Source organism: Simiaoa sp., assembly GCF_051972595.1.
Taxonomy (GTDB): Bacteria; Bacillota; Clostridia; order Lachnospirales; family Lachnospiraceae; genus Acetatifactor; species Acetatifactor hominis.
The window spans coordinates 1-57671 of sequence record NZ_JBOKRY010000019.1 but is presented as its reverse complement, the minus strand read 5'-3'; the positions used below and the strand labels follow the sequence as shown (position 1 = coordinate 57671).

Sequence of the window (57671 nt, the reverse complement as noted above, 5' to 3'; positions counted from 1 at the left end):
TTGCGCATAACGGGTCTGTACCACCAGTATCAGATGAGCTATCAGGAAAAATACACTATAAGCGGCAACTCCAACACCAACCGGCATGCTCTGTGTCCACACGATGCAGCCTACAACCATCGGAAACAGCACTGTGGTACTGGCAAACAGGATCAGCTGTGATGCCGTATGGAATCTGTGCACCGGTACGCAGGCACACAACATACTCAGGATCAGGATCAATCCCATTACCATCAGGACCTCCGCCATCGATAACCCGGAGGACATGGATAACGGATAGGCGCAAAGCCAGCAGGAAGCAATCCCCAGCAGTCTGTGGATCAGCGAATCCCGTTTCCGGCTCAGCAATACCGTGCCTACGGTGATCACACCAATGATCAAAGCTGCGGGAAGCATCCCGAAATTATGTAAGGATAGCGTATTGATCATGGTGGACAGGTACAAAGCTGCCATGCCGATCGCCGAAAATATCTGTGCAAGCTTCGGTAATTTTCTCCGGATCAACAGCTCTGCTAACAGCACTACGCCCAGGGATACCACATACAGAGAGATTCCCTTGATCCATCCGTTCATGAAATACATTCCCATCAGCACCAGGGCTGTCAGGATAAATACGCCTCCCATCACAGAAAGAGCAATGGTTCCAATGAAATATTCCGCATTCTGCTTTTTCTTCGTCCCCGGTACTACTGTCTCTGCTGCCGGCTGCACAGTGGACTGTCCTCTCGGTTGCTCAGCGAACTGTCCTGCCGGCTGCCCAGTGAACTGTCCTGCCGGTTGCCCAACAGCCTGCCCTATCAGCTGTTCCTGCATGGGCTCCTGTGTAGAAGGCTGTACGGACTCCTGTATCTGCCCTGCGGCAGCACTTTCTGCTCTTTCCGCATTCAGTTTCTGTCTCTGGTGCCAGTATTCCACGCTTTTATCCAGCTCTGCCTGTAACTGCTCCACATACTGGGGCTGCTTCTGTATTCTGGGAATCAACTGCTGTACATACTGTGTAAAAATCGGATCATTGGAACGCATCAGGTATTCCCTTGCCTGTTGTTCCAAAAGCTTTGCTCTGTCCTGCTGTGTATTCTGTTCCATATAATATCCTCCCTGCATTGCATGATCTATTGCACCACGTAATCTTTGTATCTCTCCATGTCCTGCCTGTGGCAGTCCGCATGAATCAAAATACCGTCTTCCCTATACTCCGTAGAAAAAACCTGCGCCTCTTCCATAAGATAGGAAGCTACATTCCCCGCGCTGTACGGGATCAGGAAAGTACAATCCACATTGTCCATATAGACCTGCTGTTCAATGGCTTCTGCCAGTTCACGGATACCGGTATTCTGCCCTGCGGCGAGATACCAGTGCTCCTGTCTCTTCTGCGGCAGCGGTTCCATGCCGCATTTGTCTGCTTTATTATACACCACAATCTGCGGAATGTCACCTGCTCCCAGTTCCTTCAGAGTATCGGCAGTGACCTGCATCTGCTGTCTGTAATTTTCATCGGAAAAATCCACCACCTGGACCAGCAGATCTGCGTATTTTACCTCTTCCAGGGTCGAGCGGAATGCCTTTACCAGACCGTGGGGCAGCTTATGAATGAATCCAACCGTATCCGTCAGGAAAAACGGCTTATTGTGCCCCGTATCTATACTGCGGACACTGGTCTCCAATGTGGCGAACAGCATATCTTTTTCCATGACCGTCTTCTCCGGGAGCTCTCCGAACTGCTCCACCATGCGGTTCAGGATCGTAGACTTTCCCGCATTGGTATAGCCCACCAGCGCCACCTGCGGAGTCCGGGACTGCTGTCTTTTCCTGCGTTGCACATCCCGGGTCCTGCTGACATCCTCCAGCTCCTTTTTCAGTTCCGTGATCCGGTGTTCGATCTTACGTCTGTCCAGCTCCAGCTTCTTCTCACCGGTACCCTTGTTACTCATACTGCCGCTGGCGCCGCCCTGACGGCTCAGTGCATCGTACATACCTACCAGTCTCGGAAGCATATATTGCAGTTTTGCTGTCTCCACCTGTAGTTTGGCTTCTCTGGTCTGTGCCCGTATGGCAAATATGTCAAGGATCAGGTTCGTACGGTCAATGACGGTAAGCTCCAGCTCCTTGCCCAGATTACGTACCTGTGAAGGCGTCAGGGAATTATCAAATACGACCTCCTGTGCACCTCTCTCCTCCGCCATTCTGCGTACCTCAGCCACCTTGCCCGTTCCGATATACAATGCTTTGTTCACATGATCCAGCCGTTGTACGATCTGGCCCACGACTTCCTTCTCCGCGGCTTCTGCCAGACTTGCCAGTTCTTCCATGGAATGTTCAAAATCCGCTTCTTCCCCGATGTCCACACCGACTAGCAGCACCTTTACCGGTGCCTCCTGCATCTGTTCTTCCCTCATATAAAAATATATCCTTTTAATATCATTATTTTGTCTCTAATTCAAACCAGAATTCCACACCGTTGGTGTAATTGATCGCACCGTAAGGCTGGTTCATGGAATCCATGATTGCCTTCACGATGGACAGTCCCACACCGCTGCCGCCGTATTCTCTGGTTCTGGCTTTATCTACTTTATAGAATTTTTCCCAGATGTGGCCGATGGAATCCTCCGGGATCGGCTTACCGGTATTGAATACCGATACGCGCACCCTGCCATCCTTCTGTTCCATTTTGACATCGATGATCTTCTCACCCTCGCAGTGATTCACCGCGTTGGAGAAAAAGTTCATAAATACTTCTTCTATTTTAAATTCATCCGCCCAGGCATAGATTGGAGGATACTCTTCCATCCGCACCGTGATATCGTTCTGTCTGGTCAGAATTGCCGCCGACTGGATATAATTCTTCACCAGTGCCGTAATGTCGAAACGCTCCATAGTCACCACATCGTTACCGAATTCCAGCTGGTTCAGCGTCAGAAGCTTTTTCACCATGTTGTTCATCTTCGCCGCTTCATCCACGATGACATCACAGTAGAACTGTCTGCTCTCGGGATCGTCATTGACGCCCTCCTGCAGTCCTTCCGCATAGCCCTGGATCAGAGCGATGGGGGTCTTCAGTTCATGGGAGACATTCGCCAGGAACTCCTTACGCATTTCATCGACAGCTTCCTTTTTCTCCACATCCCGCTGCAGCTCATTATTCGCAGTCTTCAGTTCCGAAATCGTCTGTTCCAGGGAATCGGACAGTTTATTAATGTTCTCCCCCAGCAGATCGATCTCATTGTGCGCCCTGCCCTGATATTTTGCTTCAAAATCCAGCTGTACCATCCGCTGTGAGATATCGTTCAGCTCCAGGATCGGCTTCGTCACACGTCTGGAGACAAACCAGATAATGATACCGCCCGCCAGTGCTCCCAGACAGCCGATCATCATATAAAACCGATTGGCGATCCTGGCACTCTCCTGAATACTGGAGAGCGGCGTCTGCATGATAAAAGAGATTCCGGTGTTCAGCCTGCCGTAGATCTCTAAATATTCCTTATTCTCCTGCCCGGTTCTCTGGATCACATAGTCATCACCGTTCTCGATGACCCGCTCATTATCCGGAAGTGTTCCGAAGCCGAACACATAGCCGATCAGACGGTTCTCCAGTCTCTCACCACCGTTGATGGATACATATTTCATGTTGGAATTCACGTCCATGACACATACTGTCATGTTATAGCTTCTGCACACATCATCCAGTTCTCTGGCGAATTCCTCGGAACCATAGCTGTCGCTCTCCGCCGCCTGCTTGATCGTCTCATAAGCATCGTGAATGACATCCAGCTTGCTCTGCATATAGACTCTGCCTAAAAACATGTAATTCAGCAGCAGGCACAAAAGGATCGTCCCGATCATCAGCCCGATAAATATCCAGGCGAACTGTCCCCTGATAGAATGCACTTTTTTCTTCTGCTGTTTATTCCACTGTTTCATCCATTTTGTACCCCATTCCCCATATGGTCTTGATGAGATTACCTTCCTCGCCCAGCTTGCTGCGCAGCTTCTTCACATGGGTATCAATGGTACGGGCATCCCCGAAGTAATCATAGTTCCATACGTTGTTCAGTATCTTCTCTCTGGACAGGGCGATTCCCTTATTTTCCATAAAATAGGTCAGAAGCTCGAATTCTTTATAGCTTAAGTCCACATCTTTGCCGTCTATGATCACACGGTGCGCTGTCTTATCCACAGTGATCCCACCGCAGGTCAGTGCTTCGTCATGCCCTAACTGGTTCGTCCGGCGCAGGATTGCTTCCACCCGCGCCACCAGGATCTTGGGGCTGAAGGGCTTGGAAATATACTCGTCCACTCCCAACTGGAAGCCCTGCAGCTCGTCTCTCTCATCTCCGCGGGCTGTCAGCATAATAATAGGAACTTTGGAATTCACACGGATCTCCCGACATACCTGCCAGCCGTCCATTTTCGGCATCATCACATCCAGAATGATCAGTGCAATATCCTTATCCTTATAAAAAATATCCAGTGCCTCCTCGCCATCCCCAGCCTCCAGCACCTCAAAATTACTCTTCACCAGGAAATCCCGGACCAGCTTACGCATTCTGCTCTCATCATCTACTACCAGTATTTTCAGTCTGTCCATACACACCCTCACCTTTCTGTTGTAGACATAGTATAGCGCGAAAATATGTCAATTCTGTGAAACCTCGGTCTCCGTATTCCCTGTATTTTCAGTATTTTCTATATGTAATTCTCTCTCTTTTTCCCGCACTGTCTGCTCTCTCTGGGTCAGTTCCTGTTCCCAGGAAGCGTATTTATTCTGAAGATTCCGCTCGTAATTCAGGATATTGGGCTGGTCGGAATTCAATGTGATCACAAACATGGCAATGATCGCCACAATCATCACGATGTTCATGATCACTGACAGGTGGAGACCCGCCTTTTTGCCCCCATCTTCCGGCATCGGCTGAATCCGTCTTCTGGCAGGGGACGTCTTCGTTCTGACATCGGCAAAACTCGTCCACAGAGGGATCGGAGGTACTTCCTCCCCCAATTCTTCTTCCCGGGCGCACAGCTCTCCCTGCAGCTCCCTGAGATACTCCAGTCCCACCGGAGTACGGAACACCCGGTCTTCCAGCGCTTTTTTATAAATGGCAAGAACCGATTGAATATCCGCATGGTCAATGTGCTTATCCAGATAGGCGATCTTCTGCCGTTCCTGCTCCGCAAGTCCGGCATCCCTCTCGGAATAGAAGGCGAAGCCGGACACTACATATTCTCTCTGTTCTACATCCATTTACAAATTTTCCTCCATTGTATCTGCCGCATTCTGCACTAAGATATGCTCTCCCTGCACCAGGGGATAATGCACGGGGATCTCCCCATCCAGGTTCTCCCGGTACATATCCACGGCTGTGATCTGGTGGTTCTCATAGGTAGTGTAATAATAAATCCCCCTGTCCGCATTGCAGCAGGAAGTATAAATGGTGATCTCATACTTACCGTTTTCCAGACGACAGCACCCTCTCGTCTGAGCCACGCTTCCTAAGATATGGAAAAACTGACTGACGCTTTCAGACTCCGAGGTCCCCGATACAGAATTCATTTTCGTAAAAGCCACCCGGACAAAACGGGAGGCAGAGGACAGATCACCGGGCAGCCCCATAGCTCCCATACCGCGGCTGTACGGCTGCAGCTGAAGCTGCTCTGAGAAACGGTTCACCGGCTGGTCCGGAGACAGATAGCTGTAATCATTCAACCGGAACAGCTGCTTGTCAAAGGAAGGATTGTTCGTCAATACTCCTACGGGATTATCATAGATGTTCAGTCCTTCCTCGACTGCCTCTATCGTAATTGCCTCGTCCCTGTCCGCCAGGATCCAATGCAGCTGTGATGTCGGAAACTGCTCGCTGAACCGCGTGTCCACCAGATTGATGTGGGCTAACAGCGTCCGGGCTTCCTGCACCGTAGCACACTGTCCCAGGATCCAGGGAATGAACTCGAACTGTGCGATATTGTCTCTGCCCTCCTTGGGCTTACGATATACGGCGTTACCCGCGAAATTAAGACCTGCCATACCCAGACCCTTCTCATTGACCGCATCATAATACAGCGGATAATCCCCTACCATATGAGCGATACCGATCATGGCATAATGCTCAGTCAGTGCATTCTGATGCCGTAACTGAAAAGAGTAATTACGCGGTGTTACCACCACTTCTTCTCCGTAATTAAATTCATAATCAAAAGTTCTGCCAAAATAAAAATCCTGCGATCTATAAGTTGCTGCTGTGCACATAGTGATCTCCTTTACTGTTTTCAGATCAATGTAGATTACTCTTAGTCTATAGCATTTGCAGAATGATTGCAAGTATGCGAAAAATGTTGACGCATCGTAAAAAAAGTGTTAGTATTAAAAGGCAAAAAGAGTGCTACCGTACAGCAACGGTTCACCTTAGTTTATAGTTCTAAAAAAGCAACTTGTACCTTTGGTGGAGGCGGTTGCTTTTTTAATGCTTTCGTTTCTGACTGGTCTGCACGATACTGATCACGGTCACGATGATGCTGATCATCGTAACTACAATACCGACAGCGCCAACCACTGTTTCTATCATTTATGTACCTTTCGTTAAATTTCCCATTCGTATCACCTCCGATAATACTGGAAGTTCTCAAAATGTTCCCACTTTGGCGAAAGGCGAACCGCTTACCGTTTTGGCAGCACCCACGTTTATTATAAGGTATAGAGGACTGTTTTCCTATGAATTTCTGCGAAATAAGTATACAAAATTCAGTATGTTGAAATTGGCTATTTTCACGGATTTGGATTTTGTGCATTTTTACCAAGTGCCGTATTACTGCTATTTTCAGGCTGTTCACAGCAAAAAGGTTCCACCGGAATTGCTGAATTTGAAGTGCAACTTATGAAAAATGACATCATGAAAACTGTTGACGAAAATACACCCTTGTGATAACATTTACTTACAAAAAGAGTGCTACCGTACAGCAACGGTTCGTCTCAGTTTATGGTTCTAAAAAAGCAACCGATACCTTGGGCAATGGGCGGTTGCTTTTTTAATGCTTTCGTTTCTGACTGGTCTGCAGCAAAAAGGTTCCACCGGAATCCTCCGGCGGAACCTTTTTATGTTAGTTTTTACACAACTAATTCTAATAATGTTTTGGATCAAACTGTGGTTAAGATTACTGTAACAGAGACAGTACGCCCTGATTGGACTGGTTAGACTGAGCCAACATAGCCTGACCTGCCTGAGCCAGGATGTTGTTGTTGGAGTACTTAACCATCTCAGTAGCCATATCGGTATCACGGATCTGGCTCTCTGCGCTAGTGGTATTCTCTACAACGTTGTCCAGGTTGTTGATGGTGTGCTCCAGACGGTTCTGTGCAGCACCAAGTGCGGAACGCTGGGTGGATACTTTCTGGATTGCTTCCTTGATAGTATCAACGGCATTCAGCGCATTGGTATCATCTGCACCGTCAACCTTAATGCCATCTACGCCAAGGCTTGCTGCGCTCATGGAATCAATCTTTACGCTAATCTGATTATTGTCAGTAGCATCGGCACCAACATGAAGAGTCAGAGACAATACTCCCTTTAAGGTCTTGTCAACTTTAACATCAGCTGCTGCAGGAGTAACAGCATTGCCGTCCTTATCATATGCCTTTTTGGTAGAATCAGCATCTACATCTACTGTTGCGCCATCACTTGTTTTGAAATAACCATTCAACGCATTAGCAGGAATCTTGTTGCCGTCTGCATCATAATACTGCTTTGAATTATATGTGTAGTCAGTATCCTTTACAGCTTCTGTAGGTGCAGTATAAGTCGTGGTCACATCTGCTGCAGCTATGGGATTTCCTGCAGCAGCTGCATCATGAAAAGTAACTCCAGCTTTAGCTGTCTTATCCGGATTCAAATAAGTGCTGATATTATCAGCCGTTAATTTAGTACGAGTTCCTCCTACCTCTGCCCATGTATCGGCAGTAGGTGCACTCCAACTTCCCTTTGTCTTATAAACCTTCGCATTAGGGTTTGCATCCAAATAAGCCTTTAACGCATCAGCATCTGCAATAGTAGTAGTTCCATCTTCCTGATACAGATTTGTTGCTGTTTTCGTAGCCTGAGAATCATACTTAAAAGTATAAGCGCTGGAGCTTCTGTCACCCTTTAACAGATAGGTCTCATTGAACTTCGTTGTCTCAGATACACGGTCGATCTCTGTGGTCAGCTGATCAATCTCGTTCTGAATATAAGTTCTATCTGTTTCGGAATTGGTTCCGTTAGCAGCCTTTACAGCCAGTTCGTTCATTCTCTGCAGCATGTCCTGAACTTCGTTCAGAGCACCTTCAGCGGTCTGTACTGCACTGATACCATCCTGTGCGTTAGAAGAAGCCTGTGTCAGACCTCTGATCTGCTTTCTCATCTTCTCACTGATGGACAGGCCTGCTGCATCATCAGCTGCACGGTTGATCTTGTAACCGGAAGACAGTTTCTCGGTGGACTTTGCCTGGGATGCTGTGGTTAAGCCTAACATTCTGTTAGAGTTCATTGCTGTTAAGTTGTGTTGTACTACCATAATAATTTACCTCCATGTGTAAAAAGTTTTGCAGATACATCCGTTTATCTGCGGTGTGTGGTTAATAGTTACTGCGGCCCTAGGATTCCGCATTGTTAGCAAGCTTTTGTCCCACAATATCTGAAGTTATTTGTTCTGTACGATCACGACGTTGGATTTTTTCTTCTTGGCGGTACCTTCCGGATTCTTGTAATACTTCGGGATCGTCGCCAGAATCTCCGGATCCTGGATCCGTTTTTCAATGGCCTTGCTTCGTACGATGTTCACATCCTTTGGGGCATCGATCATGATACGTGTCTGTCCGCCGCTGCTTCCCAGAAATACAATCTTCACATCGTCTCCGATCATCAGAAACTCTTCATCTCTCACCGATAATCTCAGCATAGCCATTCCTCCTTGAATCGATTATTTCCTTATAATTTGCTGTGTTTTGGAAATACTGATCGTAATGTAACAAACTTGATATTGTGTTACCTTTTTGCTTTCACATAGTATATCGGTACGCTCGCAGAAAACTTAACCCCTTTTTTGGAAAAAATTGAACCCCTCATTTGCCAAAGTAAATGCAGCCCCGGAAAGTATATGTTATAGTTCACAGATATATAAAAAACGCCGGTTTTATGCGGCTTCCACTAATTTCTAGGAGGAATCAGATGAATACAGCACAACCAATTCGTAACCTGGAGGATTTGAAAAATTTTAAAAACTACTATAAGGAAATCCACCCCAATGCCAGAAACCAATTGTTAGTGATCCTGGGATTGAATACTGCACTGAGGATTTCGGATCTGCTTACTCTGCGGTGGGAAGATGTTTATAACTTTTCTCAAAACAGATGGCAGGAGCATATTGAGATCATAGAGCAGAAGACGGGAAAGACCTCCTGCATCTATATCAATCATAATATTCACGCATGTCTTCAAACTTATCGGGCACAGCTTCAAACGGAGCAAAAACCTATTCAGCCAGAAAAGTATCTTTTTCCCCACAGCAATAAAAATGAACCCATCAGCCGGGTGCAGGCTTTTCGCATCATCAAAAAGGCGGCAGCTTATTACAATATTCCCGGCGTGATCTGCTGTCATTCCCTTCGCAAAACCTTCGGATACCATGCCTGGCAGCAGGGCGTACAGCCGGCAATGCTGGTCAGCATCTATAATCATTCGTCTTATGAAGTGACCAAACGATATCTTGGCATTGAGCAGGATGACCGGGATAAAATTTTTCAGGAGATCATACTCTGAACACAAGGGTAACACAATATCAATTGTGTTACCTTTTTCATGTCTGTCGAAAATCAACTTTTGAGGAATTTTTATTTATTTTGTTTTTATTTATTTTTGTACCAGATCTGCACCAAATTTCAGGGATTGCACCGTTTACAGGGGACATATCCCATATTGATGACCTCTTCTCTGCTACCGGTGTAGATCTGTTTATTTTTCTCTTTCATATCGTCCACACTGGAGCATGTGGGATAGTGGAATTTCTTGGTGTTGGTATTCAGCACATAAGTAATTCCCGGGGATTCCTGTGGTGCCGATGATTCCGGTGTGATCTGCACCGCGGTATCGGTCTCAGGCTGTGGCACCGGTGTCTCTACCGCAACAGGCGCTGCTGTGCTTTGGTAGGTTCCGCTGCTCTCCGCCCAGTTATCACCGGTGGCATAGTCAATACCGATCCCCGGCTGCACATTGTAGGCAAATACACAGAATTGAATTCCCTCTCCGGCATCTTCCACGGAATAGGCTTCCATGAGGACTCCGTCTGCCAGCAGGTTATCCCCGTCAAATATGGGAGTGACGCGGTACAGAACATGGTTCCCTGTATTTTTGACATAATCGCAGACTTTCGTCTCAAAAGGGAGCATTCCCTGCACGTTGAGATATCTGGTTCCTGTGATCAGGTTCTGTGGATTGGCGTTTTCCGCCGCCAGCATGTAGGCGATCAGGTGGCAGCGATTGTATAGGTATTTTCCGTCCACGTTATCGTATTTCACCAGATGCCATCCGGTAGGCTTCACGGCTCCGATCTCCCCTCTCGGTTCTGTCGGCATCAGTTCCTGTCCTACGTTGGCATATGCCACGCCACAGCGCCCCAGGCTGTCCAGCTCGCTGTATGTCTCGAAGGACTGTGTGGTCAGATCTGCCTCTGTGAAATAAGGTTTGTTGCCATTGACTTCTGTATAAGGCGTGCCGGAGTATGCCGGAATCTCCCGGAGGGAAAATGCTGATGTGCCCTCTCCTGTCGGAACGTCTGTTGCAGATACGACCTGCTGCGCTTCTCGTGTATCCGAAGAGTATTCCTGTGGCTGTCCGGATTCGGGTTCCGATACTGCGGTCTCCGATGCTTCCAGCAATTCGGAGGGGATCGTCGCCGGCTGCTCAATCGCATAGGTATTGTCCTGCGGCGTGACGGTGCTTTCCGCACAGCCGGTGAATGTCAATAGCAGTGCCAGCCATAATGACAATTGTGTTATCAAACGTTTCTGAAATCTGTTATGTTTCATTTTCATAGCTTGTCAATTACTCCCTTGTAAAACTCTTTGGAAATTATACCACTTATACTGAGTTTGGTTGATGCTACACGAAAAAGAAAAAATGCCGCAAAAACGGCACTTTTCTATGGAGTAGACGGGAGTCGAACCCGTGTCCAAAAGCCTATTCCCTGTCCTTCTACGAGTGTAGTTTATTTTTTGACATTCCCTCCGCGCCCCGGGAATAAACACCCTGAGCATTTCAGTAGCTTCATGTTACGCCCATATGCGCAAAGCTTTGCATATGTCGTTTCTCACATGTTTGAAGCCGGGATCCTAAGGTGTGAGTGCCCTAGGGCCGACTGCTGCCATTAGGCAGCGTATGCTAAATTATCGTTAGCGTTTAATTTTAATTTGGCCATTTAACGCATTACCATGCGACTCGCTTCTCCAGCTGCAAAACCCCTGTCGAAACCTTTACTACCCCTTATTCAATTGTCAGACCAAGTATACTTGATGGCACACACACTGTCAAGCACTTGCGGTAAAGCATTGCAGAATCAGAGCCTGCGGATCACAGATTGCGGACCTTGAATTCCTTCTCTGCCTCTCTGCGCTGATCCTTTTTGGCAATGGCTTCTCGCTTGTCATAGAGCTTTTTACCACGTGCCAGTCCGATCTCTACCTTGACCTTACCGTCTTTAAAGTATACCTGCAAAGGGACTAATGTATACCCTTTTTCCTTAATCTTGCCCAACAGCTTGTTGATCTCGTACTTGTGCAGCAACAGCTTTTTCACACGAAGAGGGTCTTTGTTAAAAATATTTCCCTTCTCATAAGGACTTACATGCATTCCGTAGACGAATACTTCTCCGTCTTCAATGCGGACGAAAGCCTCCTTGATGCTGCATTTTCCCATACGCATGGACTTTACTTCCGTACCGTGCAGGGCAATGCCGCACTCATAGGTCTCATCGATGAAAAAATCATGATATGCTTTTTTATTGTTCGCGATCAGCTTCTGGGACTCTTTTCCTTTTGCCATGGCTACCTCTTAAAACCTTGTAACTATTCAGAAACCCGTTCATAAAACACTCCTGCGGAGCTTTTTTACGACTCTGAATAGTTACAGTTTACTATATTTTTTACATTTGTCAATGAACTGACATTTTCCTTTGCCCCCGGGTTCATATGAAGTATAGCTTCATTGTGACCGCGGATTTATTTATCCATCAGCCGGAAATTGATGGTACGCATAAAACGGTCGCAGTCTTCCACTTCGATCCGCACCGGCATTCCCAGTTTGAAGCAACGTCCGGTAGCCTCTCCCACCATCTCACACGCTGCCTCATTGTAGTGATAATAGTCGCCCGGGATCGTGGAAATATGGATCAGCCCTTCCACGGTATTGGGCAGTTCCACATACAGTCCCCAGCCGGTGACACCGGAGATCACACCCTCGTATTCCTCTCCGATGTGCTGCTCCATATATTCTACCTTCTTCAGCTTATCCGTCTCCCGCTCTGCCTCATCGGCACGGCGCTCCATCTCGGAAGAATGCTTAGCTACCTCCGGCAGAATATCCCGGTAGTGCTCCACTCTCTCTGCCTTCAGGCGTCCCCGAAGCTGCTCCTTGATAATGCGGTGGATCTGCAGATCCGGATAGCGGCGGATCGGCGAAGTAAAATGACAGTAATACTGACATGCCAGTCCAAAATGTCCGGTACATTCCGTGCTGTATTTCGCCTGCTTCATGCTCCGCAGGGTCAGTCTGGCGATCATAGGCTCTTCGGGAGTTCCCTCGATCTTCTGTAACAGCTTCTGGATCTCCTTGGGATGGATCTCCTCCGTGGAGACCTTGCTGTTCCTGCGCCCCAGCGCCTTCATGTAATACCCGTAATTGCTGATGAACGTGGACAGCTTCTGGATCCGCTCCGGATCCGGCACATCATGGACGCGGTAGACGAAGGGCAGCTCCTGCCAGTAAAAATGCTGCGCCACTGTCTCATTTGCTGCAAGCATGAAATCCTCGATCAGCATAGTAGCCACGTTCCGCTCGTAAGGTTTTATATCCAGCGGATGTCCTTCCTTATCCAACAGGATCTTGCACTCTGGGAAATCGAAATCAATGGATCCCCTCTTCTGTCTCTTCTTCCGCAGTTTGTCCGCGAGTTCAGCCATTTGTTGGAACATAGGGAGCAGTTCCCTGTACTGGGAATAGTCTGTTACGGTTCCTGCGCTTTCCCCGGCGGTTCCATCCGTCGCACCGGCATTATTCTCTACACACTCCGGCTCCTCCAACAGCTTTTTCACCACGGTATAAGACATCCGTTTCTTGACCCGGATCACAGATTCGCAGATCTCATAGTCCACGATCTCGCCCTCTTCATCCACCTTCATCAGGCAGCTTAATGCCAGACGGTCCACGCCTTCGTTCAGGGAACAGATACCGTTACTCAGTGCATGGGGCAGCATGGGGATCACACGATCTACCAGATAGACGCTGGTGCCGCGCTTTAATGCTTCTCTGTCCAGAGCGGAATTCTCCTGCACGTAGTTTGTCACGTCTGCAATGTGTACTCCTAAGTGGTAATATGTCCCGTCAAAGGATACACTGACAGCGTCATCCAGATCCTTGGCATCCTCTCCATCGATGGTGACCATGGTCACATCCCGCAGATCCCTGCGGCCGGCACAGTCCGCCTCGGATACCTCCTGGGATACCCTCTCCACCTGGTTCATGATCTTCTCGCCGAATTCCACCGGCAGGTCAAAGCCACGTACGATAGACATGATGTCTACACCGGGATCGTTGATATGTCCCAGGATCTCCACGACTTTACCCTCAGGGCTCTTCGTATTCGTGCCGTATCCGGTGATCTCCACCACGACCTTATGTCCGGTCATGGCCCCCTTCGACCACTCCTTCGGCACGAAAATATCCTGTGCTATCTTCGTGTTATCCGGAATAACAAAGCCGAAATTACTCTTGGACTGCTCATAGGTTCCCACCACCTGGGTCATTCCCCTGGCAATGATACGGATGACCTGCGCTTCCTGGCGTTTGCCGGTCTTCGCAGGCAGAAGTGCCACTTCCACGGTATCCTTATGGAATGCTCCTCCCTGCTTGTCCTCCGGAATGAACAGATCCTCGTCCCTTCCTTCCACTTCCACAAATCCAAAGCCTTTGGCATTGCTGATAAAAGTTCCTGTCAGAACCTTACCGTTGGACTTCATATATTTTCCTTTTACGGTCAGGGTAAGTTTTCCTTCCGCTAAAAGTTCCCGCAAGATCTCACGAAACTCTTCCCGGTCTTCTTTTGCGACCTGAAGAAATATTGCCAGTTCCTTTTCCTTCATCGGAACGTAAAAATCATCCTTCACCAGATCACAGATTACCTTTTTTCTCTTCTCTCTGATTTCGTTATTACTCATGTAACCTCTCTTAATATAAAAAAGAATCTCGCTTGCGAGATTCTCCGCCTGCGGCGGGTCGCTTTTGCGACATATTTCATAACCACCGCAGTGCGATCCCTGCGGAGCGTTTTTTATTCATAGGAAGAAATTTCCTATGAATAAATAAAACACTCTTGTATGCCATGCACACAAGAGTGTCATCCTTCGTAATGATTAAAATACGTTCAGATTCAGTACGACTGCAAGTAACATGAAGAATACTGCAAGGATCTTCGTGATCTTCACCAGCATACCTTCCATGGAACGTCCTTTATTTCTGCCCCAGTAGGTCTCAGCAGCGCCGCTGATGGAACCCAGTCCTGCGGATTTACCTTCCTGCATCAATACTAACACTGTCAGTGCTACACATACCAATATAAAAATTATGTTGATTACTACTCTTAATGCTTCCATTTCACACCTCCTAATGTCAAGCAGATTTTATATTACCATATATTGTACACAATTGCAACAACATTTTACAAGGCAGTATCGAAAAGACGGCACAAAAAAGGACCCCCGGAAATCTTTACGATCTCACGGGGATCCTTTGTTATTATTCTGAATGATCAGATCCGCAGCTTACTCTGCGATGTCACCATACATGAAGTACCAGAAACCATAAGCGGAATGCCAGATACCGGTAATCTTCTCGCTCTGCAGCCAGAAGTCATTGTAGTAAGCAACAGGGATGCATCCTACCTGCTCCATCAGAACATCCTCAGCCTGATGAAGAGCTGCGGAACGCTCAGCGGTATCCATGGTGGAAGCTGCCTTCTCCATAGCTGCATCGAAGTCAGCATTGGAGAACTTACCATCGTTGTTACCGTTGCCGGTGCAGAACAGGTCTAACATATTGGAAGGATCGCTGTAATCTCCTACCCATCCGTTACGTGCTACCATGTACTCACCGTTACGTCTCATCGGAGTGAAGCTGGACCACTCAACGATATTTACTTCTACGTTAATACCAAGCTCGCCCCATGCCTGCTGTAAGTACTCAGCAACAGTCTTGTGGTAACCTGCATCATTGGTAGTATAGGTGATGGTAGGAAGTCCTTCACCGTTAGGGTAGCCGGCATCAGCTAAGAGCTGCTTAGCTTCCTCAAGGTTAGCATCGAAATCATCGGAGATATAGCTCTGACCACCGTTAGCATTTGCATTGAAGGAGCTGCCGTCGGTATCTACCCAGCCCTCACCTACGAGGTTGTATGCGGGAGAGTAGGTTCCCTGCATCAGGGTATTTGCTACATAATCACGATCAATTGCCAGGCTCAGAGCCTTACGAACATTTACATCTGCGAATGTAGGATCTTCCAGGTTCATGGACAAATAGTAAGTTCCCAGGTTAGGCTCTACATGGAACTCGGGGTTACCCTGTAAGCTGGGGATCTCCTGGGTAGGAACATCCTTGATGAACAGTACATCACCGGACTGGTATGCAGTATAAGCTGCGTTGGAATCCTCCATCAGTACGAATTTGATGCTGCCAAGCTTGATCGCATCTGCATTCCAGTAGTTAGGGTTCTTGGACATGGTAATGTGAGAACCGGGTACCCACTCGGTAATGTAGAAAGGTCCGTTGGAAATATAGGTCTCAGCTGCGGTAGCCCATGCATCGCCGTTAGCCTCTACGGTTGCCTGCTGAACAGGGCTCAGGGTAGCGAATGCTGCCAGAGACTCAAAGTAAGGGCAAGGATTGGAAAGTTCTACAACGAGGGTCTTAGCATCGGGAGCGGATACTGCCAGAGCATCCAGATCACCTGCCTGTGCCTCGTCAAAGCCCTTAACCATACCCAGAACAGTCTCAGCATAAGGAGCTGCTACTACGGGATCGCATACACGCTTCCAGCTGTATACGAAATCGTCTGCGGTCAGATCACTGCCGTCAGACCACTTTAATCCATCACGAAGATGGAAGGTCCATGTAAGACCATCTTCAGATACTTCCCAGGTCTCAGCCTGTCCGGGAGCGATCTTACCATCCTGGTCTACGGTCAGAAGACACTCAAAAGAGTGAAGCAGCATATTACCGCCATCTACTGCACTGTTCAGTGCGGGATCGATGGTCTCGGGATCGGGACCGATCTGAACGGTAAGCTGTTTGCCTTCGGTACTAACTTCAGTTGCTGCTGCATCGGTCTTGGTGCTGTCAGTTGCACTGGCACTGCCGGTTGCAGAAGAACCATTGTCGCTGTTGCCGCATGCTGCCAGAGAACCTACCAGCATTGCTGCGGTGAGCAGCATAGCTAACTTCTTTTTCATAAAGTTATCCTCCTCTTTCTTTTCATACAAAAGCACTATGCTTTGTATAGCTTTATATTAAACAGCTAAATTGCTCAGCTGTCAATACCTAATTTCAGGCATTGATCTTTTCCACATGGTGGCAAGCCACGTAGTGGCCCTTTTCCACTTCTCTCCATTCGGGTTCCTTCTGTGCACAGCACTCATCCGCATAAGGACATCTGGTGCGGAAACGACATCCGGTAGGAGGATTTAAGGGGCTGGGTACATCTCCCTGCAGAACAATACGTTTGCTTGCTCTTGCCTTGATGGGATCTGCAATGGGGATTGCAGAGATCAGGCTCTTGGTATAAGGATGCAGGCTTCGTGCTACCAACTCGTAGCTGTCTGCCAGCTCTACCATTTTGCCCAGGTACATAACGCCGATACGGTCGGAGATATGTTTTACGACAGAGAGGTCATGTGCGATGAACAGATAGGTCAGTCCCATCTGCTCCTGCAGCTCCTCGAACATATTCACCACCTGTGCCTGGATCGATACATCCAGTGCGGAGATCGGCTCGTCGCAGACGATGAACTGAGGATTCACTGCCAGTGCTCTCGCAATGCCGACACGCTGACGCTGTCCGCCGGAGAATTCATGAGGATATCTGTTCGCATGCTCAGAGTTCAGTCCAACCTTCTCCAGCATGGAAATGATCATATCATGACGTTCCTTTTTATTGGCAGCCAGCTTATGAATATCGATGGCTTCCCCTACGATATCTCCTACGGTCATTCTGGGATCCAGACTTGCATAAGGATCCTGGAATACCATCTGCATCTTCTGACGATAAGGCAGCATATCCGCCTTTACTTTATTTTCAACATCCAGGATCACATTGCCGTCAAATGTGATCTTGCCGCCGGTGGGCTCGTATAATCGTAAGATAGAACGTCCGGTGGTGGTCTTACCACAGCCGCTCTCTCCTACCAGTCCGAGAGTCTCACCTTTATTTACAAAAAAGCTGACATCATCCACGGCCTTCACGAACTTACGGTTTTTACCCATGCCGCCTGCGGGGAAGTATTGCTTCAAATGTTCAACCTGAAGTAACTTATCACTCATTGGTATTTCCTCCCTCCATCTCAGCTTTCTGGTTCATAAAGCAGTGTGCATAATGCGTCTCGCTAAAATCCGTCTTAGGAGGATTCTCTCTCAGGCAGACCTTCATGCAGTTCTTACAGCGGGGTGCGAATGCACATCCCTCGGGAGGATTCAGAAGATCTACCGGGTTACCCTCAATGGGGATCAGTTTCTCATGCTTCGTGCTGTCCAGACGGGGGATACTCTCCAGAAGGCCCTTGGTATATTCATGCTTCGGATGGTAGAAGATCTCGTCACAGGTACCGGTCTCCACGATACGGCCGGCATACATGACTGCAATACGGTCACACATGCTCGCCACGATACCCAGGTCATGGGTGATCATGATGATCGCCATGCCCAGCTTGTCCTTCAGCTCCATCATCAGCTCCAGGATCTGCGCCTGAATGGTAACGTCCAGTGCGGTAGTAGGCTCATCGGCGATCAGAAGCTTCGGTTCACATGCCAGTGCGATCGCGATCATGACACGCTGTCTCATACCACCGGACAGCTCGTGGGGATACTGCTTCATACGCTTCTCCGGTTCATTGATACCTACCAGAGACAAAAGCTCCACTGCTCTTGCATATGCCTTTTTCTTGTCCGCATCGGTATGCAGACGTATTACTTCCATGATCTGATTACCAATGGTATATACGGGATTTAAACTGGTCAGAGGATCCTGGAAAATAATGGATACCTCTTTACCACGCATTTTAGAAAAATCTTTTTCGGTCATTTTCTCCACTTCGTGTCCATTGAAGTGAAGCTCTCCGCCTATCAGCTTACCGGGATAAGCGGTCAGTCCCATCAGACTGTATGCGGTTACGGATTTACCGGAACCACTCTCTCCTACGATGCCCAGTACTTCCCCTTCCTTCAGGTGAATGGAGACATCGTTCAGTGCCTTTACTTCTCCGGCAGGAGTAAAGAAAGAGAGACGTTCATGCTGTATATCTACCAGATAATTGTTATCCATCTTCACTACTCCTTCCATTAATTCTTAAGCTTCGGGTCAAATGCGTCACGAAGTCCGTCACCAAACAGGTTAAAGCTTAAGATGATCAGACTGATCAGCAGACAAGGTGCAAACAGCAGGTACGGGAATGTGATCATTCCGTTAATGGCATCACTTGCAAGGCTTCCCAGGGAAGGCAGAGGAACTGCCACACCCATACCTAAGAAGCTTAAATAGCTCTCGGTAAAAATAGAGGAAGGGATCTGCAGTGTGGTGGTAACGATCAGCGTACCGATACAGTTGGTCAGCAGATGTTTTTTAATGATACGGCCATCCTTGGCTCCCAGAGCCTTGGCTGCCATGACATAATCATTCTCCTTCAGGGTGAGGATCTGGCTTCGTACCATACGTGCCATTCCTACCCAGTACAGCAATGCGAATACGATGAAGATACTGATCAGGTTAGATCCTACGATCTGCATCCATCCGAATCCGGGAAGCTGTGCCAGCTTTGCCAGCGGATCCTTTAACGCAAAGGACAGCAGTACGATCAGCAGGAAATCCGGTATCGTATAGATAATATCTACAATACGCATGATGATCAGATCCACCCATCCACCGAAGAATGCAGAGATGGAACCGATCAGGGAACCGATCACAAAAATGATGGCAGTAGCGATCAGACCAACCAGCAGGGAGATACGGCTTCCCATCATAACACGGATGGCATAATCACGGCCCATCTTATCGGTACCGAGCACATGGGGGAATACCTTCTCTCCCGCATCCATACGCTCTATCTCTTTCTCGGAATACTGCATGGGGTGCAGATTCTCACTTCCTTTGATCTGTGTCTTGTAATCATAGGGATAAAATGCAGGCACGATAAAGGAAAAGATCATAACTACAATAATAACGAAGAGGCTGACCATGGCAACCTTATTCTTACGAAGTCTGCGGAAGCCATCCTGCCAGAAGCCCACGCTCTCGCGCATGATGACCTGGCTCTGCTTCTCTTCTTCGTTCGCCGGCATAAAATCTTCCGGTTTATATTTTACATGAAAGCTCATAGCATTCGGTTCTTTCATCGGTATCTTCCTTCCTGTTAATCTTACTTCAACTTGATCCTGGGGTCGACGAGCTTATATACGATATCCACCAGCACATTCATGACAACCATCAGTGTTGCGAGGAAAATGGTGGTGCCCATGATCATGGTGTAGTCACGGTTAATGATCGAGCTGACAAATTCATTGCCCAGACCGGGGATCGTGAAAATCTTCTCTACTACGAAGCTTCCTGTCATAGTATAAGCCATCATAGGACCTACATAGGTGATAACGGGGAGCAGTGCATTTCTCAGTGCATGCTTGAACAGACGGAAGAAAGGCTTTACTCCCTTCGCCGTAGCGGTTCTCATATAATCCTGTCCCAGAACATCCAGCATGGAAGAACGCATCAGTCTCATAATATAAGCAGTTGGGTACAATGCCAGTGCGATCACGGGCATCACATAATGCTTCCAGGTGCCGATTCCGTAGGTGGGCAGTATCTTTACCTTACTTCCCAGGAAATACAGAAGCAGAGTACATACAACGAAGCTTGGTACCGCAATACCACAGGTGGAGATCACGGAGATCACACTGTCCAATGCCTTGCCGCGATGGGTGGCTGCCAGACATCCCAAAGGGATACCTACCAACAGCGCTACGATAACGGAAAGTCCACCTACTCTTGCAGATACAGGGAACTTGGATACTATAATAGAAGTAACGGTTCTTCCTCTCTGCTTCAGACTCTCTCCGAAATCACCGTGCAGAGCATCTGTCATATACGTCAGATACTGTTGGGACAAAGGCTTGTCCAATCCATATTTTGCCTCCAGGGCTGCCTGTGCAGCGGGGCTTACTGCCTTCTCCGAGAGGAACGGACCACCGGGGACCATGTTCATCAGGAAAAAGGTGAGTGTTGCTACTGTAAAAATCGTGATCAGCGCCAGACCGATACGTTTTGCAATATATTTAAGCATCTCTTCAACTCCTTGCTTTTCTTTTGCCTACGGACATTAATAAAATGCATTTTTCGCATTTGTATGCAAGTATACACGCACGTAAAATGTACTTTACTTTCCGACAACGACTTTTGTTATATTACAACACTTTTCTAAGGCTGTCAACTGAAATACACATGAAGTATCTGCCACTTCCCGTGTTTTCCCTTCTTCTGCTTCGTCTCTTGGATGTACGTGCATCGCGCACATATGTCTGCATATTTATGAGAATCTTTTTCAATATAAATAGCCTATCATTTTTATCTTCTGCATATAGTGCATATTTTCTATTATTTTATGTATATTTACACATTTATTAATTCTGACTTTTTCTTTCACTCATGTATTTTTCTATCGTTTTACTATAAAAGCAGGAGGATTTCCGGTGATGAAAATCCTCCTGTTTATACATTTTTTATTTTTTGTAGTTTACATTTTGTTGCGCAGCCATTCAGATCTTGCGAAACGGCTCCATATACGCCGCGGCATCCTTTAACTCCTCTTCCATGGCAAGCAACCGGTTGTACTTCGCCACACGATCGCTGCGGCAGGGTGCTCCGGTCTTGATTTGTCCGGCATTCAGTGCCACCGCTATGTCCGCTATGGTGGTATCCTCCGTCTCGCCGGATCTGTGGGAGATCACCGCCTTGTAACCATTCTTGTGTGCCATTTCCACCGCTTCGAAGGCTTCGGACAAGGTTCCGATCTGATTGACTTTTACCAGAATGGCATTAGCACAATGAAGTTTGATCCCGGCATCCAGCCGCTTTGTATTTGTGACAAACAGATCATCTCCCACTAACTGGATCTTCTCCCCCAGCCGTTTTGTAAGCTCCTGCCAACCGTCCCAGTCATTTTCATCCAGTCCGTCCTCAATAGAGATAATGGGATAGTTCTCCACGAGCCGTTCATAATACGAGATCATTTCTCCGGTATCCCGCAGGACTTCCTCTCCCTTCAGCTTACTCTCCCCGGGGAAATGATACATTCCCGTTTTTTCATTATATAGTTCACTGCTGGCGGCATCCATGGCGATCTTGATATCCTGTCCCGGGACATATCCGGAAGCCTCGATCGCCTCCACAAGGAAATCCAGCACGCTCTCCGCATCCGGCAGGTTGGGTGCAAAGCCGCCCTCATCCCCGACTCCGGTGGACAAGCCTTTCTCCTCCAGCAGTTTTTTCAGATTATGATAAATTTCCGCACAGATCCGTAACCCCTCCGCAAAGTTTTCCGCCTGCACGGGCATGATCATGAACTCCTGGAAATCCACGGTGTTCGCCGCATGCTTTCCGCCGTTTAAGATATTCATCATAGGTACCGGCAGAAGTCTCGGAGAGATTCCTCCGAAGTAACGGTACAGGGGAAGGCCCAGTGCCTCCGCAGCTGCTCTTGCCACCGCCATGGACACTGCCAGCATGGCATTGGCACCTAAGCTGCTCTTGTTGTCCGTGCCGTCCGTCTCCCGTAGAATTCTGTCGATACGGATCTGCTCCAGGGCATTTTCTCCCAGTAAAACACTTGCAATTTTCTCGTCTATATTTTTCACGGCATGCTGCACGCCCAGACCGAAATACCTGGTCTCACCGTCCCTGAGTTCCACGGCCTCGAACTGACCGGTGCTGGCTCCGGAAGGCACTGCCGCCATACCTTTTGTGCATCTTCCGGTCTCTTTGTCCTTCACGGTAACGACAGCAGCCACCGTGGGATTCCCTCTCGAATCCAGGATCTCCCTTCCGTGTACTTCGATGATCTCCAGATATTTTTCCATAAAAAACCTCCTTACAGGCATCCTTAACTTACTATTTCTTAGGTAAGTATGTCCCATAAGGAGGTTATTATTCAGATCTGCTATGCGTTAATACGCTTTTCCGGCAAGGATCTCACAGTAATCCTTATAATTTTTCTCAAGCAGTGCCGGAGTATCCAGTCCGTAGGGACACTTGGATTTGCATCTGCCACAATGCAGGCACTCTTCAATCTTACGCATCTTCGCCTGCATCTCGTCTGTCAGCTGTGCGGCGGAAGGTGCTCTGCGGATCATCAGACTCATGCGGGCACAGTTGTTGATCTCGATTCCCGCGGGGCAGGGCATGCAGTAGCCGCAGCCTCTGCAGAATTCTCCCTGCAGTTCTTCTCTGTCATGGTCGATCACCGCCTGCAATTCGGGTGTCAATGCAGGAGGATTATCTATATAGGACAGAAATTCATCCAGCTCGCTCTCCCGCTGCACTCCCCAGATCGGAAGTACATTATCAAACTGTGCCAGATATGCATATGCCGCTGCTGAATTATTGATCAGTCCGCCGGACAGTGCTTTCATGGCGATAAATCCCATGCCTGCTTTTTTACAATCCTGTACCAGCTCCAGATCCTTATCCGTTGCCAGATAGCAGAAGGGAAACTGCAGAGTCTCATACAGTCCGCTTTCGATGGCTTCATGTGCCACATTCAGGCGATGGTTCGTGATGCCGATATGGCGGATCATGCCTTTGTCCTTCGCTTCCAGCATAGCTTCATACAATCCTGTGCCGTCTCCCGGCTTCGGGCAGAATGCCGGGTTATGGAACTGATAAATGTCGATATAGTCTGTTTTTAATTTTTCCAGGGAAGTATGCAGCTCCTTCCAGAAGCCTTCTGCTGTGGTGGCTCCGGTCTTGGTAGCGATATATATTTTATCCCGCATACCCCAAAAAGCAGCGCCCACTTTCTCTTCACTGTCGGTATAGTATCTGGCAGTGTCGTAAAAGGTCACGCCAGCCGCATAGGCTTTGCGAAGCAGTCCGATGGCTGCTTCTTTGGAGATACGCTGGATGGGCAGTGCTCCGAAGGAGTTCTTCTCCACAGTAATTCCCGTACTTCCTAAAGTTACCAGATTTCTCTTCTGTTCCATATAATATAATTCTTCCTCCTGCTGTTAAGAAGATATCATGTAAAAATCAGTTACAAAATCCTCAGGCACCGTGCAAAGTGCCTGAGGAATCATTTCTTGTCATAGGAATATGATACAGTTACTATTTCTTAATTAACAGAGATTTTCCTGTCATTTCTGCGGGTTGCTCCATACCCATCACGTTGATCAGGGTAGGTACGATATCTGCCAGGCATCCGCCCTCTTTCAGAGTATAGGCAGGATCGTAGTTTACCAGGATGAAAGGAACCGGATTGGTGGTATGTGCAGTATGAGGCTGACCGGTGGTGTAATCGATCATCTGCTCTGCGTTACCGTGGTCTGCACAGATGAACAGAACGCCGTCTACATCCTTCACTGCCTGTACTGCCTTGCCTACGCACTCATCTACGGTCTCAATAGCCTTGATGGCTGCGGAGATCACACCGGTATGGCCTACCATATCGGGGTTCGCGAAGTTGATCACGATCACATCGTATTTTTCAGAACGGATCGCGTCAAGCAGCTTCTCACATACTGCGGGAGCACTCATCTCGGGCTTCAGATCGTAGGTAGCTACATCCTTGGGCGAATTTACCAGGATACGATCCTCTCCCTCGTTGGGCTGCTCTACACCGCCGTTGAAGAAGAAGGTTACATGTGCATACTTCTCAGTCTCGGCGATACGTGCCTGCTTCATATCATGTGCTGCCAGCCACTCACCGAAGGTATTGGTAATGGCGATCTTGTGGAATGCCACTTCTTTATTAGGAATGGTAGGATCGTAATCGGAGAAGCATACGAAGGTGATATCCTTTCTCACGCGGTCAAATCCCTTGAAGTCATCATCACAGAAAGCTCTGGTGATCTCTCTTGCACGGTCGGGACGGAAGTTGAAGAAAATTACGGAATCCTTGTCCTGCACCAGTCCGACTGCCTTGCCGTCTTCTACAACAACAGTAGGTTTTACAAACTCATCGGTCTCTTCTCTGTCGTAAGACTCCTGGATACCGCAGATACCGCAGGCAGCGGTCAGACCTTTGCCTTCGGTCATGGCATCGTAAGCCAGCTGTACACGGTCATAGTTGTTATCACGATCCATAGCATAGTAACGTCCCATTACAGAAGCGATCTTACCTACACCGATTTTCTTCATTTCTTCATTTAACTGCTCTGCATAGCTCTTACCGCTGGCGGGAGGAGTATCACGTCCGTCTAAGAAGCAGTGAACATATACTTTTTCCAGTCCCTGCTGCTTAGCCAGCTCCAGCAGACCGTACAGATGGGTGATGTGGCTGTGTACGCCACCATCGGATAACAGACCCATCAGGTGCAGGGCGCTGTTGTTCTTCTTACAGTTATTAATAGCCTTTAACAGAGCTTCATTCTTAAAAAAGTCTCCGTCCTGGATCTCCTTAGTGATACGGGTCAGCTCCTGATATACGATACGGCCGGCACCCATGTTCATATGACCTACTTCAGAGTTACCCATCTGACCCTCGGGAAGTCCTACTGCCAAACCACTGGCGTTACCATGTACATAAGGATACTCCTTCATCAGGGAATCCATGACAGGGGTGTTCGCCATTGCTACGGCATTGCCCTCTGTCTTATCATTTAATCCATAGCCATCCAGGATCATTAATACAACCGGTTTCTTTCTCATCGATCGTTCCTCCATTTTTACTTTATGCTCATTATCATTACCTGTACGTTTCCGGGGGCGATTTCTCTGCCCTCAGGATCCGTTATAAAAGTTTCTATATTACATCCACGGAGATTATACACTGAAAATGCCGGATGCGCAATAGCAACCGCTGATTTCTTGCACTTGTATTTTCCCTTCATATGCGCTACAATATCTCTTAAACTCTCATTTGGGAAAAGGGGTTATCTTATGGTTACATTATTGGCAAAATTATTTATCAGGGATCATGAAAACGTTAGGGATTCCGGCGTTCGTCAGGCATATGGAGTGCTCTGCGGTATCGTTGGGATCTGTTTCAACCTGATCCTGTTCACTACCAAGGCTCTGGCAGGCTTATTCAGTCATTCCATCGCCATCACGGCAGATGCATTCAACAATCTGTCGGATGCGGCATCCTCCATCATTACGCTGGTGGGCTTCAGGATGGCCGGACAGAAGCCGGACTCCGATCATCCCTTTGGGCACGGACGGATCGAATATATCTCCGGACTGTTAGTGTCCATCCTGATCGTGCTCATGGGCTTCGAACTGGTAAAAAGTTCTGTAAGCAAGATCTTCCATCCGGAAGCTCCTGACTACTCCCCTGTCATTATTGGCATCCTGATATTTTCGATCCTGGTAAAATGCTATATGGCACTCTATAACCGCCGCATCGGTACCCGGATCAGCTCCGTAGCCATGAAGGCTACGGCCATTGACAGTTTAAGCGATGTGGTGGCAACCACGGTGGTTCTCATCGGCACCATCGTCTCCGCCACCTCCGGCATCATTATCGATGGCTACTGTGGTGTACTGGTGGGTATGTTCATCCTCTACTCCGGCTTCGTAGCTGCGAAGGATACCATCAGTCCTCTGCTGGGGCAGCCCCCTGAACCAGAGTTTGTGAAGCAGATCAATGATATCGTACTCTCCTATGATGCTGTCACCGGGATCCACGATCTCATCGTACATAACTACGGACCCGGCAGAACACTGATCTCTCTGCATGCAGAGGTTCCCGCCGATGGAAATATTCTGACCCTGCACGATACGATCGATACCATTGAGCATGAACTGCGCAGCAAATTAAACTGTAATGCGGTGATCCACATGGATCCCGTCAGCACCAATGATCCCAAGACACTGTCCCTGAAAGCGGAGGTAAACACTTATCTGGATCAGATCGATCCAAAACTCAGCATGCATGATTTCCGCATTGTCCAGGGACCGACCCACACGAATATCATTTTTGACATCGTAGTTCCCTATGATTATCCCGTCTCCGATCAGGAGGTGGTTGACTCTGTCACGAAACGGATTCAGATGAACCATCCGGACTTCTATACGGTGATAGATGTAGATAAGGCAGTGGTTCGATAACCACAGAAAAGAGCAGCACAGGCTGCTCTTTTTCTTAAACCTTTTTCCTAATCTTCTTTACTATTGATGTAGTTGATCAGTCCCTCTGCAGCAATGATCTTCTGCATGAACTCGGGGAATGCCTGTCCCTGGAAGCTCTCGCCGGTGGTGAGATCTTTGATCACGCCGGTATTGAAGTCGATCTCGACTTCGTCACCGTTTTGAATCTTCCTGGATGCCTCGGGACACTCAATGATGGGCAGCCCGATATTGATGGCATTGCGGTAGAAGATTCGGGCGAAGGTCTCTGCAATGACGCAGCTGACGCCTGCCGCCTTGATGGCGATGGGGGCATGCTCTCTGGAGGATCCGCAGCCGAAGTTCTTCTCCGCTACGATAATGTCACCTTTTTTCACATTTTTGATAAAATCCTTATCAATGTCCTCCATGCAGTGGGTAGCCAGTTCTGCGGGATCGGAGGAATTCAGATATCTTGCGGGAATGATAACGTCGGTATCCACGTTATCTCCGAATTTAAAAACCGTTCCTTTTGCGTTGTTCATTTTCTATTACCTCTTTTATTTTATTTGAGTTCACAGGGGCAGGAAATCTTGCCGGTGATGGCGCTGGCTGCTGCCACTGCGGGACTCGCCAGATAGATCTCACTCTTTACATGTCCCATACGTCCCACGAAATTACGGTTGGTTGTGGAGACACATCTCTCTCCCTCTGCCAGGATACCCATGTATCCGCCGAGGCAGGGTCCGCAGGTAGGTGTACTTACCACTGCTCCCGCCTCGATGAAGGTCTTAAGAAGTCCCTCTTCCATTGCCTGCATGTAGATGGACTGGGTGGCGGGGATCACGATACAGCGCATGCCCTTTGCCACATGTCTGCCTGCAAGTACCTTCGCTGCGGTGCGCAGATCGTCGATACGTCCGTTGGTACAGGATCCGATCACTACCTGATCAATAGCGATGGGCTCCATCTCGTGGATCTCATCAATGGTATGTGTATTCTCCGGCAGATGCGGGAAGGCCACAGTGGGACGTAAGGTGCTCAGATCAATAGTATATTCTGCATCATACTGTGCATCCGGATCTGCTTCAAATACCTTATAGGGGCGTTTTGAATGTTCTTCCATGTAAGCAACAGCCTTCTCGTCCACAGGAAAAATACCGTTCTTACCGCCGGCTTCGATAGCCATGTTGGCAATGGTGAATCGGTCATCCATGGACAGATTGGCGATACCGTCTCCTACAAATTCCATAGACTTGTACAGTGCACCGTCAACACCGATCATGCCGATGATATGTAAGATCACATCCTTACCGCTGACCCATTCTGCGGGTTTGCCGGTCAGATTGAATTTGATCGCCGCAGGAACTTTAAACCATGCCTTGCCGGTAGCCATACCGGCTGCCATATCGGTACTTCCCACACCGGTGGAAAATGCACCCAGAGCGCCGTAAGTACAGGTATGGGAATCCGCTCCGATGATCACATCTCCGGCTACGGTAAGACCTTTCTCCGGAAGCAGGGCATGTTCGATACCCATCTCTCCCACTTCGAAATAATTCGTGATCTCATTGCGTCTTGCAAACTCACGGACACATTTGCAGTGCTCCGCAGATTTAATATCCTTATTGGGAACAAAATGATCCGGTACCAGTGCGATCTTATCCTTATCGAACACTCCCTGTACCTTCATTTTATCCATTTCCTTGATTGCCACCGGACTGGTAATATCGTTACCCAGCACCAGATCCAGCTGTGCCTCGATCAACTGTCCTGCCTGTACCTGCGCAAGGCCCGCTGCCTGTGCAAGTATCTTCTGTGTCATTGTCATTCCCATTGTTTACTGCTCCTTTTTCTCTTCATACAACTTGCGCATTCCGCACAGCTGCTCACTCTTCAGATACGAAATACATCTCCTTGAAGTTTCCATTATTGTAGCACACTCATTTGTAATTGAAAACATCCACATTTAACGTATTTCTACGCAAATGTGGATGTTTTGGCTTCAATTTATTGATTTATTTTAACATTGCAATGTAATGCTTTTTATGATTACAGTGGTTGTTTTTCTTTTTCTCCGGCCGTCACTGTGTCCCCGGAATTGCCGTGGTTCCCACTCTCTGGCTTTACTTTCCAGTTCAGCACCACCTTGAATAAATCTCCGTCCAGTTCGATCCGGAACTTTCCGCCCTGAATTTCTGTAAAGCTTTTTGCAATTGCCAGTCCCAGTCCGCTTCCTTCCGTGTTACGGGAAGCATCCCCTCTGACGAATCGCTCGGTCAGTTCCTCTCCCGATACGGATAATTCCTGCGCTGTGATGTTTTTTAAGATAATGGTCACCTCATCCTTTGCCGTAAAACCGTTGACATAGACTCTGGTTCCCGGCAGAGCATATTTTGCAATATTGCCAAACAGATTTTCAAAAATCCGGAAGGTCTTCTGACTGTCTAACGGCACGATGACCTTCTCCTCCGGCATGCTCATCCGCACATCCAGTCCGGCATCCGCCAGCTTATCTTCCATCTCGAATTCGACCTGTTTCACCATGCTTACGATATCCACATCACGGATGTCGAGCGTGATATTCTGGGAATTTGCCTTGCTGACTTCGAACAGATCCTCGATCAGTGCCTTCAGGCGCAGCGATTTACGATCCAGTGTCTCTAAGTACTCCTTCCGCTGTTCCTCCGTCACTCCCGGCTCCTGAAGTAGTTTCACATAGGTAATGATAGCTGTCAGTGGCGTCTTCAGATCGTGGGATACATTCGTGATCAGTTCCGATTTCATCCGTTGGCTCTTCACTTCCTCCGCCACCGCATTGCGGAAGCCTTCCTCGATCCGGTAGATCTGTGGTTTAAAGGGTTCAAACACGCCCAGATCTTCCTCTATGGTCACATTCAGATTACCCTGAGCTATCTCATTGGTAGCCTTTAACAGCAATCCGTACTTTTTCTGCAATTTGCTGACATAACGCCGCAGTACAAAATACAGTACCACAGAATAAATGACTGCAATCGTCACTCCTCCCAGCGGAAGGCTGCATACGATCACCAGAATCAGGGCATTCCACAATACGATCCGCAGGATCAGCTTCTTGGCATCCTTTGTCACATCAAAATGCTCTGCATCATGATAGACATCCACCACCTTATCACGTCCGACGGTCCACACTTTTTTGATCCCTTGCCATAATTTTTTCCAGGCAGGAACCAGCATATAGCACAGACATCTCTCATGGAAATATCCGCGTATTCCCATGGTGCGCATTGCCCGCAGGGATACACCGCTGCACCAGGCAATGAAAAACAAGGCTGCCACTGCCAGAACGTTTAACGCATAGGTCAGTATTGTGGTCACCATCTGTATCTGCGCACTGTTTCCCCGTAAAACCGTGCTCAGCGCATGACCGCTTCTCACCCAGGATACCAGTCCTACCACCTGTTCACTTCCGACGCCGGCGATCCCCACAAGGATCACAACAATCGCCTCGACAGGCAGCTTCAGCAGCACCACCTTCTCCCAGGCTCTCTCTTCCCCAAGTCCCGGTAACACAAACGCCAGCAGGAAGACCAGCAGTGCCAGGATCAGAAACATCTGCTGACATCCGGACAGATAATAGGATGCATATTGCTCTCCCATGGAAAAGTAAACACTGACATTGTTCATATCCTGATCATAATAAATATATTGACCATTCTGTCCCAGGCTCTGTGCCGCCTGTCTGGAGATGCAGAAGGTGATCTCACAATTTTTCGGCATTTCCAGCCGGAACATGGCATTATGACCGGCAGAGCTTTCGCTGCCCATATTGGCATCCACCATTCGCGTAAGACCACAATTACGGATCACTTCCGCCGCTGTCTTGCGAAGGGTTGTCGTATCCGATCCGATCACCGTATTCCCTAAGGTGGCATCATTTCCATAGTCGTCAAATACAAAAGTCAGATAAAAGCTCTGGTCCTCCGCCACAATATCCGTATCCGCCAGATTACTTAGGATCTCTCCAGTCTTAGTATCCCGGATCCTATAATCATACAAATTATTCAGCTGACCAAAGGAGTTTTCCAGGGTATTAAAATGTTCTTCCAGGTATTCCCCGGTCTGTGCCGCCAAGATTCCCTGAGCCGCATAGTTTTCTGGATCTGCTCCTTCCGGTATCGTGAGCTCCTCCGTATCTCCATATGCCACTTCTGCCCGCTTCCGGTCATCATTGAGCCATTCGTTTCCCTCCGTGGGCTGCATATATAATTCCCCATAACTTAAGGAAGTCTGGTGTTCTTTGTTATACAGATCGCGGTAGAGCAGATAGCAGTTCTGATACAGATAAGTAATCGTATTCGACGTCTCCAACGGATCCGCAATGTATTGTTCGTTCCTCCTGCTCTCCGCTCTACGCTCGAAGATTCCGTAGCAGGCGGTAAAAATGCCGGAAGCTGCCAGACTGACAATCAGTCCGATGATCAGCCATTTGACTGCAGGCTTTCTGTTTCCTCGGTTTTCCCTGTTTTCTGTTGTCTCCACTTTCACAGCCTCTGTTACCTGTTCCATTCTTACACCTCTCCGGTCATTTCCCTCTGTCTGCCGAAACGCTTTGTTTCCCACATCCGCATTTATTGTTTGTCGATCTTATATCCTACACCCCATACCACTTTCAGATACTTGGGATTTCGCGGATCGATCTCGATTTTTTCGCGGATATTCCGCACATGTACCATAATGGTATCGGTGTTGACCGCTTTCTCGTTCCAGATACGCTCGTATATCTCATCCGCGGAAAATACTCTGCCCGGATTCTTGATCAGGAGCTGTACGATCTTGAATTCCATAGGAGTCAGCTTCACTGCTTCTCCGTCCACCGTCACTTCCACGGTTTCTTCGTTAAGTTCCAGTCCACCGATGGTATACACATGGGATTTTTCCTGTTCTTCCCCACTGACCGCCGTCAGATATTTGGAATATCTGCGCAGATGGGAATTCACCCTCGCCAACAGTTCCAACGGTGTAAAGGGTTTGGTCACATAGTCATCCGCTCCCATATTTAATCCCATGATCTTATCCACTTCCTCGGACTTGGCGGACAGCATGATCACTGGGAACTCGTGATTCTGCTCCCGCAGCTTCATTAACATCGTCACACCGTCCATCACCGGCATCATAATATCCAGAATAGCCAGATGGATCTCTTCCTGTGCTACGATCTCCAGTCCTTCCTTACCGTTGGCAGCTTTCCATACCTGATACCCCTGATTTTTCAGGTAAATCTCCACACCATCCCGGATTTCCTTATCATCCTCCACGATGAGAATATGATATTTATTATTCTCCATGACTCCCTCTCATTCTGCCGCATGCGGCAAGGGGATCCTCTCCCCTGTCTGTTTCTGATTCTAAGTTATAATTTCTAATTTCACATACAGAAAAAACAAAAGATTTTCTAAAGATTTTTTTCGTAAAAACACCAAGGAGGTGGACATTCGGTGCCACCTCTCTGATCGTCAGTTTTCCGTTTTTCAACTGTTATTTCTCCACTTTGAAGGAATAGGTATCCCCGGACTTACTGCCGCAGGCGGTCATTCCGGCTTACATGGTTATACTTCATCCTCATAGTACCGGATCATGCATACCAGTTCACCGTCCTCTACGGACACCTCCGCTTCCTCTCCCAGGAATTCATTGCTGATCCCGATGGGGAAATCGTTGGTGATCACGGCATTTTCCAAAGGATATTTCATGCCGCGGATATTCACGCCTTTTGCCTCCTTCGTCAGGGCAAACAGCGACATGGTGCCCTCCAGCTCCTTCCGGAAATGCACGGCTTCGTTCTGCAGTACCAGCACCATTCCCGTACCGTCTACCAGGTACCCCACCGCACCGTGATTTTTGAGATACAGCAGACACTGGATATTCGCCAGGGTATGGTCAAATCTCCCACCGGTGGCCGCATAAATACGGAAATCGGTATATCCCAGTTCCAGACCTTTCTTGATTGCAGCCAGCATATCCGTATCATCCTTGCACTCCGGCAGGCAGCAGATCTTCTCCGGAACAGTCTGTTGTAGCTGTTCCACAGCAAGCTTCTCCTGTTCGGTCATCGAGTCAAAATCTCCGATGATCAGATCCGGCTCCACATTCAGGATCCCGCAGTAGCTTAAGCCGCCGTCCACCGCGATCACATAATCTTCTTCCGTCACAGACAGCTCTCCCATCGTGAGATCTCCTGCGCCGATCAAAATACATTTACCCATAGTATTTACTGTTTTCCTTTCCTGTAACGGTTTTGTCCACGAGACGTCACGCACTATTCTACAATTTCTGCGTTTACTTTTCAAGCCATACGCAGTATATTTAATCTGTTCAAACTTACAAAGATACCCAGAGGATCAACATCCCTGTATGTGAAAGGCACTCTCATGAATCTATATGAAAATCAGCCTCTGACCGTTGCGGAGCTCCGCAGGCTGCAGGCTTTGGAAAACCGATATCGGAATGCTGCCAGAGAAGTGTTTACGAACCGTGTGGCATACTACCACCGCTTCACCGGTGGGCACTATACCTCCATCACCATCCGTGACCAGAAGACCCGCTGGGGAAGCTGTTCCTCGAGAGGAACTTTATCCTTCAATTACCGTCTGATCTACGGTCCTGCCGGTCCTCTGGATTATGTGGTAGTCCACGAGCTCTGCCACCTGACTCATATGAACCATTCGAAGGAGTTCTGGAACATGGTCGAGCGCATCATGCCGGATTACCGGATCTATAAACAGTGGCTAAGGGAGCACGGACAGGAGCTTACTCTGACGACACATCTGAAAAAGCAGGGCATTCCCATCCGCCTTAGCTGAAGCACCTTACTATAAATGGCGGCCTGTTTTTCAACAGACCGCCATCTTTTACTATTCTGCTCTACGCAGTGCTATCTTCCGTTTATCTGTTCTCGTTTACATAGACCTGTACACGGCTCTGAATGACACCTGCCACATCCCTCGCACTCTTCTGTCCTGAGAAGTATGCACCGGCTTCTTCTGAAATGATATTGGAGATTGCCTCATTATAGTATCCCCTCTTATTCACGCTTTCCACAAAGCTTACGATTCTGTCCACCTGCTCCTGTGTCAGCTGCGGCAGCAGTATTTCCTCACCGTTGATGTAATAGGTCTCATCGTATTCCACTTTGTTGCCGTTCTCATCCATATAGTACGGCTTCTTCGTAGCATCCTGCACATTCTTCTCAAAGGTGCTGCGAAGTACCGGAAGATTGTATTCCTGTTCCTGTATCTTATCCTGATATTCCTGTGTCAGATAGTAGCGCAGGAATTCCCATGCACCGTCGAGGTTCTTGGATTTTGCAGACAGGGCATACATCCTGTTACCTGCCCATAATACGGATCCCATGTCGCCATCGGTCGGGAAGCCTACAAAGGAGATATCCTCACCGAAGACACCGTTGATCGTACCGTTCAGGTCACGGATGTTGCTGATGGAAATGGTATCCAGCAGGGTTCTGTCCTCACGGTACTGGGATTCATAATTATTCCAGTAATCCTCTGCCCCGTAATCCTCTCCATATTCTACCGGCAGCTCGCCTGCATAGGCCAGCATTGCCACGAAATTATCCGTATCAAATGCACATTTTCCGGTGGATACATCCACGAAATCACTGCCGCAATAGTTCATCATGGTATACAGGAAGCTGTCTCTGGTGATATCACCGAAGAGTGCGGTTTCTTCCGGCATGGTATCCCGGATCGTCTGCAGTTCTTCCATAGTAATGGAGGTACGGTCACCGAAAATAGATTCTTTTCCTACCATAGTAGAGATATAGAAGGAAGGAATCACATAGTACAGTTTACCGTCCACACGGTACGCATCCCAGACATTCTGCAGATAGTCGTTTTTCGATAATTCCTCATCCCCCGCAATGAGGTCATCCACATTTGCCACCAGTCCCTTGGCAATATAGCTGTCCATTGACATATTGCTGTCCACGACCAGAATATCCGGCATTCCTCCAGAGATGATATCATTATTTAACTGCTTCACACCAAGAGTATAATCCTCTGAAGTGTTGTAGGTACTGTATTCCTTAACTACAATACGATAGGTGTCACCGGACTTATTATATTCTACCACTTTTCTCTTCAGATCATAGTCGATATAGTTACCTGCCAGTGTAAGGACGATCCGGTCCTTGATATCCTCCGGCTTCACGTGAGTGAACAGACCTCCGCATATTTTACCTTCGTTGTTATCATAGTAAAAGCCCAGGAACTGTTCCTCGTCCAGTACCAGGAAATTGTTCAGGCTGCCGGCAGCCAGATCCGAATTGATATAACTCATGATCTGCTTCGACTCCTGTGTCTGCACATTATAACCAAACAGTCCGTTACTATCGGCATAGTACAGGATGTCACCGTCTCCGGGCACCATATTATAATAACCGCCGTTGGTCAGTGTCGAGGAAAGCTTTATTCCTTCTGATACCGCATCTGTTGCAGGATCATAGGTTGCGATATACATATCCGTGTAATTGCTCTCATCATAATAGATGATCTGCAGCTTGCCATCCGGCGTAATGATATTAGAACTAGCATTGTTAATAAGTGTTGCTGCTGCCTCCGGCAGCTCCTTCCTGTCTGTGATACCCTCTTGCGTCACAGTGCATTTCTCTATTTTATCACCGCTTAACAGCAGTGTCAGGGTTCCATCCTCATTGGGGATGATACTATATACCCAGGAATAGCTTTCTTCTGTATTCATATCATTCAGATCAGCTTCCCATTTGATAGTCCCATCCGCACTCCAGCAGATCAATGCATAATCATTCGTACTGCTGTAATCATCGTCGGAATATGTCTCACTATAGTAATTGCGTATTCCGTAGACATTTCCATCCGAACCGACCGTACAATTGTTGAGCGATGTGTAAGTATAACTGCTGTTCCCTGCCGGTGCATCAACCACATCCATATCCGCTGCCGCAATATCCTGTGTGCTGGCCTCCTGCTCTGTTTGAGGCACTGCTTCATTTCCGTCCCCAGAAGCCTCACCGCCCTGTGCAGGTGCCGGAGTCGCCGGAGCCTCTCCTTCCTTCCACATAGGCAGTTCTACAGTGTCGATGACGGTACCGTCCGGCTTCATTGTAGCAAGATGCAGCGTACTCTGGCTGCCGTTATCGGAATAGTCATAGATCTCAAACAGAAGGTAAATCGTATCTCCCTTTCTGGTCAGCAGATCAATATTCATATTGTCTGAATCCATATTAAGATCCAGCGCCTGTTCCTTAAATACATACTGTTTTGCAAGGCTGGCATCGGCCGCACTGCTGCCACCGTTTCCGTTCCCGCCGTTACCCTTTCCACAGGCAGTCAGCCCTGCGATCATTGCCACGGTCAACGCGATACTGATCAGTTTTTTCCCTTTCTTTTTCATTCTCCCTCTCCTTTTCTTGTCTGTGTCTGTTGTTTTACGACTGCTGTTCCTCTTTTGTCTCCTGTGGTGTCTGCGTTTCCTCTGTCTGCATGTTCATTGTCTGCGCTTTCTCCGGCTCTTTGGAAGCTGCATCCGCAGGCTCTGTTCCCTCCACCGGTTCATCCGTCAGCCAGGAGAATTCACTGTCTGCATAAGGGTCTTCCTCCAGTTCCCGCTCCAGTTCCTCCAAAACATCCCTCTCCTTGTGGGGGTGTTTTTTCTCCCTGCGGCGTTCCACAGCCCGCTCTGCCTGATCCTTACCGGTATGCCATACATCCTTCAAAGTCCAGCCCTTATGACGCCACCAGTGTACAAAGCACCAGATAACGGTCAATACCGGATATAATAACAGAAGTAACATAAATACCGTAAGCAATGCAATAATGTCTTCATAGCCTCTCGCCAGATTCTCCCAGTAGGGGTAGATAATGGCTTTGCCGTTCATGGAACGCGTTCCGAAGGAAAGGATTGTTTTGATCCGGTTGGGCAGGGAATACCGTCTGCTGTTTTCCACGATCTCGACGTTTTTCTCGTCTATACCGATCCCTTCTTTTACTTTGCCGTAAGCGAACTCATCCACAGGGTTCGGCATAACAATCTCATAATGATTGATACCGTTGCTGGTCCCGTAGGTCTCCAGTGTCTCATAAGATACATAGACTACCGTGGAAGTTAAGCCTGCTGCCTTTTCCATTCTACCCTGGGGTCTGCGTACCACTCCGGTCACAATGTGCGGGACATTCCCGATATATACGGTCATTCCCACCACATCATTGGAGCCGAACAGCTGCCATGCCGCATCCTGATCGATGATACAATAGTCCTGCATCAGATCGTTACCGGAAAAATAGGAGCCGGTGATCAGCTTTAACGGATGGAACAGGAAAAAATCCCCTCCGATCCCAATCGCATTGGCATCCAGTGTGTTTTTTCCGTTCACCAGGGTGATCTTACCGTCTGCACTATAAGCATCCACCCAGAGTCTGGCACTTGGGTTCTCTGAGGTCTCTGTAATAGAGGCCTCCTGCAGCACATTTTTCAGCGAATACTCAAAGCTTTGAATGGTATCCTCCGTCACTTCCGCTTTGGAAGAGAAAAAGCAGCTGATCTGTGCCACATCCTTTTTTTCACTCCAGCGTCCGGCCATCTGCTGGGCATCCTGCATATTGACCAAATGATCACACCATAGATTCAATAGCAGGAACAGTAGGAAGGATACTGCCGCGCTGCAATACCATATGCACTTTTTTTTACTCTGTATCTGTATCCGAAACATATAGTCTGTTTCTTCCTTCCTGTAAGATTAAACGCTTATGAATTATTTGCCAGTCTGACCAGCTTTCCTGCCTCTACCGGCTGGGTAGATGTCGTAATGACAAATTCATAGCCATATAAAGCTCCGCTCACTGCAGACTGGGTGTCATCACTTGCCAGTACCTCCACATCCACACGGGTTGCCACATAACGGTTACCTAAGGGGCTGCTCTTGGATTCCACGATCAGGATAAACTTGCCGTTACTGTCCTCACGGATAGCACTGTTGGGTACGATCAGATCGTAATTGGCACTCTTCTGTCCTACGGATACATTTAAGGACTGTCCGGGGGTCACTTCATCTCCGGTGATGTCAAAGGTCAACAGCTTCTTCTGTCCGGGATCTGTGGTATCCGGCTTAATGCTGGCCAGGGTAATATCCATATCACTGTATCTCCAGGAGTTCACCAGATCTGCCTTATCTCCCACGGAAAGTCTCTTCGCCTGATCATTGGTCACGGAGAAACTCATGGTAAAGCCCTTACCCTCCGGCTGCATGGTCACCAGTGCAGTATCCGGCTGTGCCTCGTCTCCTGCCTTGACTGTTACGCCGGTAATGGTTCCCGCAATGGGTGCTTCGATGCTGGCGCCTACCGCATTCTCCTGCAATTTTGCAATCTGATCTCTCTGCTTCTTGAGACTGTCTAACTGGTAATCCAGATTCAGCTCTGTGGAGATATCCTTCAATAGCTGTGCCTTAAAGTCCTGTGCTGCCTTCAGCTTTGCATTTCTGCTGTCCAGTTCATTCTGCCAGTTCTGAGTCTGTACCGTCAGGGAACTGGTGGCATTTGTTTTGCTGTTCTGCTTCTCTGTCAGTTTTTTGTTAGCTTCTGCCAGGGCATTCACTTTATTATTATATGCTGTCACAGCTGCAGGATCTGCATTGATCTGTTCCTGTTTTTCGTTGATAAGTGTCTGATAGGTTGCTCTGTTGGTCTTGGCAACATTATATTCATCTTCCGGCACCTGATTTGTATATCCTTCATTACCGGATACTGAGCTCAAGATCCTTTCCTCATACTTTGCGATGGTGGCATCGCAGGCTGCCTTGGCTGCCTGCCACTCACTGATCTTATCCTTTGCGATCTTGACCCAGTCATTATTCAATGTTGCCTGGGCTTCTGCAACTTTTGCCTGTTCCGAACTGGTGTCGGGAGCTCCGCCGGCATCCACATTCACCTGTGCGGTCTTTAACTGATTGATAGCTGTCGTAGCTTCATCCACCTGCTTCTGCCATTTGTCAATCTCCGCCTCTGCCGCAACGATCCGGCTCTGATAGGTACCTACTGATGCTATCTGACCGGTCTGGACATTTGTATAGGCCGTATTGGAAATATCCCCAGACAGAAGTGCCAGTTCGAAATCCAGCATTGCCTTATCCAGTGCTGCCTGGGCATCGGTCAGCTCCTTACTTTCCTTATCCTCCAGTAACAGCAGGGGATCTCCCTTCTCCACCTTATCCCCGGTCTTCACCAGGACGCTGGAGATGGTACGCGTTTCATTTATCTTCACATTATAGGGATCTCCGCTCTCCACCGTGCCGGTTCCGCGGATCTTCGCCGTGATGGTGCCGGACTGTACATATTGTGCCGCCACTTCCGGAAGGGAATAGTTCATAAATGTGTTGGAGAAAAATGTCAGCACCAACATTACCGACAAGAATATAATGGCTGCATTTTTTACCCATTCTCTTCTCTTTTTTCCACCGTTCTCGTTCATCTTGCTTCTCCTCTATACTTCACTTTCTATCTGTACTCCGACAATCGGATCCATGCCGGTATATCATCAAAAATCAATGTTCCTAGCCTTTGACACCGCCCTGGTAGGTAATTCCGTCCACCAGATATTCTTCTCCGTAGAGAAATACCAGAAGACTGGGCACCATGTAGATCGTAGCTACGGCAAATGCCAGTCCGATCTCTCCGGAATTGATCTTACTCAAAAATACGGACAATGGATGCATCTCCGCATCGGATAACAGGATCAACGGCTGTTCCACCATATTCCAGTAATCAATAAATACAAGGATGGCAGCGGAACACAGTGCACCTTTACACAACGGCATACAGATCAGCCGATAGATCTGCCACTCTCCGGCACCGTCGATCTGTGCCGCTTCCATGACTCCCACAGGAATTCTCTTCATGAACTTCGTCAGCAGATAGACTGCAAAAGGTGAAAAGATTCCGGGCAGCCAGATGGCCCAGTACGTATTTAGTATGTTCAGCTTTTCCGCCACCAGATAATTGGGTACCAGCGTTACCTGATACGGCATCAGCATCAATATCACATAGGAGAAAAATACCAATGACCTCAGCTTCCCCGAGTACCTGGCGAATCCATAAGACGCCAGCGATGCCACGATCAGCTGAAACAGTACGATCGGCCCCACCAGGATCACGGAATTCCAGAATTTCAGCAGATATTCCGGGCTTTTCAAAAGTACCGTAGTATACTGGCTGAAGGATACGATATCCGGAATAAATTTCAAATTCACTTTTTCGGAAATATAGACCTTGCCGCCCTTATCATTCGTGGCAAATACCGAACCATAGTTCGCTGATATCTCCGAAGATGACATGAAAGAGTTGGTGATCGTCAGAACGATCGGCATCAGGAACAGTATGGCAAAAAAGGCTGCGATCACTGTTGCTATGCTGATGCGCATATTCTCATATATCTTCTTTCTCTTCTTGAACCGGATCGCCCTTCTAAGCTCCGGTGGAACAGGTTTTTTCATCTTCTGCTCCATCAGCCTTCCACATCCTTTCCGAAATGATTTTCCACTGCGAACAGAAGTCCGATGATCACGACCATGACGAGAGACATCAATATTGCTGCTGCAGACAGCGTCTGATAATCCAGACTCTTGAACTTATTGTTCATGAAGTGCTGCAGCATATAGATGGAATCGTAAGGATAATCCGTTGTCAGCAGATAGATCTCACGGAAGATCTTAAAAGAGCTGATCAGGGACATGATCGTCACAAATAAAAAGGTGGAAGACAAATACCGGATCTTAATGTAGAAAAAGGTCTGTAACGATGTGGCATTCTCCAGTCTCGCCACCTCCAACAGATCCCTGGGTATGCTGGCAAGTGCTGCCATAAACAGGATCATATTATATCCCAGATTCTTCCATAGGAATAAGATCACTATTACAATAATGGAGTAGCCAGACTTCAGCCAGTCGATCTTCTCCACACCGAATACTCCCAACAGATCATTGACCGCACCATTATAATGGAACAATACCTGCCAGATCAGTACAATGGATGCCACCGGCACCATCATGGGACTTAAGAAAAAGGTACGGAACTGACTCCGGAAAGGAAGCTTTGCTTCCAGTACCACTGCCAGAAGCAGGGACAAAACCACGGCTAACGGCACCGCAATTGCAGAAAATACCACCGTATTATGCACTGCCGTACGGAATGCCGCGTTTTTTATTACGCTTACAAAGTTGTCTAAAAATACAAAATTCATGCTGATAGGGTTATCCACCAGCGAATAAAATATCACAACCAGAAAAGGAAGAAAAAAGAAAGCAAGTACTCCAAGAAAGCTTGGGGCTATAAAAAGCCCCGAGCTCCTCTTGAGTTTCCGCATTCTCTTATCCAATTTGTGATGCCGCTTCCGCTTCTGATCCACCTGCTGTCTGCTCACGATATTTTAAGCCTTTCCTTATCTGTTTTCATTTACATAGACCTGCACACGGCTCTGAATGACATTCGCCACATCCGATACAGATTTCTGACCTTTGAAGAATGCTTCTGCTTCCTCGGTGATGATATTGGTGATCTCATCATTACCGGTTGCACTGGAAGGCTCAGCCACATTGATCAGATCCTGCAGGACTGCCACTTCCTCCTGTGTAGGTATATGATAGGAATATTCCCAGTCTCCGTAGCTGATGCTGGAAGTACCACCCTCCGGAATCGGATTCCCATTCTCATCCAGGATCTGCTCACCGTTTTCATCCGTCATATATGTCATATTCATTGCCTTCTCCACCATATCATCCAGCGCAGACTTTCTGGCAGGAAGTCCATAGGAATAAAAATTATCAAACGGCTGATTCAGGTAATTCTCAATAAATGCCCATGCGCCATCCTTATTGGAGGATTTGGCGGTAATCGCATACAGCTCACTGGCCTGCATATAAGTACCGCTGCCACCGCCGGAGGTAGGATATCCGATATAGGTTACCGGCTCGCCGAACATAGCTTCCTCCTCCTGAATACTATTCAGCTGATAGATACCTGTCATATTTAACAGTACTTCACCGGACTGGATCTTCGCCGGTGTAGATCTGTCGTCATTCTGCCAGTCATACTCTTCGGGGAAGGTATTGACAAATTCCAGTACCTTCTGGAAATCTTCCGAATCAAAGCTGCACTTTCCCGTCTCCCAGTCAATATAGCTGTCCAGATCATAGGCTAACAATGTGTACAGCATACCGCTCTTGGTCATGCCTTCAAACAGGGAAGCACCTTCATGCTGGCCTGCATAGGCTATAATATCGTCAATGGTCCAGCCCTTCTTATCACCCACTTCGGAGGTCTTGCCGACGATCGTGCTTAAGGTGAAGCTCTTCGGAATTCCCACCAGTTTTCCGTCATAGGTATAACTGTTTACAATATTTTCAAAGAAATCGTCCTTGCTTAATACACTGCTCTTCTCCAGATAGGGTGTCATATCCTCGAATACACCCTTGGAAGCCAGTTCCTTGACATCCAGGTTGGACAGATCCAGGATATCCGGGCATCCGGCTCCGGAGGTAATATCGTTGTTCATGGCTGTAATGCCATCCGCCCAGGAAGTTTCGGTCCAGTTATTGTCATCAATATATGTTTTAATATTGACATGATATTCATTACTCTGCTTGTTGAAGGCTACGGCTGCTGCCTGAAGGCTCTGGGAGGTATACAGGGTTCCGATCGTGATCTGGGACTTCTGTGCCACCTCACTGGCCTTGGTTTTGGTCAGCTTCACCAGGTCAGTTTCCCCTGTGTTCCAGTCATTGACCACTGCCAGGATCTTACCGTCTGCGGTGGCTGCGGCATAGGTGACATAACTGCCGTTAATATCACTGTCCAGCCAGCTCAGTATTTCAGTAGTCTTCTGGTCTGCGAGACTATAATCATACAGGGCAGTATCCGTATTGACCAGGAGATCATTGTCTATTCCGGCACATAACGCTCCGTTACCGTTCGTGTTCGGGAAGTTATCGTACGTCTGTCCTAATGCTTTGCCGTCAAAGTCGATCTGGGATAGCTTCACATTGCCGGATTGGTCATAATAAGCCAGGTATACCTTGCCGTCTTTTGCCTTTCCCATGCCCTGGATCCACTGGCTGTCCGTCTGCACAGCTCCCTGAAATTGTCCGTCACTGCCAAACAGCCGGATCAGTGAATCAGAGCTGATATAAAATCTGCCCTGGTCGTCCAGGCACATGCTGCCCACATAAGAATTATTCTCATCCTGCTGCATGATGTCCGTGATATCCTGTGCCATCAGCTCCGTACCGGATGCATCGTACTTGTGCAATACCGTTGTCTGCTGTGTATAAGCGTCATCACCTTCGGTGGCATTCCACTCAAATTCCGCAGTATAAATATTACCTTCCTCATCTGCCTGCATGGAATAGATTCCACCGCCGTCCGCATTAATGGTGATCGGCAGGTCCTCCCTGGAACCGTCTGTCAGCGAATAAGCTCCAATCACGACCTTGCTCTCACCGGAAGCTTCATCCCATTTGTAATTTGTATAATACAGCTTATCCCCCTGTACTGTCATGTTACTGTAGCTGGAATTCGTATTATCGTCCAGCTCCAGATATTCGGGAACATATACATATTCCTTCTGTTCTGTCTGTTCCCCCGGATTCGATCCATCCTGCTTACCGCAGGCTGCAAGTGACATTGCCATAACGGATGCCAGCGCGATTGCGGTTGCTTTTCTGCCCCTTAAATTTTTTCTCATATATTTCTCTCCTCTTAATTACGTTTATTGTGGTCTGTAATCTTAAAGATTCGCCCTAATAGCAAGTTCTACGGAACCTTCCATATTGCTTACTTATTTATGCATATTATACCCTATTTCCATAGTAAAAGCATCTTAAGAATTTATGAATTCAGATTACGATTTGTATAAAAAAAAGTAACTATTCAGAACCCCATTCGCAAAACCGCCTCTGCAAGGCTTTTCTGAATAACATGCTTGCATGTTATTTGCTCATAGTGGTTACTTCGCCCTTTGGCTCTGAATAGTTACAAAAAGTATAGGCCCAGGGGACCTATACCATCTTATGCATTTCCGTTTTTCTTCTGTGATGCCGGTACAGGCTTCCCAGTCTGTTGTAGAACCAGAAGGACTGTACCAGAATATTATTGGCTTTTCCGATCTTCTCTTTGGTAGTCCCCCGGTAATAAGATCCTCCGCATTTGATCCCTTCTCCAAGCTTCACCGCCCGGATCAGATCGGATTCACAATGAATCTGCTCCGGGATGTCAGTATACGCCATACCGACACAGTCCGTTTTGTGAGCATCGCTTCCACCGAAGGTCGGCAGTGCGTACATTTCCGCCAGTACCTTGGCGCAATGGTTGCTATCTACACTCTCACAGGCATTGAAGCCTTCCAGAAAATCAAACTGATTCATCACCGCCATCTGATTCCGCTTCTTCAGGGTATTGGTGAAGCTTAAATATTTCTCTCCGCAGGGATGTGCCGGTCCTAATATTCCGCCGTTCTTATGCACGATATCGATCAGAATCTGTACCGGTAATCCCCGAAGCTCCAGAATTTTCAGTTTAATAGTCTCCGGCATGATCACCAGGATATGTCCTGCATCAATGGTATCGTATTCAATCCCCTTCAGCACTACAAAGTCTTTATATTTTTGATCCTTGATATTTCGTTTCCAAGCACGATAACCATTATATGAATTATGATCACTGACCAGCATACCGTCAAAACCCTTGCGGATCAATTCCGCAATAAAATCCTCAATAGGAACCTTTCCATCCATAGATCCTTCTTTTGTATGACAATGCATATCAAATTTCATCTGTTTTGTTCCTTCTTTCTCTTGTGGCTTACGTCTTTGAACCATGCCAAGTATAACAGATTCCCTCATAGCATACAACGCCTTTACGAAAAAATGTATGTTAGTTTCTGACATTTTACGCTGTTTTTACCACTATTTCCGCTGTTTTTGGCATTACACCGGAAACGTAAAGCAGGCATCGGCCTTTTTACAGCCGATGCCTGTATATTTTTCTGCTATTCGGACAAATATCTTACTTTACGATACGTACACGGAAGACACCGTCAATCTTCTGCAAAGCCTCTACCAGATCCTGCGTTGCCGCACTTTCAATATCCAGCATGGTATATGCCACTTCACCGCGGGATTTGTTGGTCATATCGGAGATATTGATATTCTTCTCACCGATCACTGCGGTAAACTGATTCAGCATATTGGTAATATTTTTATGGAAAATAGCAATTCTTCCGGCCTGGCTGCATACGCCCATGTCACAGGCAGGATAATTTACGCTGTTGCGGATATTGCCGTTCTCCAGGTAATCCATCATCTCTTCCACAGCCATCTTCGCACAGTTATCCTCGGATTCCTCGGTGCTTGCGCCCAGATGAGGGATCACGATACAGCCGGGCTGTCCTGCTGTCGTAGGATTCGGGAAATCAGACACATAACGGGCTACCTTGCCACTCTGTAATGCCTCCAGGACATCTGCCTCATTTGCTAACAGATCTCTTGCAAAGTTTAACAGAACCACGCCATCTTTCATTTTGCTGATGGCTTCCTTGTTGATCATACCCTTTGTAGAATCCAGAAGCGGTACATGTATCGTAATGTAATCACAGTCTGCATAAATTTCTTCCACATTCATCACATGCTTGACAGAACGGCTTAAGTTCCAGGCAGCATTGACGGATACGTAAGGATCATAGCCATAGACTTCCATACCAAGGCTTACTGCTGTATTGGCCACCTTAACGCCGATAGCACCCAGACCGATGACACCTAACTTTTTGCCCATTACTTCTGTACCGGCGAATTTCTTCTTTTCTTTTTCTGCGGCTTTGGCAATGTCAGCGTTGTCTTTGGATGCCTTGACCCATTCAATACCGCCTACCACATCACGGGCAGCTAACAGCATACCAGCGATCACCAGTTCCTTTACGCCATTGGCGTTGGCACCGGGCGTATTGAATACTACGATACCCTTTTGGGCACATTTATCCAGAGGAATGTTATTGACACCGGCACCGGCTCTCGCTACTGCCAGAAGATTTTCCGGCAGATCCATCTCATGCATGGAAGCACTGCGGACCAGAACGCCCTCTGCGTCATTCATATTATCGGTTACTTTATAGTCTGCTGTCAGACGATCCAGTCCCACTTTGGAAATGGGATTCAGGCAATTGATCTGAAACATTTTTTCTCCCCCTTAAGCGTTCTCCGCTTCAAACTTCTTCATGAACTCTACCAGCTTCTCCACACCTTCGATGGGCATTGCATTGTAGATACTTGCTCTCATGCCGCCTACGGTTCTGTGCCCCTTCAGGTTCTCAAAACCGGCTTCTTTTGCTTCTTTTACGAACTTGGCATCCAGCTCTTCATTACCGGTAATGAACGGAACATTCATCAGGGATCTGTCTTCCTTGCGGACGGTACCCTTGAACAGCTTGCTTTCATCCAGGTAGTCATACAGTATCTTCGCCTTTTTCTCATTGCGCTCCTTCATTGCTTCCAGACCACCCATCTTCTTCAGCCATTTAAATACCTTGCCGCAAATGTAGATGCCGTATGCGGGAGGAGTATTGTACAGAGAATCTGCATCTGCATGGATTTTATAACGAAGCATGGTCGGTGTACCGGGAAGTACGTCCTCGGTGATCAGATCCTCACGGATGATCACGATAACCACACCTGCAGGTCCGATATTTTTCTGTACGCCGCCATAGATCACACCATATTTTGTCACATCTACCGGCTCGGATAAAAAGCAGCTGGATACATCTGCAACCAGGGGCTTACCCTTGGTATTGGGCAGGGTCTTGAATTTCGTACCGTAAATGGTATTATTCTCGCATATGTACACGTAATCTGCGTCCTCACTGATGGGCAGATCGGAGCAATCGGGAATATAAGAGAAAGTCTTATCCTCGGAAGAAGCGATCTTATTAGCCTTGCCGTACAGGGAAGCCTCCTGGTATGCCTTCTTCGCCCACTGACCGGTTACGATGTAGTCTGCCACACGGTTCTTCATCAGGTTCATGGGGATCATGGCAAACTGCTGGCTCGCACCACCCTGTAAAAACAGTACCTTATAGTTGTCCGGGATATTCATCAGTTCTCTGAGATCAGCTTCCGCTTCCTTAATGATCGTATCATAGGCTTTAGATCGATGGCTCATCTCCATTACGGACATGCCGGTTCCTCTATAATCCAGCATTTCATCGGCTGCTTCCTGTAATACCTCCTCAGGGAGTACTGCAGGGCCTGCGGAAAAGTTATACACTCTTGCCATTTTCAAAGACCTCCTCGATATTTTCTAAATTTTTTATAAAAAGCATAGGTATAGAATAAGCTTTTCATTTGCTTTAGTCAACTACATTGTTAAATTATTTTCAATTTGTTCGCCTGGCAAGGACAATTTATCTGAAAATGTCTGTATTAAATAAATAGTAACTATTTAGAATACGTAAATATCAAAAATGGTACTTCAAATGCTCGCATTTGTAAGGACCGTTGTTGATATTTACGTATTGCGTAAGCAATATTATTTGCATTTCTATGCAAATAATATCTAAATAGTTACCATTCATTAATAAAACATTACGACAGGGGTGCCGATCTGCACGCAATCAAACAATTCTTCCATTTTGTCCTTTGGTGTATTGATACAGCCGTGGGAACCCGCAGTCTGGTAGATGTCCCCGCCGAATTCTTTGCGCCATCCGGCGTCATGAATACCGATACCGCCCTTCACAGGCATCCAGAATTTCACAGGAGAGGCATACCCCGGTCCCCGTAAAACCCGGTTTTTCTGCTTATTATAGACAAAATTGACGCCTTCCGGCGTTCCCATGCGCCGCCGCATATTGCCTGTCACGATCTCCGTCTCAAGCTTCAATACGCCTTTTTCGTAATAGTACATTTTCTGTTCTGTCATATCCACTTCGATATATGTGTCACCAATATCATTTTTCCCATAGCAGAAGGCTTCTCTCTCGTAACTAGGAACATGTGTCTGTGGGGTGCCTGTATGTACGCCGGGATCCAACAGATGCTCCAGCAGGTAGGCAGTCTCCTTTTTCCGGTCCATTTTGCTGCCATAGGTTCCGCCCTCGATGGTGATCACATCCCCACGGGTACTGTGAAACTGTCTGGTTCGTCCATAGCCGTCATATTCTTCCGCCAGGCTCTGCACATACGCCGCCACAGCCTCCTCGTCCAACACAAAGTTTCCCTTCTCATCCTGCACCGGCAGTCCGTTCTGCGCAGTCAGAAAAGAAGCACAGTCCGCCGCTGTTACCGGATGTCTCTCTTCACCGAAGCAGTAGACAATATCGCAGGTCTGAAATCTCTCGATCTCTTTCCACAGATTCCTCAGAGTTTTTTGACTCTCATCCGGTGTTATCTCATAGTAGCATCCGCTCTCCTGCAGGTTCAGTGTTTCCTGCCCATTCTCCACGATTTCTTTTAATGCCAAAAAAGCCTTCTCCAGATCGATTCGGTCGCTCAGTCCGTCTGTGAAGGCATAGGCCCCCTCCGTATCCCTGGTAAGGCTGTAATCTGTTATTCTCTCCTGTTCCGTCTGTACGAATTTCAGGGCATTGTAGGCTCTGCGAAGCGCCTCCTCATCCACGGTCACCGCAGGTGCCAGGGTCCGCCTGGAATGAAGCAGAACATTGTCCACCCACAGATACGGATTCTGTTCCTGTCTGTACGCTTCCAGTGCACTGCCAAAGTCCGCGCGATAATCCACATCGGCGAGAGCGATCGTGTATTCCTCTCCCGCTTTATCCACGATGACAACATTCGGAGCTTCTGTATGTGACAAAAGCTCCGAATTCACTTCTTCCACCGTTTTTCCGGTACAGTACACTCCGTTGATCCAGGTATTCAGAGAAAAGCCTTCCCTGTAATAAAATGCCAGGACAAAATATACTGTCAACAGAAACAGTAGTAATATCAACACCGCAAAAAGTAATCTCTTCGTCGTCTTATTCATCAGGACTGCCTTTTCAAATCATCTCCGTCAAATACTTCACTGATGGGGGCTCCTGCCGGAACCATGGGGAATACCTTATCATCCTCCGGGATCATACACTCGATCATTACCGGTGCCTTCAGGGCAATGGCTTTCTCGATAGCGGGTGCCACTTCTTCCTTTTTGGTCACGCGGATGGCGGTACAGCCCAGTCCTTCTGCCACCTTACAGAAATCCACCTTATCCTTCAGTACTGTCTGGGAATAGCGTTTCCCATAGAACAGTGTCTGCCACTGTCTTACCATGCCAAGCACCTGGTTGTTGATGACTACCTGGATAATGGGAATGTTATAACGGCTGGCAGTAGCCAGTTCATTCATGTTCATGCGGAAGCATCCGTCGCCTGCAATATTGATGCAGACCTTATCCGGCTGTCCGATCTGCGCACCGATGCAGGCTCCCAGACCGTAACCCATGGTACCTAAGCCCCCGGAAGACAGGAAGGTACGGGGCTTCGTATAATGATAATACTGTGCCGCCCACATCTGATGCTGTCCCACGTCTGTGGTGATGATGGCTTCTCCGTTCGTCACACGGTCAATTTCCTGCATGATATAAGGACAGGACAGATTTTCGTCATCGTATTTCAGAGGATATTTTTCCTTCAGTTCCGTTATATGCGCCATCCACTCCGGATGTTCCTGTTTGGACAGGCAGGCATTTAATTCCGTCAGAGTTTTCTTCAGATCGCCTACCAGAGAGGCGTCCACACGGATATTCTTATTGATCTCCGCAGCATCCACATCCAGCTGGATGATTCTTGCATTCTCCGCGAACTTTTTCGGGTTACCTGTCACACGGTCGGAGAATCTGGCACCCAGTGCCACCAACAGATCACATTCGCTGACTCCCAGGTTCGAAGTCTTGGTACCATGCATGCCGATCATGCCGGTATAGCGCTCACTTTTTCCATTAAAGGCTCCCTTACCCATCAGAGTATCACATACCGGTGCATCGATCAGCTCTGCAAATTCTGCCACCTCAGCACTAGCCTCAGAAATGATGGCTCCACCCCCCAGATAGATGTATGGTTTTTTTGCCTTGTGGATCATCTCCGCTACCAGCATCAATTCTTCCCTGGTGTAACGGGTCACTCTCTCCTCCGGCTGAATCGTCATTGGAGTATATTCACAGACAGCCGCCGTCACATCCTTCGTAATATCGATCAGGACAGGACCGGGTCTTCCGCTCCTGGCGATATGGAATGCCTTACGGATGGTATCTGCCAGGATCTCCACGTTTTTCACAATATAACCATGCTTCGTAATGGGCATGGTCACGCCGGCGATATCCACCTCCTGAAAGCTGTCCTTGCCAAGTAAAGGTAAGGTAACATTTGCGGTGATCGCTACCATCGGTACGGAATCCATGTAAGCCGTAGCGATACCGGTGACCAGGTTCGTGGCGCCGGGTCCGCTGGTAGCCATGCAGACACCTACTTTTCCCGTAGCTCTCGCATAGCCGTCCGCCGCATGTGCCGCTCCCTGTTCATGGGAAGTCAGAATATGTCTGATCTCCCCACTGTGCTTATAAAGTGCGTCATAAATATTAAGGATTGCCCCGCCGGGGTAACCGAATACGGTATCTACCCCCTGCTCCTTCAGGCATTCTACCAGAATTTCCGATCCTGTTAACTGCATTGCAAAATCCCTCCGGTTATTTTAATGATTGCTTAGTTTTTCTGAGAAGGTGCTTCCAGTACCGCACCGCGGTTACCACTGGTCACCAGTTCATGATATCTTGCCAGGTAGCCGGTCGTGATCTTAGGCTCTCTGGGCTGCCATTTTGCTCTTCTGGCTGCCAGTTCTTCGTCGGATACCAGTACATCCAGTTTGTTCTCCGGGATGTTGATACGGATGATATCGCCCTCTTCCACCAGTGCGATCGGACCGCCCACTGCTGCCTCCGGAGAGACATGTCCGATGGATGCGCCACGGGAAGCTCCGGAGAAACGTCCGTCGGTGATCAGTGCCACGCTGGAGCCCAGTCCCATGCCCGCAATAGCAGATGTGGGATTCAGCATCTCTCTCATGCCGGGGCCGCCCTTAGGTCCTTCATAACGGATCACTACTACATCGCCTGCCACGATTTTACCGGACTTGATAGCATCAATAGCATCTTCTTCGCAGTCGAATACTCTGGCAGGACCTTCGTGTACCAACATCTCCGGTGCCACAGCAGATCTCTTGACCACGCCGCTGTCCGGTGCCAGGTTGCCCTTCAGTACAGCAATACCGCCGGTCTGGGAATAGGGGTTCTCCACAGGGCGGATGACTTCCGGATTCTTGTTGACACAATTCTTGATATTCTCTCCTACGGTCGTACCGTTGGCAGTCAGGCAGTCAAGATTCAAAAGTCCCTTCTTGGACAGTTCATTCATTACCGCATATACACCACCTGCTTCGTTCAGGTCTTCCATATAAGTAGGACCGGCAGGTGCCAGATGACACAGATTCGGAGTCTTGGCAGAGATCTCGTTGGCGATCTCCAGGTTCAGTTCCACACCTGCTTCTCTTGCGATAGCGGGCAGATGCAGCATGGTATTTGTAGAGCATCCAAGTGCCATATCCACAGTCAATGCATTCTGAAAAGCTTCCGGCGTCATGATGTCTCTGGGACGGATATTTTTCTCTACCAGTTCCATGATCTTCATGCCGGCATGTTTTGCCAGACGGATACGTTCGGAATATACGGCGGGGATCGTACCGTTGCCGCGAAGTCCCATACCAATGGCTTCAGTCAGACAGTTCATGGAGTTCGCGGTATACATACCGGAGCAGGAACCGCAGGTAGGACATACCTTTTCCTCGAACTCAGCCAGTTCATCCATAGTCATGGTACCGGCTGCCACACTTCCCACTGCCTCGAACATAGAGGATAAACTTCTCTTCTGTCCGTGTACATGACCGGCTAACATGGGACCGCCGGATACAAAGATAGTGGGGATATTCACTCTGGCTGCCGCCATCAAAAGTCCGGGAACATTCTTATCGCAGTTCGGGATACATACCAGTCCGTCAAATCCATGTGCCATAGCCATGCACTCGGTGCTGTCGGCGATCAGATCTCTGGTCACCAGGGAATACTTCATTCCCACATGTCCCATGGCAATACCGTCGCATACAGCGATAGCGGGGAATACTACGGGCATACCACCTGCCATGGCTACACCCATTTTTACAGCTTCTGTGATCTTATCCAGATTCATATGTCCGGGTACGATCTCATTGAAGGAACTGACGATACCGATCATGGGGCGTCTTCTCTCTTCTTCGGTAAATCCCAGCGCATTGAACAGACTTCTGTGGGGTGCCTGGGCAGTTCCTGTCTTAACGGAATCACTTCTCATAATTATATCTCTCTTTCTCTTCCTTATTTTCTCTATACCGGATAAATGTGCTTCCGGGGGGCAAAAGACATCAGATTCTCTCTGCCAGAAGGTCTCCCATCTCGGTACAGCCGACCTGTGTGCAACCCTCAGACATGATATCGCCGGTGCGGAAGCCGTCCTGCAATACCTTCTTCACCGCTGCCTCGATGGCATCTGCCTCTTCGTCCAGGTCAAAGCTGTAACGAAGCATCATAGACGCGCTTAATACGGTGGCGATAGGGTTTGCAATATCTTTACCCGCAATGTCCGGAGCGGATCCGTGGCTGGGCTCGTAGAGACCAAACTTTGTATCGTTTAAGCTGGCGCTGGCTAACATTCCGATAGAACCGGTCACCATACTTGCCTCGTCGGACAGGATATCTCCAAACATATTCTCTGTCAGGATCACATCAAACTGTGCGGGATCCTTAACCAACTGCATGGCACAGTTGTCTACCAGCATATGTTCCAAAGTAACGTCAGGATAATCCTTCGCTACCTCTTCCACAACTTTTCTCCACAATCTGGAGGAATCCAGCACATTGGCTTTGTCCACGCTGGTTACCTTTTTCCTGCGCTTTCTGGCAATATCAAAGCCTTTAATGGCGATCCTGCGTATCTCGTTCTCATCATAGGTCAGGGTATCTGTCGCTTTTCTCATCCCATTCTCCTCGATGGTCTTACGCTCACCAAAGTATAATCCACCGGTCAATTCTCTCATGATCAGCATATCGAATCCGGCCTTACTGATCTCCTCCTTCAGAGGGCACGCCGCTGCCAGCTCATCATAGAGCACTGCCGGTCTTAAATTAGCAAACAGATTCAACGCTTTGCGCATTGCCAGAAGTCCTGCTTCCGGGCGCTTTTCGGGAGGTAATTTGTACCAGGGGGATGTGGTGGTATTACCGCCAATGGATCCCATCAGCACCGCATCCGCCGCTTTGGCATCCGCGATAGCTTCCTCTGTCAGAGGGACTCCATGGACATCAATGGAAGCTCCACCCATTAAAATATCCTTATAGATCATTTTATGACCATATTTATGCGCAACTTTGTCTAAAACCTTTTTTGTCTCCCTGACGATCTCCGGACCGATGCCGTCGCCGGGAATACAGGTAATATGTAACTCCATAGTGTCATTTCCCTCGTTTCCTGTGATATTTCCTGTATTTTTTACGTAAAATACTTATTTCATAATAACTGATACTGTATGAAATTTCAACATTGAAAATTAACATAAATGCAATTATGCACATTAAAATAGATCAAGTTGTTAGGTGCGTCATACACGTAAAAAGGAGCAATACCTTATCCCGGCATTGCTCCTTTTTCACTTCTTTTTAGTTCTCTCCAGCCTTCTCAACCTTGCTGATGGCAGATTTCTCCATAGGAATACGGCAGTTCTTGTTATTACCGAACTCTACGATAACGGTATCGTCGGTAATATCGATCACGATGCCATAGAAACCGGAAGTGGTCAGAACGCAGTCACCTGTCTCTAAGTTGGACAGCATTGCAGCTACTCTCTTCTGTTCCTTCTTCTGCGGTCTCATAAAGAAAAACCACATTGCACCGATCAATACTGCATATACAAGAAGCATAAAGATCATGCTGGTTCCGGAACCTGCTGCAGCAGCCTCTGACTCAGTTAATAAAATACCCATTTGTTCCTCCATTCCGGCGTGTTACGCCTGTAAAACTATCTGTACAAGTAAGTATGATACACAAAAATAGCTTAAGGGGCAAGTCTTTTTGCATAAAATTGTATGAAATAACTCTAAACTCCGACAGATGCAACTTATTCTAACGGTGTAGCCATGGAATCCAGCTTGTGTTTTTTATATTCTGCAAAACGGCCTGCATCCAAGGCATCGCGGATCTCCGTCATCATGGTATTATAAAAATACAGATTGTGGAGTACACAAAGACGCATGCCCAGCATCTCCTTCGCTTTTAACAGATGACGGATATAAGCTCTGGAATATCGCTGGCAGGCAGGACAGTTGCAGCCCTCTTCGATGGGTCTGTCATCCAGTTCGTATTTGGCATTGAACAGATTGATCTTTCCATGGTTGGTATATAAATGTCCATGGCGTCCGTTTCTCGTCGGATATACGCAGTCGAAGAAATCAACACCTCGCTCTACACCCTCCAGAATATTGGCCGGGGTACCCACGCCCATAAGGTAGGTTGGCTTGTTCACCGGTAGATAAGGTACCACCTCATCCAGAATGTGATACATTTCCTCGTGGGTCTCGCCCACTGCCAGACCGCCGACCGCATAACCGTCCAGATTCATCTCAGCGATCCGCTTGGCATGCTCGATACGGATATCTTCATAGATGGCGCCCTGATTGATACCGAATAACAGCTGGTGAGGGTTCACCGTATCCTCTAAACTGTTTAGGCGTTTCATCTCTGCCTGGCATCTTTGCAGCCATCTGGTAGTCCGCTCCACGGAATTCTGTACGTACATCCGGTCCGCCTTACTGGGCGCACACTCATCAAAAGCCATGGCAATGGTAGATCCCAGATTCGACTGGATCTGCATGCTCTCCTCCGGCCCCATGAAGATCTTATGACCATCAATATGGGAGCGGAAGGTAACGCCCTCTTCCTTGATCTTACGAAGTCCCGCCAGGGAAAATACCTGAAATCCGCCGGAATCTGTCAAAATCGGCTTATTCCAGGACATGAACTTGTGAAGTCCGCCCATCTGTTTGATAATTTGGTCACCGGGTCTGACATGCAGATGGTAGGTGTTGGATAATTCCACCTGGGTTCCGATCTGCTCTAAGTCTGCTGTGGATACGGCGCCCTTGATCGCCGCTACTGTTCCCACATTCATAAATACAGGGGTCTGGATCACGCCATGCACTGTGGTAAATTCTCCTCTTTTAGCACGTCCTTCCTGTTTAATCAATCGATACATCTTCTACATATTCCTCCCAGAATTCTTCTAATGTTATGCCCTGTTCCATGATCACAGGTGCTGCTGCTTTCCCTACATAGCGGAAATGCCACGGTTCATATTCGATCCCCGTAATGTTCTCCTTGCCTTCCGGGTATCGTAAGATAAATCCAAAACAACCGCTGTTGGCTGCCAGCCACTTTCCTGCCTTCGTATCGCCGAAGCCTTCATCCAGCGACATATAGTCGTTACACACAATATCCAGTGCCAGCCCGATCTGATGCTCACTGGCTCCCGGTACCGTCACTGCCTGACTGGACAACTGATAAGCTTCCATATAGGACATTCCGCGGTTCATATACCTCTTGATCTTCCGGTTGAACAGCATCTTCTGATACTCCAGATCCCGGTAAGGAGAGCAGATCGTCAGGTTCACGCCATCCTTTTCCGCTGCCTCCAGCATAGCAAGAAGATCCTCTAAGATTCTCTTGTCGCACTGCATGGACCCCCGGATGGTGCCCAGCTGAAACGTATAATCCTCCGGAATGGAGTTCTGCTTGTTGATCAGAACCAGTCTCCAGTCATCAGAGCGGAATTCCTGTTGCTCCGCAGCCTCACGCGCATCGCTGTCTGCTCCGTTCTCCTGGGCATTTTCACTCACAATTTCCTCCGAAGCCCGCAAAATGTCAGAGGCATCGTATTTGTCTACCAGTGCATAGCCGTGGGAAGTACTGTTGTAATCCGACTGTTCCAGAACGTCCTCATCCTCTAAGAGTTCCAGCCCCGCCATATCCGGTTCCTTCTCCTCCGCTAAAGAGATGTCGGCAGTCTCGGCATTTTTCAATTCATAGTCGTTCCCCGCATCCTCTGTAATAAACGCCGGGAATGAAAAACTGCTGTATACCGCAAACAGGAAGAAAGTTCCCGCCATCACGGCAAAGCGTTTTCCATTATTCTTACAATAAGTACAGACATGAAAAAAAGACATCACAAAAAACAGCAACGGCACTGCTACCGCCCTGTTCCATCGATTCTTTTTCCCCAATTTCAGAAGTTTTGCTCTGGCTTTCTCTTCCGTTGTTTTTTCCATTTGTATATTCGACCTTTTGCTTCCCGTTAGCAATTATGTAATATGATAGCATATTTTATATTCCGTTGCATCCTTTTTCTATAAAAAAGTTGCGGTTTTTTCTGTAATTGCGTATAATCTATGATAAAAAGGTAACTATTCAGAACCTCTGCGCAGCAGTGAGAAAGCACAATTCATCGTGCGTTTTTGCGAATGTATGGGATGGGTTCGAATGAATTGAAAAGGAGAACTATCATGGCCGGTTCAACATTTGGAAACATTTTCAGGATCACTACCTGGGGAGAATCCCACGGGAAAGCATTAGGTGTCGTCGTAGACGGCTGTCCCGCAGGACTGTCTCTCTCCGAGGAAGATATACAGAAATACTTAGACCGCCGCAAACCCGGCACCAGTACCATCACCACTCAGCGCAAGGAGGCCGATCAGGTGGAGATTCTCTCCGGAGTCTTCGAAGGCAGGACCACCGGTACCCCCATCTCCCTGATGGTACATAATACCTCTCAGATTTCTGCGGATTACACGGAAATTGCGCAGAATTACCGTCCCGGTCATGCGGATTATTGTTTTGATGCCAAATACGGTTTCCGGGATTACCGGGGTGGCGGACGTTCCTCCGGTCGTGAGACCATCGGGCGTGTGGCTGCCGGAGCCATTGCAGCCAAGATCTTAGAGCAGATGGGTATTACCGTATTCGCCTACACCCGCTCCATCGGTCCCGTGGATGCGGATCTTACAAAGTTCGACCGTACTACTGCCCGCTCCACTATCACCGCCATGCCGGATGCAGAGGCTGATGAAAAAGCCTGTGCTTATCTGCAGCAGGCAAGAGAAGCCTGCGATTCTGTGGGTGGATGCATGGAATGTCTGGTCGAAGGACTTCCCGCAGGCATCGGAGATCCGGTGTTCGAGAAGCTGGATGCCAACCTTGCGAAAGCCATCATGTCCATCGGTGCCGTGAAATCCGTAGAGATCGGCGATGGTGCAGAAGTTGCCCGCCATACCGGTAGTGAGAATAACGATCCCTTCCGCATGGAGAACGGCAAAGTCACAAAGACCAGCAATCATTCCGGCGGTATTTTAGGAGGTATGAGTGACGGAAGTCCTATCATCGTCCGTGCTTATGTGAAACCCACTCCCTCCATCTTCCGCCCCCAGCAGACCGTGAACCGCTCCGGTGAAAATACCGAGCTTACCATCCGCGGTCGTCACGATCCCATCATCGTCCCCAGAGCTGTCGTTGTCATGGAATGCATGACCGCCATCACTGTGTTGGATGCCATGATGCTGAATATGTCGGCTAAGCTGGGTTCCCTTGTGGAGTTCTATCGATAAATTGAAAGTTACGAAAGCATAGCCGCGCATAGGCATAGTAAAGACAGCGATGGGCGCTTGCGCACAAATCGCTGT

General features: G+C 48.0%; 46 protein-coding genes and 1 other RNA gene (1 of these 47 running past the window's edge). 4 read left to right on the top strand and 43 right to left on the bottom strand.

What is annotated here, in order from left to right:
- The 8 genes from ACTRDR_RS08615 to ACTRDR_RS08580 form a co-directional block, all read right to left on the bottom strand.
- On the bottom strand, positions 1-1086 hold the 5' end (the start) of the coding sequence (locus ACTRDR_RS08615) for a hypothetical protein (RefSeq protein WP_440526968.1). 1116 nt of this gene lie to the left of the window's left edge; only the first 1086 of its 2202 coding nucleotides appear in the window; it begins with the start codon at positions 1084-1086; its stop codon lies off the left edge, out of view.
- 26 nt (positions 1087-1112) lie between these two features.
- Positions 1113-2396, bottom strand: a complete 1284-nt coding sequence (hflX, locus tag ACTRDR_RS08610) for a GTPase HflX (RefSeq protein WP_440526966.1) — start codon at positions 2394-2396, stop codon at positions 1113-1115.
- Between the two features lie 25 nt (positions 2397-2421).
- The gene (locus tag ACTRDR_RS08605; protein WP_176864371.1) at positions 2422-3918 is read right to left on the bottom strand and encodes an ATP-binding protein; all 1497 of its coding nucleotides are present in this window, start codon (positions 3916-3918) and stop codon (positions 2422-2424) included.
- Positions 3902-4585: a response regulator gene (locus tag ACTRDR_RS08600; RefSeq protein WP_176864373.1), complete on the bottom strand. Its 684-nt coding sequence runs from the start codon at positions 4583-4585 to the stop codon at positions 3902-3904. Before ACTRDR_RS08600 ends, ACTRDR_RS08605 begins: the two co-directional genes overlap by 17 nt.
- Positions 4586-4633: 48 nt before the next feature.
- Complete coding sequence (locus ACTRDR_RS08595) at positions 4634-5239, bottom strand: hypothetical protein (protein ID WP_440526964.1); 606 nt, start codon at positions 5237-5239, stop codon at positions 4634-4636.
- Positions 5240-6241 (bottom strand): choloylglycine hydrolase, encoded by a 1002-nt coding sequence (bsh, locus tag ACTRDR_RS08590; protein WP_440526962.1) that lies wholly within the window; start codon positions 6239-6241, stop codon positions 5240-5242. It abuts the gene before it with no gap.
- A 902-nt stretch (positions 6242-7143) separates the two neighbouring features.
- Positions 7144-8538: a flagellin N-terminal helical domain-containing protein gene (locus ACTRDR_RS08585; RefSeq protein WP_440526960.1), complete on the bottom strand. Its 1395-nt coding sequence runs from the start codon at positions 8536-8538 to the stop codon at positions 7144-7146.
- A 126-nt stretch (positions 8539-8664) separates the two neighbouring features.
- On the bottom strand, positions 8665-8922 hold the full coding sequence (locus ACTRDR_RS08580) for a carbon storage regulator (protein WP_440526958.1): 258 nt from the start codon (positions 8920-8922) through the stop codon (positions 8665-8667).
- Between the two features lie 269 nt (positions 8923-9191).
- Here ACTRDR_RS08580 and ACTRDR_RS08575 point away from each other — a divergent pair, with 269 nt between their 5' ends.
- Entirely contained in the window at positions 9192-9782 is a 591-nt protein-coding gene (locus tag ACTRDR_RS08575) for a tyrosine-type recombinase/integrase (RefSeq protein WP_440526956.1), read from the top strand.
- Between the two features lie 119 nt (positions 9783-9901).
- Here ACTRDR_RS08575 and ACTRDR_RS08570 read toward each other — a convergent pair whose 3' ends face one another.
- The 13 genes from ACTRDR_RS08570 to gpmI all read right to left on the bottom strand — a co-directional run bounded on the left by ACTRDR_RS08570 (position 9902) and on the right by gpmI (position 25404).
- Entirely contained in the window at positions 9902-11053 is a 1152-nt protein-coding gene (locus ACTRDR_RS08570) for a DNA/RNA non-specific endonuclease (protein ID WP_440526954.1), read from the bottom strand.
- Between the two features lie 107 nt (positions 11054-11160).
- Positions 11161-11501: a transfer-messenger RNA gene (gene ssrA / locus ACTRDR_RS08565) on the bottom strand.
- 87 nt (positions 11502-11588) lie between these two features.
- Positions 11589-12059: an SsrA-binding protein SmpB gene (gene smpB, locus ACTRDR_RS08560; protein WP_022152980.1), complete on the bottom strand. Its 471-nt coding sequence runs from the start codon at positions 12057-12059 to the stop codon at positions 11589-11591.
- 176 nt (positions 12060-12235) lie between these two features.
- Complete coding sequence (gene rnr, locus ACTRDR_RS08555; RefSeq protein ID WP_440526953.1) at positions 12236-14449, bottom strand: ribonuclease R; 2214 nt, start codon at positions 14447-14449, stop codon at positions 12236-12238.
- A 195-nt stretch (positions 14450-14644) separates the two neighbouring features.
- Entirely contained in the window at positions 14645-14884 is a 240-nt protein-coding gene (gene secG, locus ACTRDR_RS08550; RefSeq protein ID WP_118537268.1) for a preprotein translocase subunit SecG, read from the bottom strand.
- A 168-nt stretch (positions 14885-15052) separates the two neighbouring features.
- Positions 15053-16735, bottom strand: a complete 1683-nt coding sequence (locus tag ACTRDR_RS08545; RefSeq protein ID WP_440526951.1) for a peptide ABC transporter substrate-binding protein — start codon at positions 16733-16735, stop codon at positions 15053-15055.
- 94 nt (positions 16736-16829) lie between these two features.
- Complete coding sequence (locus ACTRDR_RS08540) at positions 16830-17822, bottom strand: ABC transporter ATP-binding protein (protein ID WP_440526950.1); 993 nt, start codon at positions 17820-17822, stop codon at positions 16830-16832.
- Positions 17815-18819, bottom strand: coding sequence for an ABC transporter ATP-binding protein (locus ACTRDR_RS08535; protein ID WP_440526948.1), 1005 nt, complete (start codon positions 18817-18819; stop codon positions 17815-17817). Before ACTRDR_RS08535 ends, ACTRDR_RS08540 begins: the two co-directional genes overlap by 8 nt.
- A gap of 17 nt (positions 18820-18836) precedes the next feature.
- On the bottom strand, positions 18837-19886 hold the full coding sequence (locus tag ACTRDR_RS08530) for an ABC transporter permease (protein ID WP_022152986.1): 1050 nt from the start codon (positions 19884-19886) through the stop codon (positions 18837-18839).
- A gap of 23 nt (positions 19887-19909) precedes the next feature.
- Entirely contained in the window at positions 19910-20827 is a 918-nt protein-coding gene (locus ACTRDR_RS08525) for an ABC transporter permease (protein WP_440526946.1), read from the bottom strand.
- 472 nt (positions 20828-21299) lie between these two features.
- A complete protein-coding gene (eno, locus tag ACTRDR_RS08520; RefSeq protein WP_440526944.1) occupies positions 21300-22619 on the bottom strand; it encodes a phosphopyruvate hydratase in 1320 nt (439 codons plus the stop codon).
- An 87-nt stretch (positions 22620-22706) separates the two neighbouring features.
- Entirely contained in the window at positions 22707-23741 is a 1035-nt protein-coding gene (locus ACTRDR_RS08515) for an aldo/keto reductase (RefSeq protein WP_440526942.1), read from the bottom strand.
- A gap of 121 nt (positions 23742-23862) precedes the next feature.
- On the bottom strand, positions 23863-25404 hold the full coding sequence (gene gpmI, locus ACTRDR_RS08510) for a 2,3-bisphosphoglycerate-independent phosphoglycerate mutase (RefSeq protein WP_440526940.1): 1542 nt from the start codon (positions 25402-25404) through the stop codon (positions 23863-23865).
- Positions 25405-25635: 231 nt separating this feature from the next.
- On the opposite strand from gpmI, the gene ACTRDR_RS08505 reads away from it, so the two are divergent.
- On the top strand, positions 25636-26805 hold the full coding sequence (locus tag ACTRDR_RS08505; protein WP_440526938.1) for a cation diffusion facilitator family transporter: 1170 nt from the start codon (positions 25636-25638) through the stop codon (positions 26803-26805).
- 47 nt (positions 26806-26852) lie between these two features.
- On the opposite strand, the gene leuD is transcribed toward ACTRDR_RS08505, so the two are convergent.
- The 6 genes from leuD to ACTRDR_RS08475 all read right to left on the bottom strand — a co-directional run bounded on the left by leuD (position 26853) and on the right by ACTRDR_RS08475 (position 33047).
- Positions 26853-27347 carry a 3-isopropylmalate dehydratase small subunit gene (gene leuD, locus ACTRDR_RS08500; protein ID WP_176864612.1) on the bottom strand — a complete coding sequence of 165 codons (495 nt, stop codon included), beginning with the start codon at positions 27345-27347 and terminating at the stop codon, positions 26853-26855.
- A 20-nt stretch (positions 27348-27367) separates the two neighbouring features.
- A complete protein-coding gene (leuC, locus tag ACTRDR_RS08495; protein ID WP_176864615.1) occupies positions 27368-28639 on the bottom strand; it encodes a 3-isopropylmalate dehydratase large subunit in 1272 nt (423 codons plus the stop codon).
- 215 nt (positions 28640-28854) lie between these two features.
- Positions 28855-31350: a sensor histidine kinase gene (locus ACTRDR_RS08490; protein ID WP_440526935.1), complete on the bottom strand. Its 2496-nt coding sequence runs from the start codon at positions 31348-31350 to the stop codon at positions 28855-28857.
- A gap of 62 nt (positions 31351-31412) precedes the next feature.
- Positions 31413-32129 carry a response regulator transcription factor gene (locus ACTRDR_RS08485; RefSeq protein ID WP_022153851.1) on the bottom strand — a complete coding sequence of 239 codons (717 nt, stop codon included), beginning with the start codon at positions 32127-32129 and terminating at the stop codon, positions 31413-31415.
- Positions 32119-32316: a hypothetical protein gene (locus ACTRDR_RS08480; RefSeq protein ID WP_440526933.1), complete on the bottom strand. Its 198-nt coding sequence runs from the start codon at positions 32314-32316 to the stop codon at positions 32119-32121. Before ACTRDR_RS08480 ends, ACTRDR_RS08485 begins: the two co-directional genes overlap by 11 nt.
- A 74-nt stretch (positions 32317-32390) precedes the next feature.
- Complete coding sequence (locus ACTRDR_RS08475) at positions 32391-33047, bottom strand: thiamine diphosphokinase (protein WP_440526931.1); 657 nt, start codon at positions 33045-33047, stop codon at positions 32391-32393.
- Positions 33048-33212: 165 nt separating this feature from the next.
- On the opposite strand from ACTRDR_RS08475, the gene ACTRDR_RS08470 reads away from it, so the two are divergent.
- A complete protein-coding gene (locus ACTRDR_RS08470; RefSeq protein ID WP_440526930.1) occupies positions 33213-33644 on the top strand; it encodes a M48 metallopeptidase family protein in 432 nt (143 codons plus the stop codon).
- An 82-nt stretch (positions 33645-33726) separates the two neighbouring features.
- On the opposite strand, the gene ACTRDR_RS08465 is transcribed toward ACTRDR_RS08470, so the two are convergent.
- The 16 genes from ACTRDR_RS08465 to ACTRDR_RS08390 all read right to left on the bottom strand — a co-directional run bounded on the left by ACTRDR_RS08465 (position 33727) and on the right by ACTRDR_RS08390 (position 56264).
- A complete protein-coding gene (locus ACTRDR_RS08465; protein ID WP_440526928.1) occupies positions 33727-36231 on the bottom strand; it encodes an extracellular solute-binding protein in 2505 nt (834 codons plus the stop codon).
- Between the two features lie 34 nt (positions 36232-36265).
- Positions 36266-37546, bottom strand: coding sequence for an ABC transporter permease (locus ACTRDR_RS08460; protein WP_440526926.1), 1281 nt, complete (start codon positions 37544-37546; stop codon positions 36266-36268).
- 35 nt (positions 37547-37581) lie between these two features.
- A complete protein-coding gene (locus ACTRDR_RS08455) occupies positions 37582-39303 on the bottom strand; it encodes an HlyD family efflux transporter periplasmic adaptor subunit (RefSeq protein ID WP_440526924.1) in 1722 nt (573 codons plus the stop codon).
- Positions 39304-39385: 82 nt separating this feature from the next.
- Positions 39386-40336 carry a carbohydrate ABC transporter permease gene (locus ACTRDR_RS08450; RefSeq protein ID WP_330595896.1) on the bottom strand — a complete coding sequence of 317 codons (951 nt, stop codon included), beginning with the start codon at positions 40334-40336 and terminating at the stop codon, positions 39386-39388.
- The gene (locus tag ACTRDR_RS08445; protein WP_440526922.1) at positions 40336-41250 is read right to left on the bottom strand and encodes a carbohydrate ABC transporter permease; all 915 of its coding nucleotides are present in this window, start codon (positions 41248-41250) and stop codon (positions 40336-40338) included. Before ACTRDR_RS08445 ends, ACTRDR_RS08450 begins: the two co-directional genes overlap by 1 nt.
- A gap of 18 nt (positions 41251-41268) precedes the next feature.
- Complete coding sequence (locus ACTRDR_RS08440) at positions 41269-43569, bottom strand: ABC transporter substrate-binding protein (RefSeq protein ID WP_440526920.1); 2301 nt, start codon at positions 43567-43569, stop codon at positions 41269-41271.
- Positions 43570-43882: 313 nt separating this feature from the next.
- Positions 43883-44656 (bottom strand): CehA/McbA family metallohydrolase, encoded by a 774-nt coding sequence (locus ACTRDR_RS08435; RefSeq protein WP_440526918.1) that lies wholly within the window; start codon positions 44654-44656, stop codon positions 43883-43885.
- Between the two features lie 232 nt (positions 44657-44888).
- Positions 44889-46052, bottom strand: a complete 1164-nt coding sequence (locus tag ACTRDR_RS08430) for a phosphoglycerate dehydrogenase (protein WP_440526916.1) — start codon at positions 46050-46052, stop codon at positions 44889-44891.
- 12 nt (positions 46053-46064) lie between these two features.
- Positions 46065-47147 carry a 3-phosphoserine/phosphohydroxythreonine transaminase gene (serC, locus tag ACTRDR_RS08425; protein WP_022153863.1) on the bottom strand — a complete coding sequence of 361 codons (1083 nt, stop codon included), beginning with the start codon at positions 47145-47147 and terminating at the stop codon, positions 46065-46067.
- 297 nt (positions 47148-47444) lie between these two features.
- Positions 47445-48854 (bottom strand): L,D-transpeptidase family protein, encoded by a 1410-nt coding sequence (locus ACTRDR_RS08420; protein ID WP_440526914.1) that lies wholly within the window; start codon positions 48852-48854, stop codon positions 47445-47447.
- Complete coding sequence (ilvB, locus tag ACTRDR_RS08415) at positions 48854-50533, bottom strand: biosynthetic-type acetolactate synthase large subunit (RefSeq protein WP_440526913.1); 1680 nt, start codon at positions 50531-50533, stop codon at positions 48854-48856. Before ilvB ends, ACTRDR_RS08420 begins: the two co-directional genes overlap by 1 nt.
- 32 nt (positions 50534-50565) lie before the next feature.
- Positions 50566-52242 carry a dihydroxy-acid dehydratase gene (gene ilvD / locus ACTRDR_RS08410; RefSeq protein ID WP_176864643.1) on the bottom strand — a complete coding sequence of 559 codons (1677 nt, stop codon included), beginning with the start codon at positions 52240-52242 and terminating at the stop codon, positions 50566-50568.
- A 70-nt stretch (positions 52243-52312) separates the two neighbouring features.
- A complete protein-coding gene (leuB, locus tag ACTRDR_RS08405; protein ID WP_176864645.1) occupies positions 52313-53395 on the bottom strand; it encodes a 3-isopropylmalate dehydrogenase in 1083 nt (360 codons plus the stop codon).
- A gap of 208 nt (positions 53396-53603) precedes the next feature.
- Positions 53604-53927, bottom strand: coding sequence for a preprotein translocase subunit YajC (yajC, locus tag ACTRDR_RS08400; RefSeq protein ID WP_176864647.1), 324 nt, complete (start codon positions 53925-53927; stop codon positions 53604-53606).
- A gap of 134 nt (positions 53928-54061) precedes the next feature.
- Positions 54062-55195, bottom strand: a complete 1134-nt coding sequence (tgt, locus tag ACTRDR_RS08395) for a tRNA guanosine(34) transglycosylase Tgt (protein ID WP_176864649.1) — start codon at positions 55193-55195, stop codon at positions 54062-54064.
- Positions 55179-56264: a M15 family metallopeptidase gene (locus ACTRDR_RS08390; RefSeq protein ID WP_440526910.1), complete on the bottom strand. Its 1086-nt coding sequence runs from the start codon at positions 56262-56264 to the stop codon at positions 55179-55181. Before ACTRDR_RS08390 ends, tgt begins: the two co-directional genes overlap by 17 nt.
- 234 nt (positions 56265-56498) lie before the next feature.
- Between ACTRDR_RS08390 and aroC the strand changes: the two genes are divergently transcribed.
- Positions 56499-57596, top strand: a complete 1098-nt coding sequence (aroC, locus tag ACTRDR_RS08385) for a chorismate synthase (protein ID WP_440526908.1) — start codon at positions 56499-56501, stop codon at positions 57594-57596.
- The last annotated feature ends 75 nt before the right edge of the window (positions 57597-57671 follow it).

Bases quoted from the DNA above. Each gene is read 5' to 3' on its own strand.
- hflX (WP_440526966.1), bottom strand. From the start codon at position 2,396: ATGAGGGAAGAACAGATGCAGGAGGCACCGGTAAAGGTGCTGCTAGTC.
- ACTRDR_RS08605 (WP_176864371.1), bottom strand. From the start codon at position 3,918: ATGAAACAGTGGAATAAACAGCAGAAGAAAAAAGTGCATTCTATCAGG.
- ACTRDR_RS08600 (WP_176864373.1), bottom strand. From the start codon at position 4,585: ATGGACAGACTGAAAATACTGGTAGTAGATGATGAGAGCAGAATGCGT.
- ACTRDR_RS08595 (WP_440526964.1), bottom strand. From the start codon at position 5,239: ATGGATGTAGAACAGAGAGAATATGTAGTGTCCGGCTTCGCCTTCTAT.
- bsh (WP_440526962.1), bottom strand. From the start codon at position 6,241: ATGTGCACAGCAGCAACTTATAGATCGCAGGATTTTTATTTTGGCAGA.
- ACTRDR_RS08585 (WP_440526960.1), bottom strand. From the start codon at position 8,538: ATGGTAGTACAACACAACTTAACAGCAATGAACTCTAACAGAATGTTA.
- ACTRDR_RS08580 (WP_440526958.1), bottom strand. From the start codon at position 8,922: ATGCTGAGATTATCGGTGAGAGATGAAGAGTTTCTGATGATCGGAGAC.
- ACTRDR_RS08575 (WP_440526956.1), top strand. From the start codon at position 9,192: ATGAATACAGCACAACCAATTCGTAACCTGGAGGATTTGAAAAATTTT.
- ACTRDR_RS08570 (WP_440526954.1), bottom strand. From the start codon at position 11,053: ATGAAAATGAAACATAACAGATTTCAGAAACGTTTGATAACACAATTG.
- smpB (WP_022152980.1), bottom strand. From the start codon at position 12,059: ATGGCAAAAGGAAAAGAGTCCCAGAAGCTGATCGCGAACAATAAAAAA.
- rnr (WP_440526953.1), bottom strand. From the start codon at position 14,449: ATGAGTAATAACGAAATCAGAGAGAAGAGAAAAAAGGTAATCTGTGAT.
- secG (WP_118537268.1), bottom strand. From the start codon at position 14,884: ATGGAAGCATTAAGAGTAGTAATCAACATAATTTTTATATTGGTATGT.
- ACTRDR_RS08545 (WP_440526951.1), bottom strand. From the start codon at position 16,735: ATGAAAAAGAAGTTAGCTATGCTGCTCACCGCAGCAATGCTGGTAGGT.
- ACTRDR_RS08540 (WP_440526950.1), bottom strand. From the start codon at position 17,822: ATGAGTGATAAGTTACTTCAGGTTGAACATTTGAAGCAATACTTCCCC.
- ACTRDR_RS08535 (WP_440526948.1), bottom strand. From the start codon at position 18,819: ATGGATAACAATTATCTGGTAGATATACAGCATGAACGTCTCTCTTTC.
- ACTRDR_RS08530 (WP_022152986.1), bottom strand. From the start codon at position 19,886: ATGAAAGAACCGAATGCTATGAGCTTTCATGTAAAATATAAACCGGAA.
- ACTRDR_RS08525 (WP_440526946.1), bottom strand. From the start codon at position 20,827: ATGCTTAAATATATTGCAAAACGTATCGGTCTGGCGCTGATCACGATT.
- eno (WP_440526944.1), bottom strand. From the start codon at position 22,619: ATGGAAAAATATCTGGAGATCATCGAAGTACACGGAAGGGAGATCCTG.
- ACTRDR_RS08515 (WP_440526942.1), bottom strand. From the start codon at position 23,741: ATGGAACAGAAGAGAAATCTGGTAACTTTAGGAAGTACGGGAATTACT.
- gpmI (WP_440526940.1), bottom strand. From the start codon at position 25,404: ATGAGAAAGAAACCGGTTGTATTAATGATCCTGGATGGCTATGGATTA.
- ACTRDR_RS08505 (WP_440526938.1), top strand. From the start codon at position 25,636: ATGGTTACATTATTGGCAAAATTATTTATCAGGGATCATGAAAACGTT.
- leuD (WP_176864612.1), bottom strand. From the start codon at position 27,347: ATGAACAACGCAAAAGGAACGGTTTTTAAATTCGGAGATAACGTGGAT.
- leuC (WP_176864615.1), bottom strand. From the start codon at position 28,639: ATGGGAATGACAATGACACAGAAGATACTTGCACAGGCAGCGGGCCTT.
- ACTRDR_RS08490 (WP_440526935.1), bottom strand. From the start codon at position 31,350: ATGGAACAGGTAACAGAGGCTGTGAAAGTGGAGACAACAGAAAACAGG.
- ACTRDR_RS08485 (WP_022153851.1), bottom strand. From the start codon at position 32,129: ATGGAGAATAATAAATATCATATTCTCATCGTGGAGGATGATAAGGAA.
- ACTRDR_RS08475 (WP_440526931.1), bottom strand. From the start codon at position 33,047: ATGGGTAAATGTATTTTGATCGGCGCAGGAGATCTCACGATGGGAGAG.
- ACTRDR_RS08470 (WP_440526930.1), top strand. From the start codon at position 33,213: ATGAATCTATATGAAAATCAGCCTCTGACCGTTGCGGAGCTCCGCAGG.
- ACTRDR_RS08465 (WP_440526928.1), bottom strand. From the start codon at position 36,231: ATGAAAAAGAAAGGGAAAAAACTGATCAGTATCGCGTTGACCGTGGCA.
- ACTRDR_RS08460 (WP_440526926.1), bottom strand. From the start codon at position 37,546: ATGTTTCGGATACAGATACAGAGTAAAAAAAAGTGCATATGGTATTGC.
- ACTRDR_RS08455 (WP_440526924.1), bottom strand. From the start codon at position 39,303: ATGAACGAGAACGGTGGAAAAAAGAGAAGAGAATGGGTAAAAAATGCA.
- ACTRDR_RS08450 (WP_330595896.1), bottom strand. From the start codon at position 40,336: ATGGAGCAGAAGATGAAAAAACCTGTTCCACCGGAGCTTAGAAGGGCG.
- ACTRDR_RS08440 (WP_440526920.1), bottom strand. From the start codon at position 43,569: ATGAGAAAAAATTTAAGGGGCAGAAAAGCAACCGCAATCGCGCTGGCA.
- ACTRDR_RS08435 (WP_440526918.1), bottom strand. From the start codon at position 44,656: ATGAAATTTGATATGCATTGTCATACAAAAGAAGGATCTATGGATGGA.
- ACTRDR_RS08430 (WP_440526916.1), bottom strand. From the start codon at position 46,052: ATGTTTCAGATCAATTGCCTGAATCCCATTTCCAAAGTGGGACTGGAT.
- serC (WP_022153863.1), bottom strand. From the start codon at position 47,147: ATGGCAAGAGTGTATAACTTTTCCGCAGGCCCTGCAGTACTCCCTGAG.
- ACTRDR_RS08420 (WP_440526914.1), bottom strand. From the start codon at position 48,854: ATGAATAAGACGACGAAGAGATTACTTTTTGCGGTGTTGATATTACTA.
- ilvB (WP_440526913.1), bottom strand. From the start codon at position 50,533: ATGCAGTTAACAGGATCGGAAATTCTGGTAGAATGCCTGAAGGAGCAG.
- ilvD (WP_176864643.1), bottom strand. From the start codon at position 52,242: ATGAGAAGTGATTCCGTTAAGACAGGAACTGCCCAGGCACCCCACAGA.
- leuB (WP_176864645.1), bottom strand. From the start codon at position 53,395: ATGGAGTTACATATTACCTGTATTCCCGGCGACGGCATCGGTCCGGAG.
- yajC (WP_176864647.1), bottom strand. From the start codon at position 53,927: ATGGGTATTTTATTAACTGAGTCAGAGGCTGCTGCAGCAGGTTCCGGA.
- tgt (WP_176864649.1), bottom strand. From the start codon at position 55,195: ATGTATCGATTGATTAAACAGGAAGGACGTGCTAAAAGAGGAGAATTT.
- ACTRDR_RS08390 (WP_440526910.1), bottom strand. From the start codon at position 56,264: ATGGAAAAAACAACGGAAGAGAAAGCCAGAGCAAAACTTCTGAAATTG.
- aroC (WP_440526908.1), top strand. From the start codon at position 56,499: ATGGCCGGTTCAACATTTGGAAACATTTTCAGGATCACTACCTGGGGA.